Origin of the sequence: Kitasatospora sp. CB02891 (genome assembly GCF_002803145.1) — a bacterium.
Lineage (GTDB): Bacteria > Actinomycetota > Actinomycetes > Streptomycetales > Streptomycetaceae > Kitasatospora > Kitasatospora griseola.
The window spans coordinates 115063-170825 of the sequence record NZ_NNBO01000009.1 but is presented as its reverse complement, the minus strand read 5'-3'; the positions used below and the strand labels follow the sequence as shown (position 1 = coordinate 170825).

51 protein-coding genes (2 of these 51 only partly in view) are annotated in these 55763 nt (G+C 74.6%); 24 read left to right on the top strand and 27 right to left on the bottom strand.

Annotation, left to right across the window (positions count from 1 at the left end; genetic code table 11):
- Positions 1-51 carry the end of a hypothetical protein gene (locus CG736_RS21110; protein ID WP_100587757.1) on the top strand. It extends 399 nt beyond the left edge of the window, so only the last 51 of its 450 coding nucleotides appear in the window; its start codon lies beyond the left edge, outside the window; it ends in the stop codon at positions 49-51.
- A 7-nt stretch (positions 52-58) separates the two neighbouring features.
- Here the strand turns inward: CG736_RS21110 and CG736_RS37900 are convergent, their stop codons facing one another.
- From CG736_RS37900 to CG736_RS21100, 3 genes are all read right to left on the bottom strand, one after another.
- Complete coding sequence (locus tag CG736_RS37900) at positions 59-211, bottom strand: hypothetical protein (protein ID WP_232734097.1); 153 nt, start codon at positions 209-211, stop codon at positions 59-61.
- Between the two features lie 2 nt (positions 212-213).
- Positions 214-633: a TetR/AcrR family transcriptional regulator gene (locus CG736_RS21105; protein ID WP_232734096.1), complete on the bottom strand. Its 420-nt coding sequence runs from the start codon at positions 631-633 to the stop codon at positions 214-216.
- 67 nt (positions 634-700) lie between these two features.
- The gene (locus CG736_RS21100) at positions 701-1603 is read right to left on the bottom strand and encodes a DMT family transporter (protein ID WP_100587756.1); all 903 of its coding nucleotides are present in this window, start codon (positions 1601-1603) and stop codon (positions 701-703) included.
- A 44-nt stretch (positions 1604-1647) separates the two neighbouring features.
- Between CG736_RS21100 and CG736_RS21095 the strand changes: the two genes are divergently transcribed.
- Positions 1648-3066: a PLP-dependent aminotransferase family protein gene (locus CG736_RS21095; protein WP_100587755.1), complete on the top strand. Its 1419-nt coding sequence runs from the start codon at positions 1648-1650 to the stop codon at positions 3064-3066.
- Here the strand turns inward: CG736_RS21095 and CG736_RS21090 are convergent.
- Together CG736_RS21090 and CG736_RS21085 are read right to left on the bottom strand one after the other, a co-directional pair.
- Positions 3052-3639 carry a DUF4328 domain-containing protein gene (locus CG736_RS21090; protein ID WP_157815677.1) on the bottom strand — a complete coding sequence of 196 codons (588 nt, stop codon included), beginning with the start codon at positions 3637-3639 and terminating at the stop codon, positions 3052-3054. The two genes, CG736_RS21095 and CG736_RS21090, sit on opposite strands and share 15 nt — an antisense overlap.
- Before the next feature lie 58 nt (positions 3640-3697).
- The gene (locus CG736_RS21085) at positions 3698-4546 is read right to left on the bottom strand and encodes a DMT family transporter (RefSeq protein WP_100587753.1); all 849 of its coding nucleotides are present in this window, start codon (positions 4544-4546) and stop codon (positions 3698-3700) included.
- A gap of 121 nt (positions 4547-4667) precedes the next feature.
- Here CG736_RS21085 and CG736_RS21080 point away from each other — a divergent pair, with 121 nt between their 5' ends.
- The 4 genes from CG736_RS21080 (at position 4668) to CG736_RS21065 (ending at position 8851) form a co-directional block, all read left to right on the top strand.
- Positions 4668-5522 (top strand): Fpg/Nei family DNA glycosylase, encoded by an 855-nt coding sequence (locus CG736_RS21080; protein ID WP_100587752.1) that lies wholly within the window; start codon positions 4668-4670, stop codon positions 5520-5522.
- Positions 5523-5632: 110 nt separating this feature from the next.
- Positions 5633-6565 carry a 1-phosphofructokinase family hexose kinase gene (locus CG736_RS21075; protein ID WP_100587751.1) on the top strand — a complete coding sequence of 311 codons (933 nt, stop codon included), beginning with the start codon at positions 5633-5635 and terminating at the stop codon, positions 6563-6565.
- Positions 6566-6663: 98 nt separating this feature from the next.
- Positions 6664-7383, top strand: a complete 720-nt coding sequence (locus CG736_RS21070) for a TSUP family transporter (protein ID WP_100587750.1) — start codon at positions 6664-6666, stop codon at positions 7381-7383.
- 457 nt (positions 7384-7840) lie between these two features.
- Positions 7841-8851 (top strand): hypothetical protein, encoded by a 1011-nt coding sequence (locus CG736_RS21065; protein ID WP_100587749.1) that lies wholly within the window; start codon positions 7841-7843, stop codon positions 8849-8851.
- Positions 8852-9240: 389 nt separating this feature from the next.
- On the opposite strand, the gene CG736_RS21060 is transcribed toward CG736_RS21065, so the two are convergent.
- The 3 genes from CG736_RS21060 to CG736_RS21050 form a co-directional block, all read right to left on the bottom strand.
- On the bottom strand, positions 9241-10158 hold the full coding sequence (locus tag CG736_RS21060; protein ID WP_157815676.1) for an endonuclease/exonuclease/phosphatase family protein: 918 nt from the start codon (positions 10156-10158) through the stop codon (positions 9241-9243).
- Between the two features lie 114 nt (positions 10159-10272).
- Positions 10273-11265 carry a YdcF family protein gene (locus CG736_RS21055; RefSeq protein WP_100587747.1) on the bottom strand — a complete coding sequence of 331 codons (993 nt, stop codon included), beginning with the start codon at positions 11263-11265 and terminating at the stop codon, positions 10273-10275.
- 105 nt (positions 11266-11370) lie between these two features.
- Positions 11371-13434, bottom strand: coding sequence for an MDR family MFS transporter (locus CG736_RS21050; RefSeq protein WP_100587746.1), 2064 nt, complete (start codon positions 13432-13434; stop codon positions 11371-11373).
- Positions 13435-13557: 123 nt separating this feature from the next.
- Between CG736_RS21050 and CG736_RS21045 the strand changes: the two genes are divergently transcribed.
- From CG736_RS21045 to CG736_RS21035, 3 genes are all read left to right on the top strand, one after another.
- Positions 13558-14085, top strand: a complete 528-nt coding sequence (locus CG736_RS21045) for a SigE family RNA polymerase sigma factor (protein WP_100587745.1) — start codon at positions 13558-13560, stop codon at positions 14083-14085.
- A 37-nt stretch (positions 14086-14122) separates the two neighbouring features.
- Positions 14123-15319, top strand: a complete 1197-nt coding sequence (locus CG736_RS38660; RefSeq protein ID WP_100587744.1) for a hypothetical protein — start codon at positions 14123-14125, stop codon at positions 15317-15319.
- 64 nt (positions 15320-15383) lie between these two features.
- A complete protein-coding gene (locus CG736_RS21035) occupies positions 15384-15791 on the top strand; it encodes an HIT family protein (RefSeq protein WP_100587743.1) in 408 nt (135 codons plus the stop codon).
- A 213-nt stretch (positions 15792-16004) separates the two neighbouring features.
- On the opposite strand, the gene CG736_RS21030 is transcribed toward CG736_RS21035, so the two are convergent.
- Complete coding sequence (locus CG736_RS21030; protein WP_100587898.1) at positions 16005-16916, bottom strand: AraC family transcriptional regulator; 912 nt, start codon at positions 16914-16916, stop codon at positions 16005-16007.
- Positions 16917-17010: 94 nt separating this feature from the next.
- On the opposite strand from CG736_RS21030, the gene CG736_RS21025 reads away from it, so the two are divergent.
- Together CG736_RS21025 and CG736_RS21020 are read left to right on the top strand one after the other, a co-directional pair.
- Positions 17011-18009 (top strand): LacI family DNA-binding transcriptional regulator, encoded by a 999-nt coding sequence (locus CG736_RS21025; protein WP_100587742.1) that lies wholly within the window; start codon positions 17011-17013, stop codon positions 18007-18009.
- Positions 18010-18082: 73 nt separating this feature from the next.
- Complete coding sequence (locus tag CG736_RS21020) at positions 18083-19246, top strand: alpha-hydroxy-acid oxidizing protein (protein WP_043910921.1); 1164 nt, start codon at positions 18083-18085, stop codon at positions 19244-19246.
- A gap of 168 nt (positions 19247-19414) precedes the next feature.
- On the opposite strand, the gene CG736_RS21015 is transcribed toward CG736_RS21020, so the two are convergent.
- Positions 19415-19849 carry an ATP-binding protein gene (locus CG736_RS21015; RefSeq protein ID WP_100587741.1) on the bottom strand — a complete coding sequence of 145 codons (435 nt, stop codon included), beginning with the start codon at positions 19847-19849 and terminating at the stop codon, positions 19415-19417.
- A gap of 236 nt (positions 19850-20085) precedes the next feature.
- Positions 20086-20565 (bottom strand): Lrp/AsnC family transcriptional regulator, encoded by a 480-nt coding sequence (locus tag CG736_RS21010; RefSeq protein ID WP_232734094.1) that lies wholly within the window; start codon positions 20563-20565, stop codon positions 20086-20088.
- Between the two features lie 111 nt (positions 20566-20676).
- On the opposite strand from CG736_RS21010, the gene CG736_RS21005 reads away from it, so the two are divergent.
- Positions 20677-21828 carry a PLP-dependent aspartate aminotransferase family protein gene (locus tag CG736_RS21005; protein ID WP_100587740.1) on the top strand — a complete coding sequence of 384 codons (1152 nt, stop codon included), beginning with the start codon at positions 20677-20679 and terminating at the stop codon, positions 21826-21828.
- 141 nt (positions 21829-21969) lie between these two features.
- Complete coding sequence (locus tag CG736_RS21000; protein ID WP_100587739.1) at positions 21970-23304, top strand: erythromycin esterase family protein; 1335 nt, start codon at positions 21970-21972, stop codon at positions 23302-23304.
- Positions 23305-23328: 24 nt separating this feature from the next.
- Here CG736_RS21000 and CG736_RS20995 read toward each other — a convergent pair whose 3' ends face one another.
- The 4 genes from CG736_RS20995 to CG736_RS20980 form a co-directional block, all read right to left on the bottom strand.
- The gene (locus tag CG736_RS20995) at positions 23329-24135 is read right to left on the bottom strand and encodes a DUF1028 domain-containing protein (protein WP_100587738.1); all 807 of its coding nucleotides are present in this window, start codon (positions 24133-24135) and stop codon (positions 23329-23331) included.
- A gap of 129 nt (positions 24136-24264) precedes the next feature.
- The gene (locus tag CG736_RS20990) at positions 24265-24573 is read right to left on the bottom strand and encodes a GNAT family N-acetyltransferase (RefSeq protein ID WP_043910909.1); all 309 of its coding nucleotides are present in this window, start codon (positions 24571-24573) and stop codon (positions 24265-24267) included.
- A 59-nt stretch (positions 24574-24632) separates the two neighbouring features.
- On the bottom strand, positions 24633-25250 hold the full coding sequence (locus CG736_RS20985) for an FMN reductase (RefSeq protein ID WP_198520568.1): 618 nt from the start codon (positions 25248-25250) through the stop codon (positions 24633-24635).
- Positions 25247-26341 (bottom strand): LLM class flavin-dependent oxidoreductase, encoded by a 1095-nt coding sequence (locus tag CG736_RS20980; RefSeq protein ID WP_100587737.1) that lies wholly within the window; start codon positions 26339-26341, stop codon positions 25247-25249. The genes CG736_RS20985 and CG736_RS20980 overlap by 4 nt, the downstream gene beginning before the upstream one ends.
- Positions 26342-26586: 245 nt before the next feature.
- Here CG736_RS20980 and CG736_RS20975 point away from each other — a divergent pair, with 245 nt between their 5' ends.
- A complete protein-coding gene (locus CG736_RS20975) occupies positions 26587-27240 on the top strand; it encodes a TNT domain-containing protein (RefSeq protein ID WP_198520567.1) in 654 nt (217 codons plus the stop codon).
- Positions 27241-27247: 7 nt separating this feature from the next.
- Here the strand turns inward: CG736_RS20975 and CG736_RS20970 are convergent, their stop codons facing one another.
- Positions 27248-27769, bottom strand: a complete 522-nt coding sequence (locus CG736_RS20970) for a PadR family transcriptional regulator (protein WP_100587736.1) — start codon at positions 27767-27769, stop codon at positions 27248-27250.
- Positions 27770-28070: 301 nt separating this feature from the next.
- On the opposite strand from CG736_RS20970, the gene CG736_RS20965 reads away from it, so the two are divergent.
- From CG736_RS20965 to CG736_RS20950, 4 genes are all read left to right on the top strand, one after another.
- Positions 28071-28949 carry a S1 family peptidase gene (locus CG736_RS20965; RefSeq protein ID WP_369880231.1) on the top strand — a complete coding sequence of 293 codons (879 nt, stop codon included), beginning with the start codon at positions 28071-28073 and terminating at the stop codon, positions 28947-28949.
- A gap of 307 nt (positions 28950-29256) precedes the next feature.
- Positions 29257-30315 (top strand): sodium:calcium antiporter, encoded by a 1059-nt coding sequence (locus CG736_RS20960; protein ID WP_100587734.1) that lies wholly within the window; start codon positions 29257-29259, stop codon positions 30313-30315.
- An 83-nt stretch (positions 30316-30398) separates the two neighbouring features.
- Positions 30399-30914: a tetratricopeptide repeat protein gene (locus tag CG736_RS20955; protein ID WP_100587733.1), complete on the top strand. Its 516-nt coding sequence runs from the start codon at positions 30399-30401 to the stop codon at positions 30912-30914.
- A gap of 90 nt (positions 30915-31004) precedes the next feature.
- Positions 31005-31574 carry a hypothetical protein gene (locus CG736_RS20950; RefSeq protein WP_100587732.1) on the top strand — a complete coding sequence of 190 codons (570 nt, stop codon included), beginning with the start codon at positions 31005-31007 and terminating at the stop codon, positions 31572-31574.
- A 277-nt stretch (positions 31575-31851) separates the two neighbouring features.
- Here CG736_RS20950 and CG736_RS20945 read toward each other — a convergent pair whose 3' ends face one another.
- Complete coding sequence (locus CG736_RS20945) at positions 31852-33855, bottom strand: FAD-dependent oxidoreductase (protein WP_100587731.1); 2004 nt, start codon at positions 33853-33855, stop codon at positions 31852-31854.
- Positions 33856-33964: 109 nt separating this feature from the next.
- Here CG736_RS20945 and CG736_RS20940 point away from each other — a divergent pair, with 109 nt between their 5' ends.
- A complete protein-coding gene (locus tag CG736_RS20940) occupies positions 33965-34357 on the top strand; it encodes an RNA-binding S4 domain-containing protein (RefSeq protein WP_100587730.1) in 393 nt (130 codons plus the stop codon).
- A 7-nt stretch (positions 34358-34364) separates the two neighbouring features.
- Here the strand turns inward: CG736_RS20940 and CG736_RS20935 are convergent, their stop codons facing one another.
- Positions 34365-34859 carry a hypothetical protein gene (locus CG736_RS20935; protein ID WP_100587729.1) on the bottom strand — a complete coding sequence of 165 codons (495 nt, stop codon included), beginning with the start codon at positions 34857-34859 and terminating at the stop codon, positions 34365-34367.
- Positions 34860-35292: 433 nt separating this feature from the next.
- Here CG736_RS20935 and CG736_RS20930 point away from each other — a divergent pair, with 433 nt between their 5' ends.
- Together CG736_RS20930 and CG736_RS20925 are read left to right on the top strand one after the other, a co-directional pair.
- Positions 35293-35568, top strand: a complete 276-nt coding sequence (locus tag CG736_RS20930) for a hypothetical protein (RefSeq protein ID WP_157815675.1) — start codon at positions 35293-35295, stop codon at positions 35566-35568.
- Between the two features lie 52 nt (positions 35569-35620).
- Positions 35621-36040 (top strand): YchJ family protein, encoded by a 420-nt coding sequence (locus tag CG736_RS20925; protein WP_100587894.1) that lies wholly within the window; start codon positions 35621-35623, stop codon positions 36038-36040.
- Here the strand turns inward: CG736_RS20925 and CG736_RS20920 are convergent.
- Complete coding sequence (locus tag CG736_RS20920) at positions 36027-37082, bottom strand: GNAT family N-acetyltransferase (RefSeq protein ID WP_157815674.1); 1056 nt, start codon at positions 37080-37082, stop codon at positions 36027-36029. The genes CG736_RS20925 and CG736_RS20920 overlap by 14 nt on opposite strands.
- 22 nt (positions 37083-37104) lie before the next feature.
- A complete protein-coding gene (locus tag CG736_RS20915) occupies positions 37105-38037 on the bottom strand; it encodes a polysaccharide deacetylase family protein (RefSeq protein ID WP_100587726.1) in 933 nt (310 codons plus the stop codon).
- A gap of 258 nt (positions 38038-38295) precedes the next feature.
- Here CG736_RS20915 and CG736_RS20910 point away from each other — a divergent pair, with 258 nt between their 5' ends.
- On the top strand, positions 38296-40791 hold the full coding sequence (locus CG736_RS20910; protein ID WP_100587725.1) for an ATP-dependent Clp protease ATP-binding subunit: 2496 nt from the start codon (positions 38296-38298) through the stop codon (positions 40789-40791).
- 75 nt (positions 40792-40866) lie between these two features.
- On the opposite strand, the gene CG736_RS20905 is transcribed toward CG736_RS20910, so the two are convergent.
- Genes CG736_RS20905 through CG736_RS20895 form a run of 3 tightly spaced genes read right to left on the bottom strand, consistent with a single transcriptional unit; the run spans position 40867 to position 47263 of the window.
- Entirely contained in the window at positions 40867-43848 is a 2982-nt protein-coding gene (locus tag CG736_RS20905) for a helix-turn-helix transcriptional regulator (RefSeq protein ID WP_100587724.1), read from the bottom strand.
- 56 nt (positions 43849-43904) lie between these two features.
- Positions 43905-44141, bottom strand: a complete 237-nt coding sequence (locus tag CG736_RS20900) for a hypothetical protein (RefSeq protein ID WP_100587723.1) — start codon at positions 44139-44141, stop codon at positions 43905-43907.
- Positions 44142-44185: 44 nt separating this feature from the next.
- A complete protein-coding gene (locus CG736_RS20895; protein ID WP_198520566.1) occupies positions 44186-47263 on the bottom strand; it encodes a type 2 lanthipeptide synthetase LanM family protein in 3078 nt (1025 codons plus the stop codon).
- 160 nt (positions 47264-47423) lie between these two features.
- Here CG736_RS20895 and CG736_RS20890 point away from each other — a divergent pair, with 160 nt between their 5' ends.
- Positions 47424-48230 (top strand): AfsR/SARP family transcriptional regulator, encoded by an 807-nt coding sequence (locus CG736_RS20890; RefSeq protein ID WP_198520565.1) that lies wholly within the window; start codon positions 47424-47426, stop codon positions 48228-48230.
- A gap of 7 nt (positions 48231-48237) precedes the next feature.
- On the opposite strand, the gene CG736_RS20885 is transcribed toward CG736_RS20890, so the two are convergent.
- A complete protein-coding gene (locus CG736_RS20885) occupies positions 48238-49488 on the bottom strand; it encodes an MFS transporter (protein WP_100587720.1) in 1251 nt (416 codons plus the stop codon).
- Positions 49485-52211, bottom strand: coding sequence for a class III lanthionine synthetase LanKC (gene lanKC, locus CG736_RS20880; protein ID WP_100587719.1), 2727 nt, complete (start codon positions 52209-52211; stop codon positions 49485-49487). Before lanKC ends, CG736_RS20885 begins: the two co-directional genes overlap by 4 nt.
- Before the next feature lie 327 nt (positions 52212-52538).
- Between lanKC and CG736_RS20875 the strand changes: the two genes are divergently transcribed.
- Positions 52539-53177, top strand: a complete 639-nt coding sequence (locus CG736_RS20875) for a hypothetical protein (protein ID WP_100587718.1) — start codon at positions 52539-52541, stop codon at positions 53175-53177.
- A gap of 76 nt (positions 53178-53253) precedes the next feature.
- Here the strand turns inward: CG736_RS20875 and lpdA are convergent, their stop codons facing one another.
- Together lpdA and CG736_RS20865 are read right to left on the bottom strand one after the other, a co-directional pair.
- Positions 53254-54660: a dihydrolipoyl dehydrogenase gene (gene lpdA, locus CG736_RS20870; protein WP_100587717.1), complete on the bottom strand. Its 1407-nt coding sequence runs from the start codon at positions 54658-54660 to the stop codon at positions 53254-53256.
- A gap of 62 nt (positions 54661-54722) precedes the next feature.
- Positions 54723-55763 carry the 3' portion of a M1 family metallopeptidase gene (locus tag CG736_RS20865; protein WP_100587716.1) on the bottom strand. It continues 282 nt past the right edge of the window, so only the last 1041 of its 1323 coding nucleotides appear in the window; its start codon lies beyond the right edge, outside the window; the stop codon is at positions 54723-54725.

Sequence of the window (55763 nt, the reverse complement as noted above, 5' to 3'; positions counted from 1 at the left end):
GCGGTGGCGGCCGGCGAGTCGCTGTACTACCGGACGGGAACCGCCGCCTGACCCGTCGTCACGCCGTCACGGCGCGGGCCGACCGCTCGACGCCCTCGCGCAGCCGTCGTTCGCCGAGTTCGGGCAGCAGCGCCGTGACGTGTTCGGCGGCCGGCGCCGCCGGCGGGGCGGGCGCGGTGTGCTGCCGGTCGGGGGCGCCGGCCAGCAGCACCGTCAGGTGGCGGCGCCGGAACCGGTACGCGCCGATCCGGGGTAGCGGGCGCCCGGCGCGGCGGTCTCCGACATCCGCGCCAGCGCCAGGTGCGGCAGCAGGTGGTCGACGTACGCCGCGACGAACGCGACCGCGCGCTCCTGCGCCGACGCGCCCGGACCGAACGGCGGCGGCCCGTGCAGGATCCCGTCCTGGAGTTCGCGCTCGCGGGCGTCCAGCAGCAGCACCGTCGGCCCCGGCCTGTCGCCGGAGCGCCGGAACAACGTGCCCTTGCCGACGCCCGCGGCCGTCGCCACCTGGTCCGTCGAGACCGCGTCCACGCCGTGCTCGGCGAACAGCCGGGCGGCGGCCGCCAGCACCGCGGCGCGGTTGCGGGCGGCGTCGGCGCGCCCCTTGGGCGGCGGGGTCCGCAGCAGCTCCAACGGGATCGCCGAACTCTCGCCTCCCCGTCGAGTCCGCCCGACCCCTGCCACTCAGCCGCTGAGCCGCTCAGCGCCCGCCCGCCGTGCGCTGGGTGACGGCGATGCAGGCGACGACCGCGAGGGCGGTCGGGACGGCGAGGGCCGGGAGCGGCTCGGCGAGCAGCAGGACGGCCCAGCAGATCGTCAACAGGGGCTGGGCGAGCTGGAGCTGGCTGGCACGGGGGACGCCGATCGCGGCCATGCCGCGGTACCAGACCACGAAGCCGAGGAACTGCGAGACCACGCCGAGGTAGGCCAGCCCGGTGACGCCGCGAAAGGTCCAGTGGACGGGTTCGGCGGCCAGGCCGAGGGCGGCGGTGACGGCGGTGACGGGGAGGGCGGCGACCAGGCTCCAGGCGATCACCTGCCAGCCGGGCAGGGTGCGGGCCAGCCGGCCGCCCTCCGCGTAGCCGACGGCGCAGATCAGCAGGCCGACGAAGAGGTACAGGTCGGCGGTGGCCAGTCCCGCGCCGTGACTCTGCCGGACGGTGAAGGCCAGCACCGCGAGCGCCCCGACGAACGCGGCGAGCCAGAAGGCGCGGGGCAGTCGGGTTCCGGCGCGGCGGGCGGCGACCGCGGCGGTGGCCAGCGGCAGCAGGCCGATCACCACGGCGGAGTGCGCGGTGGAGGCCTGCTGCAGGGCGAAGGTGGACAGCAGCGGGAACCCGACCACGCAGCCCGCCACCACGGCGGCCAGGCCCGACCAGGCGGACCGCGGCGGCATCCGGGCGCCGGCCGCCGCCAGGCAGGCCGCGGCGAGCAGCCCGGCCAGGACTCCGCGCAGTCCGGTGAGCGTCCAGGGCCCGAAGCCCCGCAGGGCCCACGTCATGGCGGGGAAGGTGAAGGAGAAGGCGAGCGTCCCCAGCGCGGCCTGGACGGTTCCGGTGACTGCTACTGGCAGTGGGGCGATAGCGCTATTCTGTGCTGACATACAGGACGGTAGCAGTTGCCCTCAGGCGATCGGAAGGTCTGTCAATGACCGTGCAGGAGCTGACGGAAGCGCTGCGCAGCACGGTGTTGCGCTACTCGCCGGGCGAGCGGATTCCCAGTAGCAGGGAGCTGGTGGAGCGCTACCGGGTCAGTCCGGTCTCGGTGTCCCGGGCGATCCGCGAGCTGGTCGCGGAGGGCGTGGTGGTGGCGCGTCCGGGCGCGGGGGTGTTCCGGGCCGAGCCACGGCCCGCTCCTCTCCCGCAGGGCGACTTCTCCTGGCAGGAGGTGGCGCTCAGTGCGGAGGCGGGTGCGCCGCCGGCCCGGACGGTGGACGCCGCGGGGGTGCTGACGGCGCTCGCGCTGGCCCCGCCGGAGGTGATCGACCTGAACAGCGGCTACCCGCACGCGTCGCTGCTGCCCGAGCGGGCGCTCGCCGGTGCGCTGTCCCGGGCGGGCCGCCGCCCCGGCGCGTGGGGGCGTCCGCCCCTGGAGGGCCTGCCGGAGCTGCGCGGCTGGTTCGCCCGGCAGGTCGGCGGGGGCGTCACCGCGGCCGAGGTGCTGATCACCGCCGGCGGCCAGAGCGCGCTGACCACGGCGCTGCGTTCGCTGGCCCCGCCCGGTGCGCCGGTGCTGGTCGAATCCCCCACCTATCCGGGCCTGTTGGCGATCGCCCGGGCCGCCGGACTGCGTCCGGTGCCGGTTCCGGTGGACGAGGACGGGGTGCGTCCCGAGCGGCTGGCGGAGGCGTTCGCGGTGTCCGGCGCCCGGCTGTTCGTCTGCCAGCCGCTGTTCCAGAACCCGACCGGCACGGTGCTCGGCGCGGAGCGGCGGCGGGCCGTGCTGGCCGCCGCGAAGCGCGCCGGAGCGTTCGTGGTGGAGGACGACTTCGCCCGGCTGCTGGCCCACACCGACGCCCCCGAACTGCCGCCGCCGCTGGCCGCCGACGACCCCGACGGCACCGTGGTGCACGTGCGCTCGCTCACCAAGGCGGCCTCGCCGAGCCTGCGGGTGGGGGCGCTGGTGGCCCGCGGCCCGGCGCTGGCCCGGCTGCGCGCCGTCCAGACGGTGGACTCCTTCTTCGTCCCGCGTCCGCTCCAGGAAGCCGCCCTGGAGCTCGTCACCTCCGCCGACTGGCCGCGCCATCTGCGCACGCTGGGGCGGGAGTTGACCGCCCGCCGGCAGCTGTTCGCCGCCGCCCTGGCCGACCGCGCCCCGGCCCTGCTGCCCGCCCGGCTCCCGTACGGCGGCTTCCACCTGTGGCTGCCGCTGCCCGCTCACATCGACCCGGCCGCCTTCGCCGCCGCCGCGCTGCGCCACGGCGTCACCGTCACCCCCGGCACGGGCTACTTCACCGCGGAACCGGCCCCGCGGGTCCGGGTGAGCTGGGCCGGAGCCGAGAACCATGCCCAACTGGCGGACGCCGCCCACCGGTTGGCCGCCGCGTCGACATCACTTGGCGGATAGCTTCGCCCGGTCGGCCTCGACGGCGGCCTCCCAGTCCTCCTTCGCCGGGACGTCGAGGACGGCCGACTGACGGGCCGTGATCCGGCGGACCACCTGGATGAACAGCGCCGCCAGGACGATGTCCGCCACCACGGGGGCCGACTTGTCACCGGGCAGCAGGCCCCCGAGGGCGGACAGCGGAGCCACCACGCAGAGCAGGTGCACCAGGATCGGGTCGGCGCTCACCCCCAGGGTCCGCCACAGGCCGAGCAGGATCCGCCGGCGCATCCAGAGGTTGGCCACCGGGATCAGCCAGCCCGCGGTGGTCGGGCCCAGCCGGTACGGCTGACTCCCGGGCGCGAGCGCCTCGGCGTTGCGCCAGCACTTGCGCACCCAGACCGCGCCGGCCGAGCAGGACACGACGACGAGCAGCAGGTAGCCGACCATGATCAGTCCCACGACCTCCGACGCCGGCCTCAGCCCGCTCAGGACGACGACGACCGATCCGAACTCCAGGAGCCCCTGGAGCGCGAGCGCCCACCCGAGGCCGCGCGCAGACTCCCGCGGATTGGCGGGTGCGGTCGGCCGGTCCATCTGAACTCCCCTTGGCTGCGAGTGAAATCCGCTGGACATCAGCAGACCCGGCCCGCCGTCAGCGGGCGAGTTCCAGCAGTGCGATGCCGGTCAGCACGGTGGCGCTGGCGGCCAGGCGCAGCGCGCCGAGGCGTTCGCGCAGGACGAGGGTGCCGATCAGGGCGGCGATCACGATGGAGGTCTCGCGCAGCGCGGCGATGGTGGGCAGGTCGCCGACGGTCTGCGCCCACACCACCAGGCCGTACGCGGTGAGCGACATCAGGCCGCCGGCCATCGCGGCGGCGCGGCCCTCGCGCAGCGCGGGCAGCAGGGCGCGGCCGCGGACGGCGAGGACGGCGGCGAGGACGGCCAGGCCCTGCAGCAGGAACATCCAGGCGATGTAACCGGCGGTGGAGGCGGCGGCGCGCACCCCGCTCCCGTCCACCACGGTGTAGCCGGCGATCAGCACGCCGGTGCCGAGCGCGGCGGCCAGCGCCGGGAGTTGGTCGCGGCGCGGCCACCCGCCGACCAGGGCGAGTCCGGCCAGGCCGAGCGAGATCACCGCGACGGCGGCGACCTGCCCCACCGGCAGCGGGTGGTGCAGGACGGTCGCGGCGAGCAGGGCGACCACCGCCGGGGAGGTGCCGCGGGCGATCGGGTACATCTGGCCGAAGTCGCCGAGCCGGTAGGCCCGGGCCAGCAGCAGCTGGTACCCGAGCTGCAGGGCGGTCGAGGCCAGCAGGTACGGCACGGCGCGGGCGCCCGGCAGCGGCACGACCAGCGCGAAGACCGCGCCGAAGGCCGCGAACACCACGTTCATCAGCGCCAGCCCGGCCAACCGGTCGCGCACCCCGTGCACCAGCGCGTTCCACACCGCGTGCAGCAGCGCGGCCGCCAACACCACGAACGGCACGGCGTTCTGGCTCACCGGCGTCTCCCTCCGACAGCTCCCCGACCATCCACTTGTACAGACAACTTAGCGTGCGGCCGTCACCCGTCCACCACCGCCCCGGTGGCCCGCCCGCGCAGGGCCGGGCGAGACTGGACGGGTGCCCGAACTCCCCGAAGTACAGGCGCTCGCCGAGCGGCTGACCGCCGCCTGCGCCGGGCGCGTCCTGGAGCGTGTGGACGTGCTGTCGATCCAGGCGCTGAAGACCGTCGACCCGCCGGTGCAGGCGCTCACCGGACGGGCCGTCAGCGGGGTGTCCCGCCACGGCAAGTTCCTCGACCTGGCCACCGACGGCGGCCCGCACCTGGTGGTGCACCTCGCCCGGGCCGGCTGGGTGCACCGGCGGGAGTCCTTCCCCGCCAAACCGCCGGGCCGGCGCGGCCCGCTCGCACTGCGGCTGGTGCTGGACGACGGCAGCGGCTTCGACCTCACCGAGCAGGGCACCACCAAGCGGCTCGCCGCCCACGTGGTGACGGACCCTCAGCAGGTCCCCGGCATCGCCCGCCTGGGCGTCGACGCGCTCGCCGTCACCCCTGGGCAGCTGACCGCGCTGGCCGCCGGGGCCCGGCAGCGGCTGAAGACCTTCCTGACCGACCAGACCGTCCTGGCCGGCATCGGCAACGCGTACTCCGACGAGATCCTGCACACCGCCAGGCTCTCCCCGTACGCACTGGCGGCCTCGCTGGACGCCGAGCAGCTGGCCCGGCTGCACGCCGCCGTCCGGCACGAACTGGGCGGCGCGCTGGAGCAGTTGCGGGCGGCGCCGGTCGGCGGGCTGAAGTCGGAGAAGAAGGCCGGCCTTGCGGTGCACGGCCGGGCCGGCGAGCGCTGCCCGGTGTGCGGGGACACCGTGCGCTCGGTGAACTTCGCCGACTCCTCGCTCCAGTACTGCCCGACCTGCCAGACCGGCGGGCGGGTGCTGGCCGACCGCCGACTGTCCCGACTGCTCAAGTAGCAACCCCACCCCGATCGAAGCTTCCGTGATCGAAGCTGCGCGAATCTCGCTATGATCAAGCAGCTTCGATCAGCAGACCGACCGTATCCAAGTCCCTGGGGGCGTCCACCGTGATCCTCACCGTCACACCCAACCCGGCGCTGGACGTCACCTACACCGTCCCCCACTTCCGCCCGCACACCAGCCACCGGGTCACCGGTATCGCCGCCCAGGCCGGCGGCAAGGGCGTCAACGTGGCCCGGGTGCTCACCGCGCTCGGCCGCCCCGCCCGCTGCGTCCTGCCGCTCGGCGGCCCCACCGGCGAGGCGGTGCGCACCGAACTCGCCGCCGCCGGGCTCGACCACGCCGCCGTCCCGATCGCCGGCGACACCCGCCGCACCGTCGCCGTGGTCGACACCGCCGACGCCACCATGTTCAACGAGCCCGGCCCGGCGCTCGCCCCCGCCGAGTGGGACGCACTGCTCGCCGAGACCGAACGCCACCTCCCGCAGGCCGCCGTCCTGGTCCTCTCCGGCAGCCTCCCGCCCGGCGCCCCCGCCGACGGCTACGCCCAACTCGTGACCCTGGGACGCGGGTTCGACGTTCCCGTGGTGCTCGACGCGGACGGCCCCGCCCTGCTCGCCGCACTGCCCGCCCGCCCCACCGCGGTCAAGCCGAACGCCGCCGAACTCACCGCCGCCACCGGTCTGCCCGACCCGCACGACGCCGCCCGGACCCTGCTGCGCCGCGGCGCCGAGTCCGTCCTCGCCTCGCTCGGCCCCGACGGCCTGCTCGCCGTCGACGCCCACGGCTCGTGGCGCTGCGCCCCGCCCGCCGCCGTCACCGGCAACCCCACCGGCGCGGGCGACTCCACCGTCGCGGCGCTCGCCGCCGGCCTGTCCGGCAACGCCGGCTGGTCCGCGATCCTCCCCGACGCGGTGGCGCTGTCCGCCGCCACCGTGCTGCACCCCCGGGCCGGCCACTTCGACGACGACGCCTACCGCCGCCTCCGCCACTCCCTCACCGCCGCCCGCCTCGGCGCGGCCTCCCCCTCCGGCTGGTGACTCCCCGTCCCCACCCGCCGGTTGACCGGGGCCGGAGGGCGGGCCGTACGCTGACCACCGTGGCCCACGGGAGACGCCGCTGACGGGAGGTCCGGAGCGTGGGCGTTGCGGCGCTGGGAGTGGTGGTACTGGTCGGAGCGACCGTGCAGCGGCTGTCCGGGATGGGGTTCGCGCTGATCGCCGCACCGGTGCTGGTCCTGGTGCTCGGCCCGGCCGGCGGCGTGGGGCTGGCGAACTGCGCCTCGGGGGTGATCAGCGTGCTCGGGCTGGCCGTCGGCTGGCGCGGGGTGCGGGCCGGACGGATGGTGCCGCTGGTGCTGGCCGCCGCACTCACCGTGCCGCTCGGCGCCCGGCTGGCGACGGTCGCGCCCGAGGCGGTGCTGCTGGTCGCGATCGGCACGGTGGTGAGCGCGGTGTCCGTGGTGGTGATGCTCGGCGTCCGGGCGGCGGCGCTGCGCGGAGTGCCCGGGGCGGTGGTGGCGGGCGCCGCCGGCGGACTGCTGAACGCGGCCGCGGGCGTCGGTGGTCCGCCGGTGTCGCTGTACGCGGCGAACTGCGGCTGGTCGGCCCGCGAATTCCTGCCCAACGCCCAGTTCTTCGGCCTCGCGGTGAACGTCATGTCGCTGAGCGCGAAGGGCCTGCCGGCCCTGTCCACCCCGCAGTGGACGGTCGCGGCCTGCGCTGTCGCCGTCGGCACCGTCGCCGGCCACCTGATGGCCGGCCGCGTCCCGGACCGCCCCGTCCGCCGACTGGTCCTCGGACTGGCCCTCGCCGGCGGCCTGCTCACCCTGTTCAGGGGCCTGGCCGCCGGGCTCTGACGCCGGTCCGATTCGCCCGGCGGCGCCGGCTCGCCCACCGGGCCGGCCCCGGATCCCGCGCCGGGAACACCTGCCGAAACAACTCGCTTTCCGGCTCGGCTTTTTGACGCTGCAAATCGTCGACTTCCGCCGCTCCGCCCACTCGACCGACGACAGCCGACGTTCACTCGGACGGCGTATTGGGCGGAATGGTTCGAGCACAATACATTGGATTTCGACGACGCCGACGCGGCGTCCGGCACCGGGCGCATTCGCCGTCCCGCCCCGTCAGGACCGACTAACCGACAAATCCGGCGACCTCCCGCACGGCCGCCGATGAGGACCGCCGATTCCACCGGCCGTCCGACGGACTCCTTTCCGGGGAATCGCACCGCCCCGACGAACACCCCTCCTTCGGGCACGGCCTGCGAAGGCCGCACGGGATGCGCCCCGGCACACCATTCACTCGGGAGGAACCATGAACGCCGCCGCCAGCTGGGACGACATCCTGGTCCGGGACAACTTCCAGGACACGGGGCAGACGCCCACCGCCGACCCGGTCTGGGAGTCCCCGGACATCATCCCCTTCGGCAGCGACATCCTCGACTTCGATCTGCTGGAGTCCAGCTACAACGGGCCCGACCTCGGGCTGCGCCACCCCATCGTGCAGGGGCAGCTCAACCGCATCTACGTCCGCGGGAAGAACCTACGGACCGGCTGCCCCACCTCCGGCGACGTCAGGCTCTACTTCGCCCCCGGCGGACTGCTGCTGGACCCGCGGGCCTGGACCCCGATCGCCGCGGAGGGCGGCGGCACCAGCGTGCCGTTCACCGTCCGCGGCGGCTCCCGGGAGATCCCGCCCGGACGGATCTGCGTCAGCCGGTCCGCGTTCCTCTTCCCCAGCGACACGCCGCCGGGCCACTACTGCACGATCACCACCGTGGACACCCCCGCCCATCCCGTGTCCGCGACGCTGCCCACCTTCAGCTCGCTCGCCGACTACCTGAACTGGGTCAGGTACAACCCCAACGTCGGCTGGCGCAACATCGACGTCATCCCGTGCCGGCGGACCAACTACGTGCTCGCCAACCTGGCCATCTGCAACCTGAACAACACCCCCACGCGATTCGTCTTCGGAATCTCCGGCACGGACCTGCCCTCCGGCACCGCGACCTTCTCCAACACCGACCAGAAGGCCCCGTTCAGCCTGACCGCACAGATCTACTCGCCCGGCACCGACGAGGGCTACACCCGCTCGATCCTCCTGCCCGCCGACTACTCCGGCACCGTCACGGTCGTGGTCCAGCTCGACCAGCCGCTCCCGTGCGACGCCCGGATCGTCCTGCGCGCCTACAACCCGGTCACCAACAACGCCGGGGCCCTCGAACGCCGGCTCGCCGTCCCCCTCACCGGCGTCCCCGAACTCGCCGACGCCCTCTTCCTCGAACTCGGCGCCTACACCTTCGTCGCCGCGGACACCGGCTCCTGACCCACCCGACCGAACTCCGCCGAGGCCGGTGCGCCCCGCCGAGGGGCACACCGGCCGCCGGCCGTTCAGCCGGTCGCCCCCCGATCCCGACTGCCGCTGCCGACCAGAGCTACGTGCCCGGCCCCGCCGTCCGGCTGACCGGCCACGCGCCCGGCGCCGACCGGGTCGACCTCGCCATCGGGGAGCACGGGCTCGGCGCCCCCCCGTCGAGAACGGTCTGTGGACCTGGCGGCCCGCCTGGGAGTGGCGCGGCGGCGGGTACACCGTCGAGGTCCGCGCCGACGACGCCGACGGCCGCGTCTCGCCGCCCGGCCGGGTCGGCTTCATGGTGGCCGGCGCGCTCGCCCGGGACGCCAGGCTCCGGCAGCGCTACGGTGGTTGACACTCCGTCAGAACGCGGCCGCGACGGTGAGCAGCTCCGCCCGGTGCTCGGAGAAGCCGGTGTCCTCCTGGGCGCAGCCGTGCCGGGGCAGCGCGGTGAACAGGTGGTCCAGCTTGAGCCCGTTCTCGTGGGTACGCTCGAAGCCGGTGTGCTGGCCCGGCGTGTTCTGGGCGCACTCCTGGACGGTGTCGAAGGAGGCGGCCGGCCGGATCCGGGCGTCCTTGTTGCGCGGGCCCGGCGGCGAGGAGTTGAAGTGGCCGCCGAACACCGAGCCGGCCGGGCCCGGCGTCCCCGCTGTTCCCGCTTCGAGCAGTGCGGACAGCTGGTCGTCGCGGAGTTCGGCGGCGCGGTCCGAGCGGTCGGTGGGCGGCAGCGAGAGGTGCGCGACGCAGAGCCGCAGGCCGCCGCCGGGCCGGGCGGTCGCGGCGGTGGCTGCGGCGGTGGCGGTGGCGGTGGCGCACAGGATGCCGCGGCGCAGGCCGTGCTCGGGCTGGGGTGCGGCGACCGGTGAGACGTCCGTGAGCGGGGCGGCCGCGAGGATGCCGATGCCGGCCTCGCCCCGTCCGCTGCCGCAGTCCACCGGGGTGGCGCCGCCCGCTCCGTCCAGCTGCTGGTAGAGCTGGAAGGCGAGCTGCCGGGCGGTGCCGAGCCCGGCCCGGGCCCGGTCCAGGTCGCCCCGGCAGGCCCCCTGCACCAGGATCGCCCGGGCCCCGGGGTCCTTCGCCGGCGAGCGCAGCGCCTCGGCCTTCTGCTCGCCGCCGCCGTACCCGCCGCAGCCCCAGGCCGTCACCCCGCACATGTTCCAGGTCGCCACCGTCACCCGGGGTCCGTCCGGCCCGCCCGCGCCGATCAGCGACTCGGCACCGTGCCGCACGGCGGGCACCATCCCGAGCAGCAGCGCCGCGGCGGCCGCACCCACGACCACCCGCAGGCGGTGCCGCGGCCGCGATGGCGTAGTTGGGCGGCACGACTCCCCCGAGCGCTGCACGGTGACGGCGACCAGCACAACTTTGCGCCCGAACCGACCCTGGCGGCGGCCCTAGGCGGTCACGGAGACCAGTGTGAGCAGGCCGCAGACCGTGAGGTTGATCCACTTGTGGGCGGCGAGCACGGCGACGAACTCGCGGATGGTGGCGCTGGGCCAGAAGTAGGCGGCGGTGGGGGAACCGGCGACCTGGCCGTTGAGGGACTCCTGGCGGGCCAGGAGGGCGGTGCGGAAGGCGTGGAAGTTGTTGGTGACGACGATGCAGCGGTAGTGGGGGTCGGCGGCGGTCATCAGGTCGCGGGAGAAGCGGAGGTTCTCCTCGGTGGTGCGGGAGCGGTCCTCGCGGATGATCCGCTCGCCGGGGAAGCCGCGGTCGATCAGGTGGGCGGCCATCGCGTGGGACTCGGGGAGCTGTTCGTCGGGGCCCTGGCCGCCGGAGACGATCAGCAGCGGCGGGCGGCCGGTCGCGGCCTGGCGTTCGTACAGCGCGCGGCCGCGGTCGAGGCGGCTGGCCAGCAGCGGCGGGACCCGGGTGCCGCCGAGCAGGCCGGAGCCGAGGACGACGACGTAGTCCACGTCCTGGCGGGGGGTCAGCCGGCCGTAGAGGTAGGCGTAGCCGATGAAGCAGAGGAACAGGAAGGACAGGTAGCAGGAGAGCAGGAAGACGGTGCGGGCGATCACCACCAGCACGGGCGAGTCGGCCTGGGTGGCGGCGAGCAGCAGGGCGACGACCACCAGGATGCCGAGGCCGCACAGCAGCGACAGCAGGTTGGCGATCCGGCGGCCCTCCTTGCGGAGCATCTTGAAGCCGTTGGCGATCAGCAGGGCGGCGAGCACCAGGGTGGCGAGCGCGGGGGCGAGGACGACCGCGATCAGCACGGTCTCGGCGAGCACGGAGTCGACCTGGCCGAGGGTGACGAGCAGGGCGAAGGCCAGGAAGGTGACGGCGAGTCCGAGGTACAGGGCGTTGCTGAAGCGGCGTCGGTCGCGCAGCACGCCGACGGCGGCCAGCAGCAGGAAGAAGATCGCGGGGGCATACAGGAGCATGGGGGCCAGCCTATGGAAAGGCGCGGCCGGGGCGGCCTGACGTCCGGTGAGATCGGGGCCGCCGATCCGGCGGTCCGACGAACGCCGAGGTCACGTGACGGCGGGTCAGGAGGACGAGCGGGCCGGCACGCCGCCCTGCGGGAGCCCTTCGGCGAGGTCCTCGGCGATCATGCGCTTGGCGATGGTGTCGGCGGCGGCCCGCAGTTCGGCGCTGCGGGGGCGGCCGATGTCCTGCTCCAGGCGGTGGTTCAGCCACTGGGACCAGGCCCGGCCGATGGCCGCGGTCTCCCGTTCCCCGGCCTCGGTGTGCGCGTAGAAACCGCCGTGGGCCTCCAGGAACCCTTCGGCGACCATCCGGTCGAACACCGGCTGGAGCACCTCCGGGGGGACCCGGCGGCGGGCGGCGATCAGGTTGAGGGTGGCGTGGCCGACGCTGCGGGTGAACAGCTCGACCTGCATGACGGCCCAGGCGCCGGCCGTGTCGAGCCGGGTGCCGGAGGAGGCGACGACCTGTCGGGCGGTGTCCAGTCCGACGCCGCCGAGGAGTTTGGCGACGGACAGTTCGAGCAGCTTGGCGGAGTCCCCGGAGGACGGCTGGGCGAAGCCCTCGCCCATGTCGGTGCAGGTGGCCCGGGCGGAGTCGCGGAGTTGGACCTGCTTGAGGAAGAGCGCGACCACGAAGCCGAGCAGCGCGACCGGCACCGTCCACAGGAACACGGTGTGCAGCGAGTCGGCGTACGCCTGGATCACCGGCTCGGCCGCGGCCGGCGGGAGGCCCTGTACGCCGTGCGGGCTCTGCGCGGCGCCGGCGATCTGCTCGGGGCTGCTGCCGGTGGCCCGGGCGGCCGCGGCGACGCCGTCGGCCAGGTTGGTCTTCAGCGCGTTCGTGTAGATGGTGCCGAACACGGCGGTGCCGAACGAGGAGCCGAGGGTGCGGAAGAAGGTGACGCCGGAGGTGGCGGTGCCGAGGTCGGCGTAGTCGACGGTGTTCTGCACGGCGATGGTGAGCACCTGCATGCACAGGCCGATGCCGGTGCCGAGCACGAACATGTAGAGGCTGGCCAGCCAGGCGCTGGTGCCGGGGTTCAGCAGCGAGAGCAGGTACAGGCCGAGCGCCATCACCAGCGAGCCGACGATCGGGAAGATCCGGTACTGGCCGGTCTTGGACACCGTGTTGCCGCTGAAGATGGAGGCGATCAGCAGGCCCAGCACCAGCGGCAGGGTGCGCACGCCGGAGACCGTCGCCGAGTCGCCGTCCACGTACTGCAGGAAGGTCGGCAGGAAGGTCATCGCGCCGAGCATGGCGAAGCCGACGATGAAGCTGAGCACCGAGCAGACCGTGAACACCTGGTTGCGGAACAGCCGCATCGGCAGGGTCGGTTCGGCGGCGCGGGTCTCCACCCAGCAGAACAGGCCGAGCGCGACCACGCCGCCGACGAACAGGCCGATGATGACGGGCGAGCTCCAGGCGTACTCGTTGCCGCCCCAACTGGTCGCCAGGATCAGGGCGCTGGCCCCGATCGCGACCAGGGCGATGCCCAGGTAGTCGATGACGGGTCGGGCCGCGGAGCGGACCACGGGAATGTTCCGGGCCGCCGCGATGACCACCAGGACGGCGATCGGCACGTTGACGTAGAACGCCCAGCGCCAGGACAGGTGGTCGGTGAACAGCCCGCCGAGCAGCGGGCCGATCACCGTGGCGACGCCGAACACCGCACCGATCGCGCCCTGGTACTTGCCGCGTTCGCGCAGCGGGATGACGTCGGCGATCAGCGCCATCGAGGTGACCATCAGGCCGCCCGCGCCGATGCCCTGGACGGCGCGCCAGGCGATCAGCAGCGTCATGTTGGTGGCGAGGCCGCACAGGAACGAGCCGGTGATGAAGACGATCGCGGAGACCTGGAAGACCACCTTGCGGCCGAACAGGTCGCCGAACTTGCCGACCAGCGCGGTGGTGACGGTCTCCGCGAGCAGGTAGGACGTCACCACCCAGGACATGTGCGCGGCGCCGCCGAGGTCCGCGACGATGGTGGGCAGCGCGGTGCCGACGATGGTCTGGTCGAGGGCGGCCAGCAGCATGCCGAGCACGATGGTGCCGAAGACGACGTTCCGCTGGCGCCGGTCGAGGACGGGCGGGGCCGCCTGGCCGGTCTCGCTGGTGGTGGTCACCACGGTATCGTCACACTTTGTCCCGGACTGTCCGGTTCGACACCCCGTCCAGCCCGTGAGTGATCAGCTGATGATCCTTCAAAACGGTGCGACAGGACCGCCGGCCCACCGCGTTAGAGGGGCATGGACAGCACGACGACGAGCGGGGCCGGCGGCGGACCCCTGGAGTTCCGGGACTTCGCGGCCGCCCGCAGCCGCCACCTGATACGCACCGCGTACCTGCTGACCGGCGGCGACGCCCACCTCGCCGAGGACCTCGCCCAGGAGGCGCTCGGCAAGCTCTACGGCAGCTGGCGGCGGGTCTGCCGAATGGAGAACCCGGCCGGGTACGCCCGCACCGTCCTGGTCAACACCTTCCTCAGCCACCGGCGCCGACGCAGCAGCCGCGAACACGTCACCGACACCTTCGCCGAATCCGCCGCGCCCGCCGTCGACCCGGCCCTGCGCCTCACCCTGCTCCAGGCGCTCGCCGAACTGCCGCAGCAGGACCGCGCGGTGCTCATCCTGCGCTACTGGGAGGACCTCGGCGTCGAGGAGACCGCCTCCGTCCTGCGGCTCACCCCGAGCGCCGTCCGCTCCCGCGCCTCCCGCGCCCTCGGCCGCCTGCGCACCGGCCTCGGCAGCGAGTTCGACGAACTCGCCCGCCCCTGACGCCCCCTCAGCATTCCCATCACTCCGGAGCCTGCCGATGACTTCCGAAGAGGACTTCGCCCGCGCCCTGCGGGCCTCCGCCGACCACGCCCCCGAACCGCCCACCGAGCTCTTCGCCCTCGCCGCCGAACGCCGCGGCCGCACCCGGGTACGCCGCCGCCGCACCGCCGGCGCCTCGACCCTCGCCCTGGTCGCCGCGGCCGGCTGCGCCCTCACCCTGCTGCCCGACCGCTCCCCCGCGCCTCCCGCGCCGGGCACCGCCCCCCTCGGCCGGGCGTCCCTGCCCGCCATCCTGCGTTCGCTGCTGCCCACCGACGGCACCGTCACCGAGCCCCAGGACACCGTTCCCGCCGACCCGACGCTGATGACCCTGCTGGACTACGACGACGGCCACGGCCCGGGGCGGGTGACGGTGTCCCTCAACCGGCTGGCCACCCCGATCGCCGACGCCACCGCCCTCCAGTGCCCCGACACCCTGGCCCAGCCCACCACCACCTGCCGGTCCACCACCCGCCCCGACGGCTCCCGCCTGGTCACCGCCGTCACCACCCCGCGCTGGGGAGGCGACCGCTACTGGTCGGTGACGTACGCCGCCCCCGACGGCCGGATGGTCTTCGCCGGCGAGAGCACCGACGGCGCCCCCGGGCAGCCCGCCCGCGAACAGCCGCCGGTGACCCAGGAACGCCTCGTCGCCATCGCCACCTCCGACGCCTGGCGGCCCGCCTTCGACACCCTGCCCGCCTCCACCGTGCCACCGGCCCCGCCGGTCGACGCCGCAGCCGTCCTCGCCGCCCTGCGCACCGCGCTGCCCGCCGGCGCCACGCTCGACCCCGGCGCCGAGGCGCCGGACACCCCCGGGCGGGCCCGCGGAACGGTGTCCTTCGCCGGACGCGCCAGCCAACTGACCGTCACCGTCGAACACGGCTGGCAGCGCGGCTTCCCCGACGACCCCGCCACCCGGTTCCGCAACCAGTCGGGCGGCTCGTCGAGCTACCGCCAGAACCCGGACGGGACCCGGTACTTCCTCCAGGAGATCCAGTTCCCGTACCCCGACGTCCCGCAGAGCACCCCCGGCACCCAGTGGATCACCAACGCGCTGCTCCCCGACGGCACCATGGTCACCGTCAAGCTGTGGACGTACGGGCCCGAGTACCGGATCTCCTCCGAGCCGGGCGCGCTCGACCAGCAGCAGCTGATCGACCTGGCCACCTCCCCCGCCTGGCAGCACGCCTGACGCGGCGTCACGTCACGGGGCGCGCCGGAGCGGTCCGGCGCGCCCCGACCGCGATGATGGGGCGATGGACTGCCTGTTCTGCCGCGTCGTCGCCGGCGAGGTCCCGGTGGAGACCGTCCTCGCCGACGACACCGTCCACGCCTTCCTCGACCACCGGCCGCTGTTCCCCGGCCACCTGCTGGTGATCCCGCGACGCCACGTCCCCACCCTCACCGACCTCACCGAACCCGAGACCGGCCCCTACTTCACCCGCGTCCGCCTGCTGACCGCCGCCGTCGAACGCGGCACGGCCGCGGCCGGCAGCTTCGTCGCCACCAACAACCGCATCAGCCAGTCCGTCCCCCACCTCCACACCCACATCGTCCCCCGCAACCCCAAGGACGGCCTCCGCGGCTTCTTCTGGCCCCGCACCCACTACCGCGACGCGGCCCACGCCACGGAGACGGCGGCCCTGATCCGCGCCGCCCTCTGACCCCACCCACTTGCCCGCCCACCCACCCGAGCACCCCACCGCCGTCCGGAACAAGAGCACAGCGCTGCGCGAGCAGATCGGCCGGAGGCCGGCGCTGCGCGAGCAGATCGGCCGGAGGCCGGCGCTGCGCGAACCAGGTCCCGCACCGCCGCAGGCGCACCGCGCCACAACCAACTCAACTCCCCGGCCCCGGCCCGCCGCAGGTGCCAGTGTCTAGGTGTCGTCGGTGGTGCCGCGGACGGAGGTGCGGAAGGCGATGGGGGTGGTGCCGGTGCGTTGGTGGAAGAACTTGGCGAAGTTGGCGGCGTCGGCGAAGCCGAGGTGGTCGGCTATGCGGGCGGCGGGGGTGTCGCTGTGGGCGAGGAGGCGTTTGGCTTCGAGGACGACGCGGCGGTCGACGAATTCCTTGGCGCCGATGCCCGCGGCGGCGAGGGTCGCGCGGGAGAGGGTGCGGGGCGAGTAGCCGAGGGCTTTGGCGTAGTCCTCGACGCGGCGGGTGCGGGTGAAGTGGTGCTCGACGGCGTGGCGGAAGCGGCGGTAGGTCTCGCCGGGCTCGGTGGTGCCGGTGCCGCAGGGGGTCGCGGGGTTGGCGAGGCGCAGCAGGAGTGCGGCGAGCAGGTGGCGGAGGAGGGCGTGGTGGATGTCGGCGGGCAGGTCCGCGCCGGAGGCGTACTCGTGGTGGAGGTGGTGGAGCGCGGCGCGCAGCGCCTCGCGGGCGGGGCCGGCGGTGTGCAGGACGGCGGCGGCGAAGGGGTCGTCGAGGTGGGCGGCGGCGACCGTCGCGGGGTCGGGGAAGCCGGGTTCGAAGAGGACGAGGGTGCCGTCGGCGTCGCCGAGCTCGCCCCATTGCTGGACCTGCCCGGGTCGGACCCAGAGCCAGCTGCCGGGGTGGACGGCGTGCTCGGTGAAGTCGACGGTGTGGTGGAGGGTGCCGCGGTCGAGGGTGAGGAGGTGGTGGAAGGCGGGCCGCTGGGGGCGGTGGAAGGTGCGGTCGGTCGCGGTGGCGCGGCGGGCGCGGAGTTCGGCGAGGGTCATCACTTCGACGCCGACGGGCCCGCCGGGGGGCGCGGCGAAGGGGACCTCGGGGATCGCCGTCCCGGACGTCGGGCTGTCGCTGCCTCGCATGGTCACCACCCGCAGCCAGGCTACCTCCGGTGGATCTTCCGCCGGGAGGGCGGCGGTACGGTCGGTGCAGCAGTGGGACGGGAGGGGAGCGGGGATGGAGCGGCGTCCGACGTTGCACGATGTGGCGCGGGAGGCGGGGGTGAGTGCGAAGACCGTCTCGCGGGTGTTGAACGGGGACGGGCCGGTGGCGGCCGCGACCCGGGAGCGGGTGCAGGCGGTGGTGCGGCGGCTGGGCTTCCGGCCGAACCTGCTGGCGCGCAGCATTCGCACGGGCGGTCCGGACTCGACGGTGGGTCTGGTGGTGCCGGATCTGGACAATCCGTTCTTCGGGGCGTTGGCGGGCGGGGTGGAGGAGGCGGCGCGGGCCCGTGGGTTGACGGTGCTGCTGGGGTGCTCCGGTGGTGATCCGGCGCGCGAGACGGAGGTGGTAAGCGCTTTCCTGGCGCGTCGGACGGCCGTCCTGCTGGTGGTTCCGGCGGCGGGCGGGGAGGCGTCGGCGCAGGCCCGGGCGGCGGGGGTGCCGCTGGTGTTCGTGGACCGGCCGGGGCCGGACGCGGACTGCGTGGTGTCCTCGAACCGGGCGGGCGCCCGCGAGGGCGTGGCCCATCTGCTGGGTCTGGGCCACCGCCGGGTGGCGTTCCTCGGCGATCTGCCGCCGGAGCTGTACACCCGCCGGGAGCGCCTGGCGGGCTACCTGGACGCGTTCGCGGCGGCGGGCGTCACCCCGGCCGACGCCCTGGTCGCGGAGGCCCGGACGGCGGCGGACGCCGAACTCGCGGTGCTGCGGCTGCTCGCGCTGCCGGAGCCGCCGACGGCGCTGTTCGCGTCCCACCTGAACGCGGCGACGGGTGCGGTGCTGGCACTGGGAAGGGCGGGGCGGCGCGAGGTGGCGCTGCTGGCGTTCGACGACCTGCCGCTGGCGGAGGTGCTGGATCCGCCGCTGTCGGCGGTCGCGCAGGCCCCGGCGGAGCTGGGCGCGACGGCGCTCCGACTGGCGCTGGCCCGGCTGGACGGGGACGACTCGCCGCCGCGCACCGAGACGGTCCCGACCCGCCTGGTGCTGCGCGGCAGGCCGGTGACGGCGCACCCTTGACCGCCCGCCGGTGGCGGATGGAGGGTGGCGGCCACGACGATCACCACCCCCAGGAATCCCCCGAGGAGCGCGGATGGCCCCGCAGTTCGGCGACTACCAGAACGAGATCTACTTCGAGGCGCTGTTCGGCGTCGCGCCCAAGTACCCGATGACGTTCGCGGGCCTGGCGGAGCGCGCGGAGCGGACGCTGGCCCCGGACGTGTGGTCGTACGTCGCGGGCGGCGCGGGCGACGAGCACACCCAGCGGGCGAACGTCGCGGCGTTCGAGCGCTGGGGGCTGGTGCCGCGGATGCTGGTCGGCGCGAAGGAGCGGGACCTGCGGGTGGACCTGTTCGGTCTGGAGCTGGCGTCGCCGCTGTTCCTGGCCCCGGTCGGGGTGCTGGGGCTGTGCGCGCCGGACGGGCACGGGGATCTGGCGGCGGCCCGGGCCGCGGCCCGTACGGGGGTGCCGATGGTGGCGTCGACGCTGTCGGTGGACCCGATGGAGCAGGTGGCGGCGGAGCTGGGCGACACGCCGGGGTTCTTCCAGCTGTACACGCCGACCGACCGGGCGCTCGCGGAGTCGCTGGTGCACCGGGCGGAGGCGGCCGGCTTCAAGGGCATCGTGGTGACCCTGGACACCTGGGTGACCGGCTGGCGGCCGCGCGACCTGGGCAGCGGCAGCTTCCCGCAGCTGCGCGGCCACTGCCTGGCGAACTACACCTCGGACCCGGTGTTCCGGGCCGGGCTGAAGGACCCGGACGGGGATCCGCGGGGCGCGGTGATGGACTGGGTGCAGATCTTCGGCAACCCGCTGACCTGGGACGATCTGCCGTGGCTGCGTTCACTGACCGACCTGCCGCTGATCCTGAAGGGCCTGTGCCACCCGGAGGACGTCCGGCGGGCGAAGGACGCCGGCGTGGACGGCGTCTACTGCTCCAACCACGGCGGCCGGCAGGCGAACGGCGGGCTGCCGGCGCTGGAGTCGCTGGCCGAGGTGGTCGCGGCGGCGGACGGCCTGCCGGTGCTGTTCGACTCGGGGGTGCGCAGCGGCTCGGACGCGGTGAAGGCCCTGGCGCTGGGCGCGACGGCGGTGGGCGTGGGCCGTCCGTACGTGTACGGGCTGGCGCTGGGCGGCGAGGCGGGGGTGGTGCACGTGCTGCGGTCGCTGCTGGCGGAGGCGGATCTGCTGATGGCGGTGGACGGCTATCCGTCGCTGGAGTCGCTGCGTGCGCCAGGGGCGCTGCGCCGCCGCTGAGCCCGGCACCGGCGCTCGCCCGCCTTATTGCGACTTACTTGCAATAACAGAGCACATGCAGCAGAGTGGGGCCGCGGGGTCGTCCTCCGATCGTCTTCCCAACCGGCGCCCGCCGGGACACGGCGCCGGCCCCGCGCCAACCTCTCCCCCGCGACGGTCGCCACGGCCTCAGCCGAGCGGCAGCCGCACCACCATGGTCTTGCCACCGCCGTCCGGATCGGCCAGCGTCGCGGTGCCGCCACCGGCCAGCAGCGCCATCTCGTGCACCAGGTTCAGGCCCCAGCCACCGCTGCCGTCGGGGTGCGGCGCCTCCCGGCGGCGCGGACAGTACGGGTGCCGGTCGTGCACCCGGATCGTCAACAGGTCCGGCTCGAAGTCCAGTTGGAGGGTGGCGCGGGGCGAGCGCACTGCCGCGTGCCGGACCGTGTTGGTGACCAGTTCGCTGACCACCAGCAGCACGGTGTCGGTCAGCGGATGGTCCGCGGCCAGGCCGCGGGCGGCCAGTTCGGCGCGGGCGCTGCGGCGCGCCTCGGGCACGGACGCGGGCACGGTCGCCAGGGTCAGGCGGTACCGCACGGTCTGGGGTGGGTCCGCGACAGCCATGGTCGGTCCCTTCACAGCGGGGCAGCGACCGGGGCGGAGCGGGAAGCGCCGTCGTCCGGCCGCGTCGGGGCTCGGCAGCCCTGCCCCGTCCGAACCGGACGGCGAACGAACCGGACAGATGGCCGACAACCAGTACGGTACGGCCGAACCGGCCCATCTGCGGCGGCGGATGGTGGACAGTGGCCACAACTCGCCACCCCCGCCGGGAACTCCGCGCGGCCCTGCCCTGTTCGACGTCAGATCGGCGGCGTGGCGCCCGGGATCCGTTCGAAGACCAGGTTGGTGCGGGTCTGCGCCACCGCCGGATGGGTCGTCAGGTGCTCCACCACGAAGCGGCGCAGCGCCTCCGGGTCGGCCACCGCCACGTGCAGCAGGTAGTCCTCGCTGCCGGCCATGTGGAAGACCGCCAGCACCCCGGGCAGGTCCGGCGCGGCGGCGCGGAAGCTGCCGTTCTGCTCCTGGGTGTGCGCCCGCAGCCGGACCGAGATCATCGCCTGCAGCGACAGGCCGACGGCCGGCAGGTCCACCTCGGCGTGGTAGCCGCGGATCACTCCGCGCTCGCGCAGCGCCCGCACCCGGGTCAGGCAGGTGGACGGGGCGATCCCGACCAGCTCCGCCAGCGCGTTGTTGGCCATCCTGGCGTTCTCCAGCAGCGCCCGGACGATCGCCCGGTCGGTCTCGTCCAACGCCGCACGGGCCCGTGGAATGTTCGGCACGCCCCCAGCGTGGCGGCCCGTACCGAAGATCCGCAAGACCGCGTCCGCCCGCGCCGAATGATCGACTGCCGCTATGGCCTTCGACCGGCGGCAAGTTCACCATCAACGGCCATGAGCCGACTCGACACCAGAGCCGTGCACGCCGGCCGCGACGACCTCGCCGGCCTCGGCACGCACGTCCCCCCGCTCGACCTGTCCACCACGTACCCGGTGCCGGACCTCGCCGCCGGCGGCGACGCCTACCAGGCGCTGGCCACCGGCGGCCGTCCGCCCGCCGAGGGCGGGCTGGTCTACCAGCGGCTGTGGAACCCGACCGTGGCCCGCTTCGAGCAGGCGCTGGCCGAACTGGAGGGCTGCGCCCAGGCGGTGGCCTTCTCCTCCGGCATGGCCGCGCTCACCGCCTGCCTGCTGGCGGCCGCCGCGGAGGGCCGCCGGCACGTGGTCGCGGTGCGGCCGCTGTACGGCGGCTCGGACCACCTGCTGGACTCCGGGCTGCTCGGCACCGAGGTCACCTGGGCGACCCCGGAGACCGTCGGCGACGCCGTCCGGCCGGACACCGGGCTGGTCCTGGTGGAGACGCCCGGCAACCCGACCCTCGATCTGGTCGACCTGGCCGCGATCGCCCGGCAGTGCGGCGACGCGCCGCTGATGGTCGACAACACCTTCGCCACACCGGTGTTGCAGCGCCCCGCCGAGTTCGGCGCCGCGCTGGTGCTGCACTCCGCGACCAAGTCGATCGGCGGCCACGGCGACGTGCTGGCCGGCGCGGTCGCCTGCACCGCCGCGTGGGCCGAGCGGCTGCGCCGGGTGCGCGCCGTCACCGGCGCGATCCTGCACCCGCTGGCCGGCTACCTGCTGCACCGCGGCCTGCAGACCCTGCCGCTGCGGGTCCGCGCCGCCTCGGCGGGCGCCGCCCGGCTCGCCGACTGGCTGGCCGAGCAGCCCGAGGTCTCCGCCGTGCACTACCCCGGCCGCTCCGGCTCCCCGCTGCTCGGACGTCAACTGCTCGGCGGCGGCAGCACCTTGGCCTTCGAGGCGGCGGGCGGCTTCGAGCACGCCGCGGCGATCGCCGAGCGCTGCGAGCTGATCACCCACGCGGTCTCGCTGGGCGGCGTGGACACCCTGATCCAGCATCCGGCCTCGCTCACCCACCGCCCGGTCGCCGCCGCGCACAAGCCCGTCCCCGCGCTGCTGCGGCTGTCCGTCGGCCTGGAGGACCCGGCCGACCTGGAGGCGGACCTCGCCAAGGCGCTGCTCCGGTAGGTGCTGAGGCCTGCCGTACGTCGAGTGCGGGGGCTTTCCCCCGCACCCGTTCGGTGGCCCGCCCCAGCGCGTCGCGCCGTCCCGCCGAACCATGATCGTCACGGGGGTCGCGCCCGGCGGCCCGGACAGGGAGACACGACCATGACGGCATCCGACCGACGCATCAGCAGGCGCGGCGTGCTCGCCGCCGCCACCGCGGCCCTCGCCGTCCCCGCGCTGCGCCTCCCCGCCGCCTCGGCGGCCGACCGGACGGACCGCCACGAGATGCTCGTGGTGGAGCAGTTGGAGTCCGTCGCGCACCCGCTGCGCTCCACCGCTCCGGGCGGTCGCAGCACCGACCTGGCGGCGCTCGGCGACCTGATCGGCGACTCGCTGGTGGTGGGCCTCGGCGAAGCCACCCACGGCTCCCACGAGTTCTTCGCCCTCAAGCACCGGGTCTTCCGGTACCTGGTCGAGGAGCGCGGCTTCACCACCTTCGCCCTGGAGGCGAGTTGGACCGCCGGCCTGGAGATCGACGAGTTCCTCCAGGGCGGCGGGGGCGACGCCCGCCGGGTCGCCGACCGCACCCTCGCCGGATCGCCGTGGCACCGCGAGGAGTTCGCCGACCTGATCGCCTGGATGCGCGACCACAACCGCCGCCACCCCGGCCGCCCCGTCCACTTCCTCGGCGACGACCTCGGCCTGCCCGGCCTCGGCGACCGCGTCTTCCGGCGCGTCCTCGACCTGGTCCGCCCCGGCCACCCCGAGGAGGCGGCCCGGCTGACCGACCTGTACGCGCCGCTGCGTCCGCTGGACGACGCCCTCGGCTACCTCGGACGGCCGCTCGCCGAACGCCTCGCGAACGCGGAACTCGCCCGAAGGGCCTTCGAGTCGGCCTCCTCGACGGGCGAGCCGTGGGCCGAGCAGCACGCCCGCGTCATCGCCGACACCTTCGCCTTCCTCACCATGGACTCCGGCGACCCTACGACGGTCGCCGCCGCCGAGCAGCTCCGCGACCGCGCCATGGCGCACAACGTCCTGTGGTGGCAGCGGCGGACCGGCCACCGCATCCTGCTCTCCGCGCACAACGGCCATGCCGGCTACGCCTCCACCATGCCGGAGCTCTATCCGTTCCCGCAGGGCGCCCAGCTGCGCCAGGCGCTCGGCTCGCGCTACACCGCGATCGGCACCACCTTCGACCGGGGCGCGTTCCTCACCACCGCGGACGGCGCGGGCGGCGCGTGGCGTCCCGTCGGCGTTCCGGCCGCCGCGCCGGGCAGCGTCGAGCACACCCTCGACCAGGTCCGCCACCGCGACTACTACGTCCCGCTGCACGGGCTGCCCGGCGCCGCACGCGGCTGGCTGGCGACCCCGCGCCCCACATACGACGCCGGGACCACGTTCACGACACCGCTGCCGGAACTCGCCGTCGGCGCGGCCTACGACGTCCTGGTCCACCTGCACGAGGTGACGGCCGCACGGGAGTTGACGCTCTGACGCTCTGACGCGGTGGCGGCCGGGTCAGCCGGCGGCGGCGGTGCGCAGGTGGTCGAGGACCAGCGGGTCGATGCGGCCCTCGACCAGGCGGCCTTCGAGGTTCTCCACGCCGGCCCAGCGGTCCAGGTCGTCGTAGCCGAGCGCGGCGAGCAGGGCGCCGACCTCGTCGGCGAGTTCGCCGTCCAGCGGGAGCAGCGTGGCCGGGTCGGGGGTGCCGTGCAGGACCTCGTGCAGGGCGAGCAGGCGGCGCAGTTCGCCGACCGGGTCGGCGTGGTCCTCGACGCGCAGGTCGTGCGAGGTGTCGCCCCAGCCGCCGACGCCCTTGCCGGGCTCGACCACGTACAGGGCGGCGCTCTGGCGGCCCCGGGAGTCGCCGCCGGCCGCGTCGCCCGCCGCGAGGGCGGTCAGCAGCCGTTCGGCGAAGGGGAGTTCGGCGGAGGCCAGCCAGGCGGCCTCGATGTCGGCGACCACCTCGGGGCCGGTGAGGATGTTGCCCTGGATCGCGTAGTCCGGGCCGGCCACGCCGCCCGCCCAGGGCAGGCACTCCTCGCCGGTCCAGCTGACGGCGCTCTCGGGGCCGACCACGCCGAGCTGGCGGTGCACCCGCCCGTCGTCGGCGGCGAGCAGCGCGGCGACGGTGTCCGCGGGCGAGGCGCCGCTGCGGAGCATGGCCAGGCCCTGCGGGCGGTAGGCGAGGTTGGCCCAGGCCTGGGTGGCGAGGGCGCCGATGCCGGTCTCGGCGGCCGGAACCAGGGCGCCGACGGCGAGGAACTTGCTGGCCACGGCCACGCCATAGGCGTTGCCGTGCCGAGCGACGATGGAGAAGGTCACGACGGGCGACGATAGCTGCGCAGGAACGTTTCGTCCACGGTGGGTCCGAGTTCGGCACACTCCGTCAAGTTCGGTGGCGGGTGCCGGTCTCGTCCCCGGCACCCGCCGTCCGTCGGCCGCGGCGACGGGTCAGAGGTCGAACTTGGCGCGCTTGTCGGCCGGCACCAGGTCGACGTACTCGGGGTGCTTGGCGATCCAGCCCCGGATGAACGGGCAGTACGGCAGGACGGCCAGGCCGCGCTCGCGCGCCGTGTCGAGGACGCTGCGGGCCAGCTTGCCGCCCAGGCCCTGGCCCTCGAAGGCCGGGTCGATGACGGTGTGGACGAAGGCGATCCGCCCGCCGTCGCGGAGCTGGTACTCGGCGAATCCGGCCAACCCGGCGTCCGTGGTGATCTCGAAGCGGGACTGCTCGGTGTTGTCGGTGACCTGGGGTTCCATGGCGCACTGCTCCTGGTTGTCGGGGCTGTCGGTTCGCAAGATACGGGCTCGGCGGCCCGTCAGTGTGCTCGTAGCGCAGCGAGTTGTTGCTCGAAGGGCACAACCTGCTCGACCTGCCGGTTCTCGGCGGGCCGCCCGGCCAGCAGGGCCGCGAGTTCGCGGGCGGCGCGGTCGATCCGGCCGGCCAGCGAGCCGTCGGCGCCGTTCGCACCCCAGTCCTCGGAGGCGGCGAAGACCGCGGTGGGGACGACCACCGCCCGCAGGTGGGCGAAGAGCGGGCGCATCGCGTGTTCGAGGGCGAGGCTGTGCCGGGCGGTGCCGCCGGTGGCCGCGATCAGCACCGGGGTGCCGGTCAGCGCGTCCTTGTCGAGGACGTCGACGAAGGACTTGAACAGGCCGCTGTACGAGGCGGAGAAGATCGGCGTGACGGCGATCAGGCCGTCCGCCTCCTCGACCGCCCGGACGGCGTCGCGCAGCGCGGGCGGCGGGAAGCCGGTGACCAGGTTGTCGGCGATGTCCCGGGCGAGTTCCCGCAGTTCGACCACCCGGAGGTCCACCTCCCGTCCGGCGTCGCCCAGTTCGCGGGCGGCGGCGCCGGCCAGGCGGTCGGCGAGCAGTCGGGTGGAGGACGGGACGGACAGACCGGCCGTCACCACGACCAGTTTCAGCGCGCTCACTCGGCGGCCTCCTGCTCCTTCTCGCGCGCCGTCACCAGCGCGGCGTGGGTGGGCCCGTCGGGGACCTCGACCGGGCGGTTCTTCGCGAACTCCTTGCGCAGCACCGGGACGACCTCCTCGCCGAGCAGGTCGAGCTGCTCCAGGACGGTCTTCAGCGGCAGGCCGGCGTGGTCCATCAGGAACAGCTGGCGCTGGTAGTCGCCGAAGGTCTCGCGGAAGGCCAGGGTCTTCTCGACGACCTCCTGCGGGCTGCCGACGGTCAGCGGGGTCTGCTCGGTGAACTCCTCCAGCGAGGGCCCGTGCCCGTAGACGGGGGCGTTGTCGAAGTACGGGCGGAACTCCCGGACGGCGTCCTGCGAGTTCTTGCGCATGAACACCTGCCCGCCGAGGCCGACGATCGCCTGCTCGGGGGTGCCGTGGCCGTAGTGGGCGTAGCGCTCCCGGTAGAGGTCGACCAGGCGCTGGAAGTGCTCCTTGGGCCAGAAGATGTTGTTGGCGAAGAAGCCGTCACCGTAGTAGGCGGCCTGTTCGGCGATCTCGGGGCTGCGGATGGAGCCGTGCCAGACGAACGGCGGGGTGTCGTCGAGCGGGCGCGGGGTGGAGGTGAAGGACTGCAGCGGGGTGCGGAAGCGGCCCTGCCAGTCGACGTTCTCCTCGCGCCAGAGCTGGTGCAGCAGCGCGTAGTTCTCGACGGCGAGCGGGATGCCCTGGCGGATGTCCTTGCCGAACCACGGGTAGACCGGGCCGGTGTTGCCGCGGCCCATCATCACGTCCACCCGGCCGCCCGCGAGGTGCTGGAGCATCGCGAAGTCCTCGGCGATCTTCACCGGGTCGTTGGTGGTGATCAGCGTGGTGGAGGTGGAGAGGATCAACTTCTCGGTGCGGGCCGCGATGTAGCCGAGCATGGTGGTCGGCGAGGACGGCACGAACGGCGGGTTGTGGTGCTCGCCGGTGGCGAACACGTCGAGGCCGACCTCCTCGGCCTTGAGCGCGATGGCGACCATCGCCTTGATCCGCTCGTGCTCGCTGGGGGTCCGACCGGTGGTGGGGTCGGTGGTCACGTCGCCGACGCTGAAAATGCCGAACTGCACCGCGCTCAACTCCTTCTCGGTTGATTCAACATTCAACCACTCGGTGCAACCGGACGCCACTCCGACCTATTCCCGCCAGCCTTCCGCCCGGACTGACCGAAACGCCGACACTCTCGGCAGTCGATCGGGCACGCAGAGTTGACTGATGGTCAGACATTCCGCTTACCTGATGCACGCCTTCGGGTGCGGACCGTCACCTCCGCGCCCCGGCCTCCTCCCTGCCCGCCTCCTCCACCGGAGTGTCCGTGCGCCTGCGCCAGTTCCTCGCCCCGCTCGTCGCCGCCGTCGCCCTGTTCGCCACCGCCGCGCCCACCGCGGCCGCCGCGACCCCGACCGAGCTGCGGATCGGCCTCACCACCGAGTGCTCCGTCGACTTCCGGCACGGCGACTCCCGGCTCGGCCCCGACCAGTTGCCCAACGCCGGCCCGGTCGGCCGCCAACTGATCGGCTACTTCCGCACCGGCCTGCTCGGCGAGCAGCAGTTCCTGGCCACCTACTACGACAGCGCGGCCGGCAGCTGGAAGTACCCGCCGTCCAACGGCTACCTGCTGCTGCCCGACGGCACCCCGATCGAGAGCGACACCACCCTCCAGCCCGGCCAGGCCATCGACCGCTACGGCAGCGAGTACGGCTCCTTCCTCGCTCCCGAGGGCCTGCCGTACGCCACCCGCTCGATCCCCCCGTCCAGCCTGGACGGCAACCCGGCGGCGGGCTGCAACTACCACGACTACCGGGTGCTCAAGGCGTTCACCGTGCACTCCGGGCCGATCGCCCCGTGGTTCGGGCAGCCCGGCCTCGGACTCCAGTACCAGCTGGACGCCGCGCTGGTGCCGGGCGCGCCGAGCCGGATCAACGTCGGCTGGCTGGTCGACAACGGCTACCTGGCCCGGCTGGTCTGACGCCCCGTCACTTTCCTTCCAGCGCCTGGTCCAGCCAGGCCAGCCAGAACGACTCCAGCTGGATTCCCGCCTGCAGCACCACGTGCTGCAGGCGGTTCTCCGTCTCCGCCCGCTCCGGCGGGAAGTCCCGCGCCTCGATCTCCAGGTACTCGGCCAACTGCGCCCGGTGCAGCTCCCGGTGGCGCGCCAGCTCCTCCTCCAGGCCGTCCACGCCGAGCACCGCCGCGGCGCGCAGCCGCAGCAGCAGCGGGTCCCGGATCGGCTTCGGGTCCTGCGCCCGCCCGACCCACTCGCGCAGCTGCGCCCGCCCGGCCGGCAGCACCTCGTACTCCTTGCGCTGCCCGCGCCCGGCCCCCGGCCCCGAGGCCCGCACCAGCCCCTCGCGCTCCAGCCGCCCCAGCTCCCGGTAGATCTGCTGGTGCGTCGCCGACCAGAAGAACCCGATCGACCGGTCGAACCGCCGGGTCAACTCCAGCCCCGAGGACGGCTTCTCCAGCAGGGCGGTGAGGATCGCGTGCGGCAGTGACATGCGGCGATCGTACGGGCCGTGGCCCGGACGGCGGCCCGCCGACCGCGGAACGCGGGCCGCCGCACCGAGGCGGCCCGCCCGATGGAAGCCTCCGACTCGCCCTTTCCGTACGGGAGTTGACGGTGCGCCGGTGCGGTCCGGGGTCTTGTGCCGCCCCGCCGGGTGGCGAATACTCCCGGGTAGCGCTTGTCAGGGGCAGATCAGAAACAGGGCCGGGAGTCGACCGGCCCGCGATCGCGCCTGCCCGCGCCTCACGGCCCGTCGGTTGACCGGGCCTCCCCCACACCCCAGGAGGAGAACTGTGAGGACCATGCGCACCACCCCCACGTCGCCGTCCCGCGCCCGCGGCCGGGTGCTGGCGGTCGCCGCCGCGCTCGCCGCGGCGACCGCCCTCGCGGCGCCGAGCGCCGGAGCGGCCGCACCGGTGGCCGACGCCACCGCGCTCGCCCAGGTCAGCGCCTCGGTCGAGCAGACCGGCGTCAACGGCATCGCCTGGCACACCGACCCGGCCACCGGCCAGGTCGTCGTGACGGCGGACAGCAGCGTCACCCCGGCTGCGCTCGCCGAGCTCACCAAGGCCGCCGGGTCGAAGGCCGCCCACCTGAGGATCGAGCGCACCGCCGGCACCTTCAACCCGCTGCTGTCCGCGGGCGCGGCCATCTACGGCGGCGGCTACCGGTGCTCGCTGGGCTTCAACGTGGTCAAGGGCGGCGTCTACTACTTCCTGACCGCCGGGCACTGCGGCAACATCGCGAGCACCTGGTACAGCAACTCCGGCCAGACCTCCACGGTCGGCACCACCGTCAGCTCCAGCTTCCCGGGCACCGACTACGCGCTGGTGAAGTACAGCAGCACCTCGGCCAGCCACCCGGGCGGCTACACGGCGGCCAGCGCGTACGTCGGCGAGTCCGTCAAGCGCACCGGCTCCACCACCGGCACCCACGGCGGCACCGTCACCGCGCTGAACTCCACCGTCCGCTACTCCGACGGCAGCACGGTGCGCGGCCTGATCCAGACCAACGTCTGCGCGGAGGGCGGCGACTCCGGCGGCCCGCTGTACGACGGCAGCAAGGCCATCGGCCTGACCTCCGGCGGCAGCGGCGACTGCACCAGCGGCGGCACCACCTTCTTCCAGCCGGTCACCGCGGCCGCCGCCGCGTACGGCGTCTCGCTCTACTGATCGCACGCCCGTGGCCCCCTCGGACCGGGCCGGTCCGAGGGGGCCACGGGCACGGCTTCCCTTCGCGGCGGAGAACGGTAGACTCGGCCGCTGCGAAGGGGAGTAGCCCCGCAAACCGGTCGTCGACATGCTGGAGCCCGTTGCCGGGTTCCCGGTGGCCGGGCCCGCCGTCGGCGACGGTGGCGGGTGGGCGAGACCTTCGGCCCATGTGTCGACGACTGTGCGCGTCGGCGGGGCCGAAGTCGTGCTGCCCCCGTGTCGCTCGCCTTTCGGACGCCCGTCGGCGCAGGAAGGCCTGACGAGTTCCGTGATCCATTTCGTTCTGCTCATCGTGTGCGCGGTGGCGATCTACCTCTCCTGCGAGTGGTTCGTCAACGCGGTGGAGTGGTTGGGCGAGCGCCTCAACGTCGGAAAGATGGCGGTCGGCACGATCCTGGCCGCGTTCGGCACCGCGCTGCCCGAATCGGTGGTCACCCTGGTCGCCGTGACCACCGGCGGCACCGAAGAGGCGAAGAACATCGGCGTCGGCGCCGCCATGGGCGGCCCCCTCGCGCTGGCCACCGTCGCCTACGGCATCACCGGCGTGGCGCTGCTCGTCAAGCGTCGTCGCGACCGCGCCGCCGCCCTGGCCACCGGCGCCGCGCTCGTGCCGGCCTCGGTGGCGCTCGGCACCGAGAAGGACATGCGGCGCCTGGCCAAGGACCAGAAGTGGTTCCTGCCGATCTTCTTCGTGAAGGTCTCGCTCGGCCTGGTCGCCTTCGCCTTCAAGCCGACCCTCGGCGTCCTGTTCTTCGCCGCGTACGCCGCCTACTTCTGGCGCGAGATCCGGGCGAGCCGCGCCGACGAGGCGGCCGGCGACGAGGACGACGAGGAGGAGGAGCTGGAGGCGCTGAAGATCCAGCCGAAGAAGGCCTCGCCCGACACCTGGGCGGTCGTCGCCCAGACCCTGGCCACCCTCGTGGTGATCTTCTTCGCCGCACACTATTTCGTCGCCCAGCTCGACGTCATCGGCCCGATGCTCGGCCTGTCCGCGACCGTGACCGCGCTGCTGCTGTCCCCGATAGCGACCGAGCTGCCCGAGATCATGAACGCGATCATCTGGGTCCGCCAGGGCAAGGTGAAGCTGGCGCTCGCCAACGTCTCCGGCTCGATGATGATCCAGGCCACCGTCCCCAGCGGCATCGGCCTGCTGTTCACCAAGTGGCACTTCGACGGCCCCCTGCTGTGGTCCGGCCTCGTGACCATGGCCGCGATCGTCTACCTGCTGCTCACCATGCGCGCCCACCGCCTCACCCCCGCCCGACTCGCCGTCGCCGCCGGCTTCTACGCGGTCTTCGCCGTCGGCCTGGTCCCCCTGCTCGCCTGACCCGCCCGGCCGGTCCGCCCCCGATCCACGGCGGACCGGCCCGGGCTTCTCCTGACCGAGTGCGCTGTGTCAGCGTGTGCGGCATGAACAGTGATCACCCACGCGACGCGGCGCTGGCTCAGGCGGTGCAGCTGCGCGAGCAGGGTCGCGCCGAGCAGGCCCGGACCCGGTTGCTGCTCCTGACCGAGCGCTACCCGGACGATGCCGAGATCGCCTACCAGACCGCCTGGGCACACGACGTGCTCGAACTGGAGGCCGAGGCCGTCCCCTTCTACGAACGCGCCCTGAGTACTGCGGGCCTGACCGACGAGGACCGCCACGGCGCGTTCCTCGGCCTGGGAAGCACCTACCGGGTACTGGGCCGGTACGAGCAGGCCGTACGAACCCTGGGCCGCGCACTGGAGGAGTTCCCGGACGATCCCGCCCTCCAGGCCTTCCTGGCCATGGCGCTGTACAACCGCGGCGAGGGCCGCGAGGCCGTTCGCCTGCTCCTGAAGACACTCGCCGCCACCAGCGGCGACCGGCGCGTACAGGACTACCGGCGGGCGATCGAGCACTACGCCGACGACCTGGACGGTGTTCAGCAGCAAGGGGAGTAGAGCCGCCCGCCCGAGCCGGCTCGCCCGAGCCGGTCCACCCGGATCCGCGACGGACCGGCCCTGTCGGCGGAGCCCGCCGGCGTGCGCGGCATGGGGATCCACCTGGTGAGCGCGGACGTCGAGGAGTGGTTCGGCGGGGCGGTCGCGGCCGCCCTCGACGAGGAGTTGGCGCGGCGGGGCCTGCCGCAGCTGCCGCCAGCTGCTTCGGTCGCGTCGTTCGCGTCGTTCGCGTCGTTCGAGGAGAAGGTGCTGCCGCCGATGGACACCTTCGGCGCACTGTGCCGCGAGGTGCTCACGCCCGAGGAGGCAGCGGGGCTGCTCGACTGGACCGAGCTGGTGCCGGTGCCGTTCGACGGTGTCATCGAGCTTCCGGTCCCGTCGACGTACGGCGACCGGGCGGTGGTCTTCTCGGCCCACCGGCTGCTGCCGCTCGCGGAGCGGCTGGCGGCGGTCCTGGAACTGCCCAAGGACCTTCGCGGCAGCGGCTTCCGGACCATGGAAGTGTCCAGTTGGTTCCTGGACATCGCGGGGGAACCGGACGCGCTCGCCGGTCGGACGGGGCGCTGGACGCGGGATCTGCCCGCCGCCTTCTACGCCGCGATGTACCTGCGGGCGGCCCAGTACTGCCTGCGACAGGGCCGCCCGCTCACCTACTGCTGACGCGACAGCAGGGTGTGGACCTGGCGGGGCTTGAGCTCGCACTCGTCGAACACGACCGCCTCGGCGCACTCGTGGGCCACGGGCGGCGAACGCGCCCTGGAACGCCTGACCGGGCCGGCCGCCTGATCCTGGAACGCCCGACCGACGACCCGGCCCGCTGACCGCCCCTGCGCGCCGGACACCGACCCTGCGCGCCGAGCCGCCCGCCCCGGAACGCCCGGTGGGCCGGAACGCGGTCGCGTCCCGGCCCACTCGTCTCCCTACTGCTGACGTCTGCTCAGAGCGCCGCCGCCAGGCGGGTGCCCTGGTCGATGGCGCGCTTGGCGTCGAGTTCGGCGGCCAGGTCGGCGCCGCCGATCAGGTGGGGCTCGACGCCGCGGGCGCGGAGGGCGTCGACGAGCTCGCGACGGGGTTCCTGGCCGGCGCACAGGACGACGGTGTCGACGGGGAGGGTCTGCTCGTCGCCGTCCACGACGACGTGCAGGCCGGCGTCGTCGATGCGGCGGTACTCGACGCCCGGGACCATCACCACGCCGCGGTGGCGCAGTTCGGTGCGGTGGATCCAGCCGGTGGTCTTGCCGAGGCCGGCGCCGACCTTGCCGGTCTTGCGCTGGAGCAGGTGGACGGTGCGCGGGACGGCCGGGCGCTCGGGGGTGGCGAGGCCGCCGGGGGTGGTGTGTTCGGCGTCGACGCCCCACTTGGCGAGGAAGTCGGAGTCGGCGCCCGGGTCGGTGAGGTACTCGGCGACGTCGAAGCCGATGCCGCCCGCACCGATCACGGCCACCCGGTCGCCGACCTTCGCGCCGTCGCGGAGCACGTCCAGGTAGCCGAGCACGCTCGGGTGGTCGATGCCCTCGATCTCGGGGACGCGCGGGGTGACGCCGGTGGCGAGCACGACCTCGTCCCAGCCGGTCAGGGCGTCCGCGTCGGCGAGCGTGTTCAGGCGCAACTCGACGCCGGTGCGGGCGAGTTCGTACCGGTAGTAGCGCAGCGTCTCGTCGAACTCCTGCTTGCCGGGGACCCGGCGGGCGACGTTCAGCTGGCCGCCGATCTCGCTCGCGGCGTCGAACAGGATGACCTGGTGGCCCCGGTCGGCGGCGGAGACGGCGAACGCGAGGCCGGCCGGGCCGGCGCCGACCACGGCGATCCGCTTGCGCAGCCGGGTGGGGGCGAGGACGAGTTCGGTCTCGTGGCAGGCGCGCGGGTTGACCAGGCAGGAGGTGATCTTCGCGCTGAAGGTGTGGTCCAGGCAGGCCTGGTTGCAGCCGATGCAGGTGTTGATCGCCTCGGGGGTGCCGGCGGCGGCCTTGTTGACGAAGGCGGCGTCGGCGAGCATCGGGCGGGCCAGCGAGACCAGGTCGGCGTGGCCGGTGGCGAGCAGGTCCTCGGCGAGTTCCGGGGTGTTGATGCGGTTGGTGGTGACCAGCGGGATGCCGACCTTGCCCATCAGCTTCTTGGTGACCCAGGCGAACGCGCCGCGCGGCACCGAGGTGGCGATGGTGGGGATGCGGGCCTCGTGCCAGCCGATGCCGGTGTTGATGATGGTGGCGCCGGCCGCCTCGATCTCGCCGGCGAGCCGCACCACCTCCTCGAAGGTGGAGCCGCCGGGCACCAGGTCGAGCATGGACAGCCGGTAGACGACGATGAAGTCCGCGCCGACCCGCTCGCGCACCCGGCGCACGATCTCGATCGGGAAGCGCATCCGGTTCTCGTACGAGCCGCCCCAGCCGTCGGTGCGGTGGTTCGTCTGCCGGGCGATGAACTCGTTGATCAGGTAGCCCTCGGAGCCCATGATCTCCACGCCGTCGTACCCGGCGGAGCGGGCGAGTTCGGCGCAGCGCGCGAAGTCCTCGATGGTCTGCTCGATCTGCTCCTCGGTCAGCTCGTGCGGGACGAACGGGCTGATCGGGGCCTGCAGCGCGGACGGGGCGACCAGGTCCTGGTGGTACGCGTAGCGGCCGAAGTGCAGGATCTGCAGCGCGATCCGGCCGCCCTCGGCGTGCACGGCGTCGGTGATCACCCGGTGCTCGGCGGCCTCCTGCTCGGTGGTGAGCTTGGCGCCGCCCGACCACGGCCGTCCGGCCTCGTTCGGGGCGATGCCGCCGGTGACGATCAGGCCGACGCCGCCGCGGGCGCGCTCGGCGTAGAACGCGGCCATCCGCTCGAAGCCGCCCTCGGCCTCCTCCAGGCCGACGTGCATGGAACCCATCACCACCCGGTTCGGCAGGGTGGTGAAGCCCAGGTCGAGCGGGGCCAGCAGGTGGGGGTACGCAGCAGTCATCGACGCCTCCGGTCAGGATTTGTTACCCAACGGTAGGGGCCGTCCGGCCGACTCTGCAACTAGTTGCACAAACGCGGGCGCGGGCCCGGGCGGGCGATAGGCTCGGGCCATGAGTACGGACGAGGCGAGCGTACGGATCGACAGCTGGATCTGGGCCATCCGGCTGATCAAGACCCGCTCCGCGGCGGGCGCGGCCTGCCGGGCCGGGCACGTGAAGGTGAACGGGGCCACCGCCAAGCCCGCCCAGCACGTCAAGGCGGGCGACGACGTCCGGGTGCGGATCGAGGGCCGCGAGCGGATCGTCCAGGTGGTCCGGCCGATCGCCAAACGCGTCGGCGCCCCCGTCGCGGAGACCTGCTACGTGGACCACAGCCCCCCGCCGCCGCCCCGCGCCGAACGGCCCGCCGACATCGGCCTGCGCGACCGCGGCGCCGGCCGGCCCACCAAGCGCGACCGCCGCGACCTGGAGAAGCTCCGCGACGGCTACCGGCCCTACTTCTGAGCAGTCGTCAGGAGCCCTGAGCCCGTTCCTTCGCGACCCGCACCTGCTCGGCGAACTCCTCGGCGGTGATCCGCTCCACCGGGGCCCCGTACTTCGCGGCCAGTTCGTCGGCGGGTGCGCTGTCGTGCTCGACCACGTCCATCACCAGCAGCGCCCGCCCGTTGTCCACCCGCGACGACAGCACGATCAGGCCCGCGCCGCCGTCGGTCATCTCGGTCTGCTCGGCCGCGTTGCCGATCGCCGCGCCCGCCGCGAAGCCCAGCAGCGCCCCGATCGGCCCGCCGAGCAGCCCGACCAGCCCGCCCACCAGTCCGGAGCCGATGGTCGGCACGCCCGCACCGCGGATGTGGCTCTCCGGAATGTCGACGATCCCCTCGTCGCTGCGCTCCAGCACCGCGACCTGCCGCACCCCCGGCAGGTGCATCGCGTCCTCGTACGCCCGCCGGCACGCCTCCCGGTCGGTGAAGCCGAGCAGCAGCACGTTGTGGTGGTGGTCGCTCATCGCAGTCCCCTTCGCCGACCGGTCGCCGTCCGCCCCGTCCGGGCGCGGACCCGCCCATCCTGCCCCGCGGGGCCTGTGTCGCGCCCGTCCGGCACGCCCGTCCGCGTGGCCGCGTGTCCGCGTGTCCGCGGCACACCGGGCTGTCACTGCGGCCGCCCGGTCTCTGCGCATCGGCCGAGGAGGGGGACATGGGTTTCAGCGGGGAGTTCGTCCTGGCTCGAAGTGAACAGCCGCTCGGCGGGCCGGCCGCGATCGCGGCCGGCTGCGCGGAGGGCCGCTCGGACTGCGCGACCGAGTGCCTGCCGCGCCCCGGCGGCCGGCAGACCCCGCAGATCCACCACGGCCTCCCGGGCGACTCGCTCCGGCCGTTCCGGCAGCTCGCGGACTCCACCGGCGCCCCGGTCCCGATCGCGCGCGTCATGGACAGCGACGTGTGCGAGGTCGTCGGCCTGACGCCGTCCGGGACGCGGTGGTCGAGCTTCCCGGCCCCGCCACGGCGGCCGAGTACGGGATCCCCGAACCGCCGCCGGGCGCCGCCGAGCACATCACCCGGTGGGCCGCCGAGGCCGGCTGCACCGCCGACCCGGTCGCGCTCGCGGAGGTTCTGGCCAAGCGGGCGCACTCGCTCGTCGACGATCTGATCTTCGACTTGATCGACGCGTGCGGGTTCCCGCCGAGCGTCCCCGCCGGGGCGCCCGCCTCCGCCTGACCACGGCCGGCCACGACGGAGTCGGCTCCCGCGGGCGGCGATAATGGTCGCCATGGCCCGCCGACGCACCCCCTCCTCCGCCTCCGCCGCTCCGACCGGCTGCCCGTGCGGGCTGCCCGCCGCGTACGCCGACTGCTGCGGGCGGCTGCACCGCGGCGAGGCCGCCGCGGGCAGCGCCGAGCAGCTGATGCGCTCCCGGTTCAGCGCCTTCGCGGTGCGCGACGAGCCGTACCTGCTGCGGTCCTGGCACCCGGACACCCGGCCCGCCTCCGTCGACTTCGACCCGTCGCTGCGGTGGGAGCGCCTGGAGATCCTCGGCGCCACCGACGGCGGGCCGTTCCACCAGGACGGCACGGTCGAGTTCCGCGCCCACTACCGCGAGCGCGGCCGGGCCGGCTCGCTGCACGAGAACAGCCGCTTCGTCCGCCACCAGGGCGAGTGGGTGTACCTGGACGGCGTCATCCAGCCCTGAGCAGGCGGTACTTGAGGCCGAGCAGCGCCCCGCCCGGGCCGCGCGGCAGCAACAGGCTGACATCGGTGCGGTCCTGCGCGCCGAACCGGTACTTGTACGGCTCGTCGCCGCGCAGGAAGTCGAAGACCCGCACGCCCTCGGCCGCGCAGCTGCGCACCGCCGCGTCGATCAGTGCGGTGCCCAGCGATTCGGCGGCCCACCGCTGGTCCCAGCCGATCTGGTAGTAGGCGAACCGGTCGGCCCACCGGAAGCCGTACAGCACGCCGATCAACTCGCCCTGGTGACGGGCGAGTTGAAAGGCCGGCCCGGATCCGGGCCGGGCGGTCTCCAGCAGCGCCCGGTGCAGCGGCAGCCGGCTCGCGTCGAAGCTGCTGACGCCGCCGGCGGCGGCCTGGCGGCGCAGCCGGTGCAGACGCAGCAGCTCGTCCAGCACGCCGGGCGGGGCGGCCGTGGGCGGCGCCCAGTGGAAGGTGACCCCGGCCGCCGCCAGCCGGCGGTGGGCGCGCCGGTTGGCGGCCCGGAAGTCGCGCGAGCCGAGCCGGTCGGGCCCGACGGTGAGGTCGAGCCGCGGGCAGGCGGTGCGGGCGACGGGGCGGGCACCGGGCGGCAGCAGGTCGTGGTGCGCCTGGTCCAGCGCGGGCAACCACAGGGTGCGGCGGCGCGCCCGGGCGGCGAGCCAGGCGGCCACCTCGTCGCGCCGGTGCGGCCGGACGGCGGGCCCGCAGTGGTCGGCGGCGCCGGGCCCCGCCCCGAGCAGGGTCACCGCCGACACTCCGAACGGCACCCGGTGGTGCAGCCGCAACCGGCCGCGGGCCAACGGCAGCACCGCCTCCACCCGTCCGTCCGGGCCGCGCCACACGGCGATCTCGCCCCGCTGCCCGGCGCCGAGCGTGCGCCACCAGGCCAGCACCCAGTCCGGCCCGGCGAACCACGACCCGTCCGGATCGTCGGCGATCAACTGCCGCCATCCGTCGACGAGTTCGCCGTCCAGCCGATCCGTCCGCACGATCTCCACGGCACACCCCCGGTCCTCGGCGCTCATCCCCATTCCCTTCAACGCCCCTTCAACGCCCCCCGCGCAGGCGGTGCACCGCCGGGTGGAGGCCCGACAGGATGGTGTCGAAGCGGTGGCGGCCGGTGTGCGAGTTGACACGCAGCCGGCTGATCCGCAGGCGCTCCGCGGGGACGAGCGCGGTGTGGCGGTGGTCGAAGAGGAACGCGGTGCGGTAGCCGAGGATGCGCAGCACCGTCTCGGCGCGCGGGTCGTGGTTGCCGTTGGGGTAGGCGAAGGTGGTCGGCGGGTGCCCCAGCCAGGCGGTCAACCGGTCGTGGGCCTCGACCAGTTGGGCGTCGAGGTGGTCGTCGTCGCAGCGGTCGAGGCAGGGGTGGGAAGCGGTGTGGTTGCCGACGGTGAGGCCGCCGTCGGTCAGCGTGCGCAGTTCGGCGGCGGTCAACTGCCGCTGCCGGGGCGCCTGCCGCCCGGCAGTGGCGCGCAACTCGGCGAGGGCGTGCAGCCGTTCGCCGTCCGGCAGGGTCTTCAGGCGGTGGACGGCGGCGGCGGAGGGGAGGCCGCGCAGGGCCCCGGTGTGGCCGCCGCGGCGGATCAGCTGGGTGGCCTCGGTCCACCAGTACGGGTGGTCGGTGTCGATCAGGTCGGTGATGACGTACGCGGCGGCGGGGATGCGCAGTCGGGCGAGGATCGGCAGGGCGTGGGTGAGGACGGTGGGGTCGCCGTCGTCGAAGGTGACCAGCACGCTGCGGGGCGGCAGCGGGCGGTGGTGCTCGGCGGCGTGGGCGACCTGGTCGGGGCCGACCGGGTGGGCGGTGCGAGCCAGGTGCTCCATCTGGGCGCGGAACGCGGCGGGGTCGTCGATGCCGTGGTAAGCGAGGACGGCGAGGCGGCGGGCGGCGCGGGCCCGGAAGGCGGGCTGGAGCGGGGAGTGCCGCAGGAGCGCGTCGAGGGTCCGGCGCCGGGCGGCGCGGTCCGTGGTCGGCATGGTTCCCCCCATGGGCCGGTGGCACGGACGGGCACCTGGGGCCTGCGGCCCGCGGTGCCCGTCGGAGTCAGATCATCAGCGTCCCATGCGCGGGTAATGGCTGTCCCAAGTTCCTGGAAGCTTCCTGGGAGCGGGCCGGGAGCGGGCGGCGTCCGAGGGCCCGCCACCTGTCCGGATCGCACCGCTTTGCGGCTCATATAACGGATTGACATAGTTCTGGGAGACTGCTGCCCGTCCGCCCATGGGAGTGCCCTCACTATGACCATGCCCGGCTTCGGCTCGCTCGGCTCCAACGACGCCTTCTCCGAACTGCTGAATCGCTTCTTCGGCCTGAATCCGGCCGCTTCCCCGCCCGCCGTCCAGCGGGTCCCGATCGGGCGGCTGCTCACCGAGTCCACCCGGGACCTGATCGGCCGGGCCGAGCTGCGCGCCCAGGAGGACGGCAGCACCGACCTCGACACCCCGCACCTGCTGTGGGCGGCGACCCTGACGGACCCGGCGCGCTCGCTGCTCGCCCAGGCCGGCGCCGACCCCGACAAGCTCGCCGTCACCATCGAACGGTCGCTGCCGGCCGGCGAGGCGGACCCGTCCGCGGAGCCCGGCCTGACCCCGGCCGCCAAGCGGGTGCTGATCGGCGCGCACGCCCGTTCGCAGGCCGCCGGCGTCTCGTACATCGGGCCGGAGCACATCCTGGCCGCCCTGCTGGACGACCCGGACTCGGCGGCCGGCCGCCTGCTGGCCGCGCACGGCGCCGACGCCTCCCGCATGCGGCGCGGGGCGGAGGCGGCCGCGGCCCGCGGCGAGCGGGGCATCCCGGCCAAGGAGGAGAGCAGGACGCCGACCCTGGACGAGTACGGCCGCGACCTGACCGAGGACGCCAAGCTCGGCAAGCTGGACCCGGTGGTCGGCCGGGCCGAGGAGATCGAGCAGACCATCGAGATCCTCTCCCGCCGCTCCAAGAACAACCCGGTGCTGATCGGCGAGCCCGGCGTCGGCAAGACCGCCATCGTCGAGGGCCTCGCCCAGCGGGTGATCGCCGGTGACGTCCCCACCACGCTGAAGGACCGCCGGGTGGTCTCCCTGGACCTGTCGGGCCTGGTCGCGGGCTCCAAGTACCGCGGCGAGTTCGAGGAGCGGCTGAAGAACGTCATCGACGAGGTCCGGGAGGCCGCCGACTCGACCATCCTGTTCATCGACGAGCTGCACACCGTGGTCGGCGCGGGCGCCGGCGGCGAGGGCGCGATGGACGCCGGCAACATGCTCAAGCCGGCCCTGGCCCGCGGCGAGCTGCACGTGATCGGCGCGACCACCATCGACGAGTACCGCAAGCACATCGAGAAGGACGCGGCCCTGGAGCGCCGGTTCCAGCCGGTGCTGATCCCCGAGCCGTCCGTCGAGGAGACCGTGCAGATCCTGGAGGGCCTGCGCGACTCCTACGAGGCCCACCACCAGGTCCGGTTCACCGACGACGCGCTGCGCGCCGCCGCCGACCTGTCCGACCGGTACGTGTCCGACCGCTTCCTGCCCGACAAGGCCATCGACCTGATGGACCAGGCCGGCGCCCGGGTCCGGCTGCGGGGCCTGGGCCGCTCCACCGAGGTGATCGGCCGGGAGGACGAGCTCGCCAAGCTGCGCCGTGAGAAGGACGAGGCGGTCGCCGCCGAGGACTTCGCCCGCGCCTCCGGGCTGAAGGACCGGATCGCCGACCTGGAGTCGCAGAGCGCCGAGATCGAGGAGCGCCGCGAGGGCGTCGTCTCGGTCACCGTCGACGACATCGCCGACGTGCTCTCCCGGCAGACCGGCATCCCGGTCGCCCAGCTCACCGAGGACGAGAAGGCCCGGCTGCTCAAGCTGGAGGAGGAGCTCCACAACCGGGTGATCGGCCAGGACAAGGCGGTGGTCGCGGTCTCCGAGGCGGTCCGCCGCAGCCGGGCCGGCATGGCCGACCCGAACCGCCCGGTCGGCTCGTTCCTGTTCCTCGGCCCGACCGGCGTCGGCAAGACCGAACTCGCCAAGGCCCTGGCCGAGTTGATCTTCGGCGACGAGGACCGGCTGGTGCGCTTCGACATGAGCGAGTTCCAGGAGAAGCACACCGTCTCCCGGCTGGTGGGCGCCCCGCCCGGCTACGTCGGCTACGAGGAGGCGGGGCAGCTCACCGAGGCGGTCCGCCGCCGCCCGTACAGCGTGCTGCTGTTCGACGAGGTCGAGAAGGCCCACCCCGACGTGTTCAACGCGCTGCTCCAGGTCCTCGACGACGGGCGGCTGACGGACGCCCAGGGCCGCACCGTCGACTTCCGCAACACGGTGGTCATCATGACCTCCAACATCGGCTCGCAGCTGATCCTCTCCCACCGCGGCGAGACCGACGAGATCCGCGACCGGCTGATGGCCGAACTCCGCGGCCGCTTCCTGCCGGAGTTCCTCAACCGGATCGACGACATCATCGTCTTCGACGCGCTCGGCGAGTACGACCTGCTGCGGATCGTCGACCTGATGCTCGCCAACTCCGAACGGCGGGTGAAGGCGCAGGGCCTCCACCTCGACGTCACCGAGGCGGCGAAGCAGTGGCTGGTCGACCGCGGCCACCAGCCCGAGTTCGGCGCCCGGCCGCTGCGCCGCACCATCCAGACCCAGCTGGACAACCGGCTCGCCACCATGCTGCTCTCCGGCGACCTGCAGCCCGGCGACACCATCGTCGCGGACGCCCAGGACGGCGAACTGGTCTGCTCGATCGGCCGCCCGGACGCCGCCTGAGGCCTGCGGCGCCGATCGGCCGCACCGCCACGGCCGGATCCGCCCCGGGAGCCGCTCCCGGGGCGGATCCGCGCGTCATCCGGAGGTGGCGCGGGCGGCCCAGTCCGCGAGGGCCGTCCGGTTCGGCTGGCCGGCCTTCTCCAGCAGGCTGGCCACGTGCTTCTCCACCGTCCGCGGCGAGATGCTCAGCCGGGCGGCGATCTCCTGGTTGCCGAGCCGCTGGGCGACCAGCAGCACCACCTCGTACTCCCGCACCGTCACCCGCCGTCCGCGCAGCGGCTCCGGGACCTGCTCGGTGCCGGTGCGCCGCTGCGGGACGCTGGCCCCCGCCTCCCGCAGCAGACGGCGGCAGGCCGCTCCGACGGCCGGCACTCCGGCGCGGTGGAAGTACTCCTCAGCGCTGCGCAGCCATCCCACCGGCTCGCCCCAGCCGTCGGCGAGCGCGGCCTCCGCGACCAGCCGCAGCCCCAGGTGGCGGGCCATCGCGAACGGGCGGGCGGCCCGGGCGGCCTCCTCGACCGCCTCGGCGGCGGGCCCCGGCTGCCCGGCCCGGCCCAGGTGGACGGCGTGCGCGAGCCGTTCGAACTGCCGGTTCCAGGCCAGCGCGGAGGCGTGGTCGGCGGCCGTTCGGGCGTGCTCCTCCGCGGACCCGGTGCCGGCCAGCGCGCGCAGCAGCGGGTGCAGGCCGTGCGCGCCGTTCAGGTAGAAGACGGACGGGTGCCGGGCCTCCCAACGGCGAGCCCGGTCGAACTCGGCGAGGGCCAGCGCCCGGTCCTCCTCCAGCAGGGCGCACACCGCCCGGCAGTTGCCGTGCGCCAGCGGCAGCTGCAGCGAGTCGGCGCCGTCCCAGCGGTCGAACTCGGCCAGCACGTCGGTCATTTCGGCCCGGCGGCCCTGGTGGGCGGCCACCATCGCCCGGGTCAGCAGCAGGAACTGGTGGTGGTCGACGTTGCGCAGCCGGGCGCTGGCCTCCAGGCCCTGGTCGGTGAGCGTCCGGGCCCGGGCGTAGTCGCCGCGCAGCACGGCGTGCATGGCGAGCGTCGCCTCGGCCGCGCGGACCAGGTCGAGCGCCCCCAGGTCGAGTGCGGCCCGGTGCGCCCGCTCCAGCTGGACGGACTCCCCGATCCGCATGAACTCGTTGACGCCGAGCCGTAGTTGGGCGTCGACCTGCCAGCTGGGGAGGCGGTGCCGGACGGCCAGGTCGAGCAGTCGGCGCAGGCAGCCGTCGGCCCGGTCGAAGCCGTGCCGACGCTCCAGCAGGGCGAGCAACTGCCAGGCCTGGCAGGCGACTTCGGGCAGTCCGGCGGCCTCCGCCCGTTCGGCGGCGCGGCGGGCCAGCCGCTCGGCGGCGGCGGTCCGCTTCTCGCCGTCCGGCACCCCGTCCGCATGCGCGGAGACGGCCTGCGCGGGGTCGGTCAGCGCCAGGTGGGCCTCCACCACCTCCAGCGCGCAGGTCCGCTCCGGGCCGGCCGCCGGGCCGAGCAGGGCGCGGACCAGGGCGGCCTGCTCGGCGGCGTCCCCGAGGCGGCCGGCGCTGACGGCGGCCCGGGCCAGCCGCAGGTGCAGGGCGGCGGTGCGGTCGTCGCCGAGCGCGGCCGGACCGCCCAGCGGCAGCGTCCGGGCGAGGTCGCGGGCCTGGTCGAACCGGCCGCTGTCGGCGAGGGCGTGCACCAGCCGCTCGCGGATCCCGCTCGCGGCGGCCGGGCCGGCGCCGCTCCCGCCGACCAGTTCCAGGGCGCGTTCCAGCAGGGCGACGGCGGACTCGGTCGCCCCGTCCTGCCGGGCCTCCTCGGCGGCCTCCGCGAACAGCCGGGCGGCGGCCTCCGGTTCGCCGGCGGCCTGCCGCAGCACGGCCACCAACTGCCGCCACTCGCCGGGCAGTCCGGGGTAGGCGCGTTCCACCTCCCCGGCCGCGCGGCGGGCGATCGCGGCCCGCTCGGCGGGCAGCAGGTCGGCCAGCAGCGCGTCCGCGACCAGCGCGTGCCGGAACTCGTACCGGTCCGCGACCGGGCCGCTGGGCGACAGCAGCCGGGCGTCGATCCCGGCCCGCAGGTGGATCAGCAGGCTGCGGTCGTCCAGCCCGGTGACCAGTTGCAGCACCGGCAGGGCGAAGCGCCGCCCCAGCACGGCGGCGACGTTGAGCATCTCCCGGCCCGCCGGGTCGATCCGGGCGGCGCGCTGCACCACGCTGCGCACCACCGTGGTCGGCACCTCGATGCCGAGGTCGCCGAACACCTCCCAGCCCCGTTCGGGGTCGCGGCGCAGCGCCCCGGCGGTGACCATGCCGCTGAGCAGCTCCTCGACCACGAACGGGTTTCCGCCGGCGTCCCTGGCCACCCGCTCGACCACGGCGGCGGGCAGCGCGCCGGGGGCGGCGGACAGGCAGGCGGCGGCGAGTTCGGCGGTCTGCGACTGGTCCAGCGGGTGCAGGTCGAGCCGTCGGGCCTGTCGGCGGGCGGCGGCGTCGAGGGCCAGGTCGAGTGCGGGGCCCGGGTGTTGGCGCAGCGTCGCGACCAGCAGGACGGGCAGGCCGTCGAGGTTGTCGATCACGTAGTCGAGCACGGCCAGGGTCTCCGCGTCCGCCTCGTGCAGGTCCTCGACGATCAGCAGGCAGCCGCGCGGCGGCCGGTCCGGCCCCTCCCGGCCGACCGCGCCGAGCAGCCGCAGCAGCGCCTCCGCGATGTCGGTCAACGAGGGCGGCGCGGCCGGGCGTTGCTCGCCCCGCCAGTCCGGGACCAGCGCCGCCAGCGCGGACCGGTACGGCGCGAGCGCCGGGTCCTGCGGCGGCCCGCTCACCCGGAACAGCGACAGCAGTGCTTCGGCGACCGGCCGGAACGGCACCGGCGCGCCCGCGCTGCTGCCCCGGCCGCGCAGCACCGCCATCCCGTCCGCGACCGCCCGGTAGGCGCAGTCGGCCGCCAGCCGGGTCTTGCCGATTCCCGCTTCGCCGCCGACGAACACCGCGCGCCCCTGCCCCCGGCGGGCGTCGATCAACCCGTCGAGCAGGACCCGCAGTTCCTCGGCGCGACCCACGACATAAGGCGAGGAGGTGAGCATTCCGGCAGGCTAGCCGCCGGTGCCGTCAACGGGCCATGGGGACGTTCGGGCGGTTCTCAGTCCTCGGTGAACGACAGGGAGGTGACGGTGTTCCAGGTGGTGGTGTCGTTGGTGTTGACGTCGATCGTGCTCAGGTCGGGCGCCGCCCACCCGCTCAGCACCAACGCCCGTCGCACGCGGGGCAGTTCGGCACAGCGCAGGGTCGGGGCGATCTCGCCCGCGGGGTGCGGGGCGCTCTCGTCGGCGCGGGCGTCGGGGTTCTTCCACTGGGCGACGAGGGTCGAGGCGGTCATGGCGGTCCTCCTGGTGGGGGGCGACGGAACGGGCGGACGGACGGTCAGGTGCGGGCCTGGCGCGGGTGCCGCGGGGGCTCCAGCAGCAGGACGCACGGCACCTCGGCCGGGTGGGCGAGGCGGAGCAGGGTGTGGCCGATGCCGGCCAGGCCGGTGAGCAGGGCCGGGGTGGGGATGGCCGCGGGGGTGGCGCAGCGCGGGCCGGAGTGGTCGAGCTCGCCGAGCAGGGCCGCGGCGCGGGTGGCGGCGTCGGTGGGGCGGCCGGTGAGCAGGAGTTCCAGGGTGGCGCTGTCGCCGTGCAGCAGGCTGTGGTCCGCGGCGGGTCCGGCCGGCGGCGACGGCGCTGCGGTGTCCGGGGTCCGGGCGGCCGCCAGGTTCGCTGCGGGGCTCAGCGGCCGGGCGGGTCCGGGGTCGGGCAGGTGGACGGCGCGGCCGGTGGCCGCGTAGCGGTGCAGGGCCCAGCGCCGGTGGGCGGCGCCGTCCGGGGTGGGGTCGGGGGTGGCGGCGAGCCGTTCGGCGCAGTGGTCGGCGGCGGCGGCCGCGGCCGGGTCGCCGGTGAGCCGGTGGACGGCGAGCAGCGCGGCCAGGCAGCCGGCGTCACCGGAGAGCAACTGCCGGTCCGGGTGCGGGTCTTCGGGCGGCGCGGTGCGGGCGGCCCGGGCGGTGAGCCGGACGGCCGTGCCGACCGATCCGCCGAGTGTGCCCGTGTCGTCGGGCAGCAGCGCGTCCAGTCGGGCCAGGCCGTAGGCGATGCCGCCGAGTCCGGTGAAGCCGCCCGCGCCGACGGCGTCCAGGTGGGCGGGGTCGGCGGCGAGCGCGTCGAGCAGGGCGGGCAGCGGCCGGACGGCGCGCCGGGCGGTCTCGGCGTAGCGGGCGGTGCCGGTGAGGGCGGCGAGCTGGGCGAGGAACAGCGCGGTGCCGAGGTAGCCGCCGTCGAGCGCCGCGCCCTGCGGCATCAGCGCCCACTGCCGGTCGGTGATCGGTTCCAGGGTCAGCCAGTTGACGCGCCGGCGGTCGCCGTGCGCGCGGGCGAGGATCCGGTCGGCGAGGTCGCAGGCGGCGGCGAGCAGCCGGTCGGGGTCGGGGGCGACGGGCGGGCGGGAGTGTCCGGCCGGGGCGGCCGGGGCGGCGCCCGGCCCGGCGGAGCGGGTGGCGAGCGCGGCCCGGACGATCCACTCCTGGTCGTACAGGTCGGTGCGGTCGAGCGCGGCGAGCCGCCGCCGGGTGCGGTCGAGCCCGCTGTCGGCGGGGGCGGGGCCGCAGGGGCGGCCGTCGGAGTGCAGGCGGCCGTCGCCGACGGCGGCGGTGAACAACGGGACGTCGCCGCGCCAGAGTTCGACGCGTTCGGCGGCGGCGAGCGGACGGCGCCGGGGGTCGTCGGCAGACTCCCGCCAGAGCAGGCCGAGCAGCCGGTCGCGGTCGAGGCCGTCGCGCAGGGCGTCGGGGTGGGTGGACTCCTCCAGCATCGTCGCGTACCGCCGGGTGGGGCGGGCCACGACGCGCACGGTGTCGGCGGCGAAGCTCTCCAACGGGCCTTCGGGGGCGCCGAGTCGGGGCGCGGTGTCGGCGAGCGCCCGGTAGCCGGCCCGGAATCCGGCGACCAGCGCCTCGGTGTACTCCTGCGGGTCGGCGTCCGTCCCGTCGAGCCGGGGGCGGTTGGCGGCGCGGCGCAGTCGGCCCTGTTCGCGCACCAGCCGCATCCGGTCGGTGCCGGCCTCCGCCCAGCCCGGCACGGAGGTGGGCAGCGGCGCGCCGTCGTCGCCGCCGAGCCCCGACACGTCGAGTGCGCCGTGTTCGCCGAGCAGCGGGAACGGCAGCAGCGAGATCCGGTGCACCGAGTCGGCGAGCACCCGCCGCGCCGGGTCGTCGCCCGGGGCCGGTCCCTGCTCGGGGTGGAACAGCGTCTCCAGGTCGACCAGGACGGGCTGGTCGGCGGCCGCGATCAGGTTCTCGTAGTGGATGTCGGTGCCGCCGAGCACGTGCAGCAGCGCGAGCTGCACGCCGAGCCGCCGGTAGAACCGCTCCACGCCGCGCCGGTCCGCGCACGGTGCGGCCTCGACGAACTCCAGCCAGCCGTAGCCGCCGCGGTCCAGCACGGCGAGCCTGCGCAGGGCCGCGTTCGGCACCGACTCGCCGAGCAGCCGCAGCAGGTCGTTCCAGTGCCGGTGGACGCCCAACGGGCGCGGCTTGTACACCGCGCGCCGCCCGTCGGCGAACTCCAGGACGGCGACCGCGCGGCCGCGGGCGTGCCGGTCGCCCGCGCCGGTCCGCGCCCTCACCAGCGGTCCGGGGTCCTCGCCGTCGAGCAACTCCCGTACCAGCGCCGCCCGGTCGGCGGTGAACCGGTCGGCCAGTTCGGCCCAGGCGGCCACCGCGTCCTCGCAGCAGTGCGCCAACAGGCGGGCCAGCACCGGGTATTCGGCGGCCAGCGCGGCCAGCCTCGGCCGCGTCCCGGCCTGCCGGACGAAGTCGCCGAACCGCTCCGCGCCGCTCTCGCCGCGCAGGGCGCCGCCGACCCGCGCCACGTTCAGCTCCAGCACCAGCGTGCGGCCGGCGGTCCGCACCAGCCGGGACGTCAGGCTGCGCTCGAAGTCCCGCTCCAGCTCGGCGAGTTCGGCCACGGGTTCGGCGGCCCGCCAGGCCGGCTCGGCCCGCAGGGCGGCCAGCGCGGTGGCGGTGAACGGGGCCAGCACGGCCGCGAACCCGTCCGCCCACGGCACCGGCCCGTCGGCCGCGACCGCCGCGAGGGGCGCAGCCGCCACCGCGCGCCGGACGAAGGCCGGCCAGCCGGGTTCGGCGACCCGCGCCGCCAGGCTGTCGGCCGACTCGGCCAGCAGCGCCCGCAGGCGGCCCCGGTCGGCGCCCAGGTCGGCCAGCCACTCGTCGAGCCGGCCGTCGAACTCCCGCTGCCAGGCGTCGAGTCGGGCCTCGTCGGCGTCCGCCGGGGCCGGCTGCACCAGCTGGACGGCGCCGCCGCGCAGCGCGGCGACGAACCCGGGGCGCGGCGGTCGCGGGGCGCCCGCTCCCCCGCCCGGTCCGGGCAGGCGCTCGGTCAGGCTCAACGCCGGTGCCCACCAGGCGCCGTCGCCGTGCTGGCCCCAGGTGGCTGTGGGATCCGTCATGGTGGCGAGCATGGCAGTCGGCGGGCCGGGCGACATGGGGGACGGCCCCCATATTCCCGCGACCGCCCCGCGGGGGGCGGTGGCGGGATTCGGAATTCGGGGCCCCGCCCGGATGGGACGGGCGGCCGGGCGGCGTCACGCTCGACCCATGGAAGCGACCATGACAGACACGGCGGTGCAGGTCCTCGGCCCGATGGCGGCCACGGTCGGCGGAACGCGGGTGCGCCTCGGCGGGCCCCGGCCGCGCGCGGTACTGGCGGCGCTGGTCGCGGCGGGCGGCGCGACCGTCCCCGAGCAGCACCTGATCGACGCCGTGTGGGACGACCGCCTGCCGGCCCGCCCCCGCCACGCCCTGCACACCTGCGTGGCCGACCTCCGGCGCGCCCTGGAACCCCACCGCCCCGCCGGCCACGCCCCCTCCGTCCTGCGCCACGGACCCGGCGGCTACCGGCTGTCGCTCGCCCCGGACGCCGTCGACGCCCGGCGGTTCGCCGCCCTGGTCGAGCGCGCCGGGGCCGCCGCCCGCGCCCGCCGCCCGCACGACGCCCTCGCCTCGGCCGACCGGGCCCTGTCGCTGTGGCGCGGCCCCGCCTTCGCCGACCTCGCCCACCTGCCCTTCCTCGACCCGGAACGCTGGCGCCTGACCGAACTGCGCTGCGCCGCGCGGGAGATCCGCGCCGACGCGCTCCTCACTCTGGACGCCCACCACCTCGCCGTCGCCGAGTGCGCCCTCCTCACCACCGAGGCCCCGCTGCGCGAATCGGCCTGGGCGCTGCGCGCCCGCACCCTCTACCGCAGCGGCCGCCAGGCCGAGGCCGCCGCCGTCCTGCACACCGCCCGCCGCACCCTGCGCGACGAGCTCGGCGTCCACCCGGGCCCCGAACTCGCCCACCTCACCCAGCGCGTCCTGGTCCACGACCCGGCCCTCGCCGCCGAACCGGCCGCCCCCGCGCGACGGCCCGCCTGACCCGGCGTCACTCCGGCTCCTGCACCGCCACGTCCAGGCTGCGCCGGCCCACCAGGACCGCCGTCAGGGCCAGGCCGAACAGGCCGGCCACCACCGTCAGGGCGGCGGTGGCGCCGGCGGACTGGAGGAGGGCGCCGGCGGCCAGCGGGGCGAGGGGTTGGAGGGCGCCGCCGATGAAGGAGGTGGTGCCGGTGACCCGGCCGTAGACGCCGTGGTCGACGACCAGGAGGGTGGTGGTGCCGAGGGCGGCGCCGACCACGGGGGCGAGCAGCAGGACGGTGGCGAGGGCGGCGGCGGGGCCGAGCTGGCCGCCGATGAACGCGGCGGCGAGGGCGGCGATCAGCCGCAGGCCCGCAGTGGCGGCCATCAGCCGCCAGAGGCCGAAGCGGCGGTGGGCGCCCGCGGCGACGAGGGAGCCGAGGAGTCCGCAGACGGCGGCGGCGCTGAACGCGAGACCGGTGCCGCCGCCGGCCGCGCCGGGGCGCAGCAGCAGGATGTACATGAGCATGGAGACGGCGAGGTTGCCGGGCACCGAGTAGGCCAGTGAGCCGCGCAGGAACGGGGTGCGGCGGATGACGGCGAGGCCTTCGCGCAGCCGGGGCCAGCCGCGGGCGGTCGGGGCGTCGCCGGCGCCGGAGGGCAGGCCGCGGACGCAGGCGAGGGAGACCAGGTAGCTCGCGGCGTCGGCGAGGAACGGCACGGCCCGGGCGAGGCCGAACAGTGCGCCGCCGGCGGCGGGGCCGACGATGGAGGCGCTGTAGCCGCGGACCTGGTTGGCGGCGACGGCCTCGGGCAGCTGGTCGGCGGGGACGAGGGTGCGCAGCATCTTGCCGGCGGCGGGCCCGAACGCGGTGAGGGCGGTGCCGGAGACCACGGTGGTGACGGCGAGCAGCCACATCGGGGGGCCGCCGACGAGCGTCCACCCGGCGACGGCGGTGACGGCGGCGAGGCGGACGGTGTCGCAGGCGAGCATCAGGCGGCGCGGGGGGATCCGGTCGGCGAGTTGGCCGCAGGGGGCGGCGGTCAGCCAGGTGGTGAGGAAGCCCAGGGTGGCGAGGACGCTGGCCTTCCTGGGCGAGCCGGTGACGGCGACGGCGAGCAGCGGCACCGCCAGCACGCTCATGGAGCTGCCGAGTTCGGAGGTGAACTGGCCGATCCACAGCCGCCGGAACATCGGGTTGGCCCCGACCAGCCGGAACCGGCGCAGCGCGCGCCGGTCCTCGGCGGGTCGGGTGTCCGCCTCCAGGTGGGTCGTCACGGCAGCAGTCCGTCCACGGTGAAGTGGAAGTCGGTGCGGGTGCCGGGGCGGGCGTGGCGCAGCCGGTCGAGGAAGAGCGCGATGCCGATCGAGCCGGTGGCCAGGTCGCAGCTCTCCCGCAGGGCCTGTTCGCCGGGGAAGCCGATGCCGTCGGGGTGTTCGATCCGGCTGAGCAGGATGCCGTCGGCGACCCGGCGGGCTTCGTCCAGCCAGCGTTGTTCGCCGAGCAGTTCGCCCGCGTCGAGCAGGACGTTGCCGAAGCCGGCGAGTCCGTGGGCGAGGTGCGGGAAGACGGCGTACCGGCGGGCCGAGTCGCGCAGCAGGTCGTCGGCGACGGCGGCGAGTTCGGCGTCGGGCCGGGCCGCGAGGTAGCGGACGACGGCGACGGAGACGCCGGCGGTGCCTTCGTCCCAGTAGTTGCGCAGCACGGTGCGGCCTTCGGCGGGGCCGGTGTGGGACGGGAAGCCGAGGGTGCCGCCGGGGAGGCGGGCGGCGTGCGCGAGGTCGTGGCCGAGGGCGGCGCGGCCGAGGGTGTACCAGCGTTCCTCGCCGGTGGCGAGGTGCAGGTAGAGCAGGAACAGGGCGATGCCGCTGCCGCCGTGGCCGTGGCCCAGCCGGGTCCGGGGCCGGTCGTCTCCGGGGGTGGTGTGCGGCCAGTGCGGGCCGTCGGGGCCGTGGACGGCGGCGGCGGCGAGGTGTTCGCCGTCGGCGACGGCGTCGGCGAGCAGCGCGGGGTCGTGCTGACGGTGCCACAGGTGCAGGGCGGCGAGGCCGTGGCCGGCGGTGCCGTGCAGGACGCCGGGCAGGGCGTGCCGCAGCGGGTGGCGGCGGGCAGCGGCCATCAGCGAGCGGGCGACGTCGGGGTGGCCGAGCGCGTCGAACGCCCAGGCCAGGCCGGACTGGCCGACGTACAGGCCGGGCGGGTACGCGGCCGGGTCGACGTCCTTGGCGAGCGCCCAGCCGAGCAGCGGGGCGGGCACGGTGCCGCGCAGCCGGTGCAGGCCGTACAGGATGCCGGTGGCGCCGTACGCGAGGGAGAGCGGGTTGCTCTGGTGGGCGAGCGGGTTGGTGGGGAACAGCCGGTCGGCGCGCTGCGGGTCGGCGGCGGCCTCGATCTCGGCGGTGACGAGCCCGACGGTGGCGGCGAGGTCGGCGTCCCGCAGCCCGGGCCCCGCCTCGGGGTCGCCGTAGCGGCGGCCGGCGGGCTCGGCGAGCGGGACGGGGGCCGTCCACAGCTCCGGGTCGTCGAACGGCAGGGCGTCGATCCGCTTCAGCAGTTCGTCCGGGTCGGTGTCGCCGTCGACGGCCTCCGGGTCCGTCAGGTCGCGGATCAGCGCGGTGAGTTCGGCTGGGAGGCCGAGGTCCTCGGCGAGCGCGTCCAGGAACCGGTCCTGGGCGGGGCGGTGGAAGCCGGTGGTGTTGTTGACCACCATGATCGAGGAGAGCATCAGCGCGCCCAGGCAGTGCCAGTCGTTGGCCCGGTCGTAGCGGTTGGTGGCGCGCAGCCGGGGGCTGGCCAGGCCGACGGTGTGCACGCCGAGGTGCGGGTCGAGGCCCTCGCGGACGGCGGACTCCAGGTCGAGCAGCACGGCCTGGCCGTCCTCGGTGACGTGCACGTTGGTGTGCGAGAGGTCGCCGAGCAGGATGCCGCGGCGGTGGGCGACGGCGACGGCCTCGGCGATCTGCCGCCACAGGGCGCGCTGCGCGCGGTAGTAGGCGCGCAGGCTGTCGCCGTCGAGCCGGCCGGTGATCACCGGGTTGGTGACGATGCCGTGCCGGCTGTAGTGCGGGCCGTCGACGTACTCCTCGACCAGGAAGGCGTGGCCGCCCTCGTGGAAGAAGTCCAGCGGCCGCACGAAGTACCCGGTGTCGGCGAGTGCCGACAGCACCCGGTACTCCTTCTCCAGCACCTCGGCGGCCTCCCGCCCGGGCCGGCCGACCAGGATGCCGGGGCGGGCCTCCTTGAGCACCACCTGTGCGCCGGTGTCGCGGTCGGTGGCCAGGTAGACGCCGCCGCGGTTGCCGAACGTCAGGGCGGCCGTGGGCAGGTAGCGGCCGTTCAGCGCGCCGTCCGGCTCGGCCTCCTCGGGCGGGAACGGGTCGTCGACCCACGACGGTGTGCTGAAGTACGGGTTGCGGACGTCGGGGACCAGCGCGCCGTCCGGGGCGGCGATCATCAGGTCGCTGATGCCGTCGGGGCGCAGCTGCTTGATCGCGGCGAAGCCGCCGTAGCGGTAGTAGACGGCGGTGGAGCCGGGCCAGCGCCGGTCGGAGAGGATGTACGGGCCGCCGCGGCCCGCCAGGGCGGCGGCCAACTCCTCGCCCACGGCGTGGAATTCGGCGTCGTCGGCCGGGTAGACGGTGATGAACTTGCCGCTGGCGGTGCGGGAGAAGTTCTTGCCGCTGGTCAGGTCGACCGACCACGGGTCGATCAGGAACTTGAACGCCGCCCGGTGCGCGAACAGCACCGGGAGGGCGAGTCGCAGCACCTCGGCGCTCTCCCCCGCCGCGGCGGTGACGTGCAGCTTCCAGCCCTGCGCGGGGGTGGCGCGGCCGGGCGGGTCGGCGATGAACCAGAGGCCGCGCCGCCGGGTGGTCCAGCCGTCCGGGACCAGTTCGCGGAACGCCGCGAGGTGCGCCGGGTCGGGGCGGTGGCGGTCGGCGGTCTCGTACCAGCGCCGGTCGAACTGCAAGTAGAACTGGAGCGATTGCCAGGAGAGCATGGGCGTTCCCGTCCGGACGAAGCGGTGGAAAAACGGCTTGGGCCCCGGCGGCGCGGCTCCGCCGGGGCCCGGATGACCGGTGGGTCAGCAGCTGTGCGAGTCGCAGGAGGAGACGCTGATGGCCTCCTGGTCGATCGGGCTGCCCTCGACGGTGACCATCTTCTGGAGCTCCAGGACCTTCGACATGAGGTCCTCCTCTCGGTTCGTTTCCTCCGCCCCGACCGGTCGGCCGGTGCGGTGGAGACATCACATCAACGGCCGCTCCGAAACCGCTCCGAGACCGCTCCGAAGCCTCTTCCGACAGTGCCCCGTGGCAGACTCCGCGCCATGAACATCACTGCGGTGCACCACAGTTGGCATGACTGCGTGGCGCTCTTCGAGAGCCGCGGCCTGCCTTCGAGCAGCTACCAGAACCTCTACGAGGAGGGCTACGACGTCCACGCCGGCCGCCTGGCCGTCTCCGGTCCGCTGGACCTCGACGCGACCGAGCCGTACGGCACCGGGTTCGTCATCGACGGCGACCTGGAGGTGACCGGCACGATCCTCAACCTGGACGACGGCTGCCCGGCGCTGATCGTCCTCGGCGACCTGACCGCCGGGGCGGTCTACCTGGAGGGCGACGCCAAGCTGCTGGTCCGCGGCACCGTCCGGGTCGGCGCGTTCGTCGGCAACATGACGGACAAGCTGGTGATGATCGGCGGCGACCTGCAGGCCGGCGTCACCGTCCTGTCCGGCGGCTTCTTCCCCGACCTGGTGGCCGGCGCGCTGACCGGCCCGGTGCTCGCCCAGCCGTACGCGGTGGCCGAGTTGGGCCACGACGTCGCCACGCCGCCCGCCGCCGAGGTGCTGCTGCCCGAGCTCCTGCGCGCCGACGGCGAGGAGGACGGCCACTACTTCGACGTCCCGGGCGTCCACGGCTCCCGCCTCTTCGCGCATCTGGAGGCCGGCCGCCCGGTGCTGCGCTGACGCCGGGGACGGCGCCGCCCCGGCGCCCGCCCGGGTCGACGGGGGCGCCGGGGCGGCTCGCCCGGAAGAGCGGGTGCTACATGTTGATCATGTGACCGGCGAGGCCGTGGACGGCCTCCTTGACGGCCTCGCCCAGGGTCGGGTGGGCGTGGATGTTGCGGCCGACCTCGTGGACGGTGAGGTCCCACTGCTGGGCCAGCGTCAGCTCCGGCAGCAGCTCGGTGACCTCGGGGCCGATCAGGTGCGCGCCGAGCAGTTCGCCGTGGGTGTTGTCGCAGATCACCTTGACGAAGCCGACGGGCTGGCCGAGGCCGTGCGCCTTGCCGTTCGCGGTGAACGGGAACTTCTGCACCTTCACGTCGTACCCGAGCTCGCGGGCCTGCGCCTCGGTGTACCCGAAGGACGCCACCTGCGGCTGGCAGTAGGTGGCGCGCGGGACCATCACGAAGTCGATCTCCATGGTCTCGGCCTTGGCGATGGTCTCCGCGGCGACCACGGCCATCGCCTCGGCGGCGTGCGCCAGCATCAGCTTCGCGGTGACGTCGCCGATCGCGAAGATGTGGTCGACGCTGGTGCGGCCCCGGCCGTCCACCGCGATCGCGCCGCGCTCGGTGAGCTGCACGCCGGTGACCTCCAGGCCGTAGCCCTGGGTGCGCGGCGCGAAGCCGATCGCCTGCAGGACCTTGTCGGCCTCCAGCACCTCCTGCTTGCCGTCCCGGGTGACGGTGACCCGGACCGGCTTGTCCGGGTCCGAGTCGTCGATCGCGTCGACCCGGGTGGAGGTGAGCACCTGGATGCCCAACTTGCGGTACTGCTTGGCGAGTTCGGCGGAGACGTCGGCGTCCTCCAGCGGCACCATGCGGTCCAGGAACTCGACGACGGTGACCTTGACGCCGTAGTTGTGCAGCACGTACGCGAACTCGACGCCGATCGCGCCGGCGCCCGCGATGATGATCGACCCCGGCAGCTGCTCGGTGAGGATCTGCTCCTCGTAGGTGACGACCCGCTCGCTGAGCGAGGTGCCGGGCAGCAGCCGGGTGGTGGCGCCGGCCGCGATCACGCAGTGGTCGAAGGTGACCAGCTCGAACCCGCCGCCGCGCAGCGCGACCTGCAGGGTGTGGTCGTCGACGAAGGTGCCCCAGCCGTCGTACTCCGTGATGTCGTTCTTCTTCATCAGGTAGTGGACGCCCTTGACCCGGCCGTCGGCGACCTGCCGGGAGCGGCTGAACGCCTTGCCGTAGTCGAAGGAGACCCGGCCCTCGACCTGGATGCCGTAGAGGTCGGCCTCCTTCAGCACGGTGTGCGCGAGTTCCGCGTTGCGCAGCAGCGCCTTGGAGGGAATGCAGCCGACGTTCAGGCAGACGCCGCCCCAGTACTTGGCCTCGATCACGGCGGCGCGCAGACCGAGCTGGGCGGAGCGGACAGCGGCGGTGTAGCCGCCGGGGCCGGCGCCCAGGACGACCACGTCGTAGTGCGTGCTCATGTTCCTCGTTCCTCCGGTGACATCGAAGACCACGTTGGCTTCGCGGCCATGGGGTCAGTACATCAGGTCACGAACGGTCGGAGCTCGGGGAGGTCGGGCAGCGCGCGGGTGAGCAGCCAGTCGTCCAGCAGCGGGCGCAGCGGCCGGTCGGTGTAGTGCGAGGCGTGCGCGGCGAAGTCGTCGGTGGTGACCACGGAGTGCCGGTGCGCGGTGGCCCAGCCGTGCAGCAGGCGGAAGAACGCGGCGTCGCCGAGGGCGCAGCGCAGCGCGTGCACGGTGAGGCCGCCGCGTTCGTACACCCGGTCGTCGAACATCTGCCGTTTGCCGGGGTCGCCGATGGTCAGGTCCTGCGGCAGGCCGCGCAGTTGGCGGTGCGCCTCGGCGGCCTTGGCCTGCGTGGTGGGGCCGCCGGTGCGCTCGGACCACAGCCATTCGGCGTACTTGGCGAGGCCCTCGTTCAGCCAGATGTGCCGCCAGTCGGCGATGGTGACGCTGTTGCCGAACCACTGGTGGGCGAGCTCGTGGGCGACCAGCCGTTCCCAGCCGCGCCGCCCGTCGACATGGTTGCGCCCGAAGGTGGCCATGCCCTGTGCCTCGACGGGGACGTCCAGTTCCTCGTCCACCACGGCGACGGTGTACTCGCCGAACGGGTACGGCCCGAACAGCTCCTCGAACAGCCGCATCATCTGCGGCTGCCTGGCGAAGTCGTGCTCGAACGCGGCCTGCAGCGCCAGCGGCACCCAGGCGATCTGCGGGACGGTGCCGGGGACGCGCTCGGTCAGCGGGAACTCGCGCAGCGGGGCGATCGCCAGCCCGACCAGGTAGGACGCGGTCGGCGCGGGCTGCTCGTAGACCCAGGTGGTGGCGGAGGACCGGGTGGTGCGGCTGAGCAGCCGGCCGCCGGTGACCACGGTGTACGGGGTGGCGGTGGTGACGGTCAGTTGGTAGGCGGCCTTGTCGGCGGGCCGGTCGTTGCACGGGAACCAGGACGGTGCGCCGATCGGCTGGGAGGCGACCAGCGCGCCGTCCTCGATCTCCTCGAAGCCGAGGCCGCCCCACGGGCTGCGGACCGGGCGCGGGTTGCCGGACCAGTGCACCTCGCA

What these genes read in the sequence shown, in the direction of transcription:
- lanKC (WP_100587719.1), bottom strand. Translation starts at nt 52,211, where the DNA reads ATGCTCTCCTGGCAATCGCTCCAGTTCTACTTGCAGTTCGACCGGCGC.
- CG736_RS21065 (WP_100587749.1), top strand. Translation starts at nt 7,841, where the DNA reads ATGAACGCCGCCGCCAGCTGGGACGACATCCTGGTCCGGGACAACTTC.
- CG736_RS21095 (WP_100587755.1), top strand. Translation starts at nt 1,648, where the DNA reads ATGACCGTGCAGGAGCTGACGGAAGCGCTGCGCAGCACGGTGTTGCGC.
- CG736_RS21015 (WP_100587741.1), bottom strand. Translation starts at nt 19,849, where the DNA reads ATGGCTGTCGCGGACCCACCCCAGACCGTGCGGTACCGCCTGACCCTG.
- CG736_RS20900 (WP_100587723.1), bottom strand. Translation starts at nt 44,141, where the DNA reads ATGACCGCCTCGACCCTCGTCGCCCAGTGGAAGAACCCCGACGCCCGC.
- CG736_RS20970 (WP_100587736.1), bottom strand. Translation starts at nt 27,769, where the DNA reads ATGTCACTGCCGCACGCGATCCTCACCGCCCTGCTGGAGAAGCCGTCC.
- CG736_RS21100 (WP_100587756.1), bottom strand. Translation starts at nt 1,603, where the DNA reads ATGTCAGCACAGAATAGCGCTATCGCCCCACTGCCAGTAGCAGTCACC.
- CG736_RS20905 (WP_100587724.1), bottom strand. Translation starts at nt 43,848, where the DNA reads ATGCTCACCTCCTCGCCTTATGTCGTGGGTCGCGCCGAGGAACTGCGG.
- CG736_RS20920 (WP_157815674.1), bottom strand. Translation starts at nt 37,082, where the DNA reads ATGAGCGCCGAGGACCGGGGGTGTGCCGTGGAGATCGTGCGGACGGAT.
- CG736_RS20940 (WP_100587730.1), top strand. Translation starts at nt 33,965, where the DNA reads ATGAGTACGGACGAGGCGAGCGTACGGATCGACAGCTGGATCTGGGCC.
- CG736_RS20990 (WP_043910909.1), bottom strand. Translation starts at nt 24,573, where the DNA reads ATGGAACCCCAGGTCACCGACAACACCGAGCAGTCCCGCTTCGAGATC.
- CG736_RS38660 (WP_100587744.1), top strand. Translation starts at nt 14,123, where the DNA reads ATGACTTCCGAAGAGGACTTCGCCCGCGCCCTGCGGGCCTCCGCCGAC.
- CG736_RS21035 (WP_100587743.1), top strand. Translation starts at nt 15,384, where the DNA reads ATGGACTGCCTGTTCTGCCGCGTCGTCGCCGGCGAGGTCCCGGTGGAG.
- CG736_RS20875 (WP_100587718.1), top strand. Translation starts at nt 52,539, where the DNA reads ATGAACATCACTGCGGTGCACCACAGTTGGCATGACTGCGTGGCGCTC.
- CG736_RS20945 (WP_100587731.1), bottom strand. Translation starts at nt 33,855, where the DNA reads ATGACTGCTGCGTACCCCCACCTGCTGGCCCCGCTCGACCTGGGCTTC.
- CG736_RS20935 (WP_100587729.1), bottom strand. Translation starts at nt 34,859, where the DNA reads ATGAGCGACCACCACCACAACGTGCTGCTGCTCGGCTTCACCGACCGG.
- CG736_RS20910 (WP_100587725.1), top strand. Translation starts at nt 38,296, where the DNA reads ATGACCATGCCCGGCTTCGGCTCGCTCGGCTCCAACGACGCCTTCTCC.
- CG736_RS20950 (WP_100587732.1), top strand. Translation starts at nt 31,005, where the DNA reads ATGGGGATCCACCTGGTGAGCGCGGACGTCGAGGAGTGGTTCGGCGGG.
- CG736_RS21055 (WP_100587747.1), bottom strand. Translation starts at nt 11,265, where the DNA reads ATGCTCCTGTATGCCCCCGCGATCTTCTTCCTGCTGCTGGCCGCCGTC.
- lpdA (WP_100587717.1), bottom strand. Translation starts at nt 54,660, where the DNA reads ATGAGCACGCACTACGACGTGGTCGTCCTGGGCGCCGGCCCCGGCGGC.
- CG736_RS21020 (WP_043910921.1), top strand. Translation starts at nt 18,083, where the DNA reads ATGGCCCCGCAGTTCGGCGACTACCAGAACGAGATCTACTTCGAGGCG.
- CG736_RS21025 (WP_100587742.1), top strand. Translation starts at nt 17,011, where the DNA reads ATGGAGCGGCGTCCGACGTTGCACGATGTGGCGCGGGAGGCGGGGGTG.
- CG736_RS21030 (WP_100587898.1), bottom strand. Translation starts at nt 16,916, where the DNA reads ATGCGAGGCAGCGACAGCCCGACGTCCGGGACGGCGATCCCCGAGGTC.
- CG736_RS20895 (WP_198520566.1), bottom strand. Translation starts at nt 47,263, where the DNA reads ATGACGGATCCCACAGCCACCTGGGGCCAGCACGGCGACGGCGCCTGG.
- CG736_RS21090 (WP_157815677.1), bottom strand. Translation starts at nt 3,639, where the DNA reads ATGGACCGGCCGACCGCACCCGCCAATCCGCGGGAGTCTGCGCGCGGC.
- CG736_RS20955 (WP_100587733.1), top strand. Translation starts at nt 30,399, where the DNA reads ATGAACAGTGATCACCCACGCGACGCGGCGCTGGCTCAGGCGGTGCAG.
- CG736_RS20890 (WP_198520565.1), top strand. Translation starts at nt 47,424, where the DNA reads ATGACAGACACGGCGGTGCAGGTCCTCGGCCCGATGGCGGCCACGGTC.
- CG736_RS20915 (WP_100587726.1), bottom strand. Translation starts at nt 38,037, where the DNA reads ATGCCGACCACGGACCGCGCCGCCCGGCGCCGGACCCTCGACGCGCTC.
- CG736_RS21045 (WP_100587745.1), top strand. Translation starts at nt 13,558, where the DNA reads ATGGACAGCACGACGACGAGCGGGGCCGGCGGCGGACCCCTGGAGTTC.
- CG736_RS20925 (WP_100587894.1), top strand. Translation starts at nt 35,621, where the DNA reads ATGGCCCGCCGACGCACCCCCTCCTCCGCCTCCGCCGCTCCGACCGGC.
- CG736_RS21000 (WP_100587739.1), top strand. Translation starts at nt 21,970, where the DNA reads ATGACGGCATCCGACCGACGCATCAGCAGGCGCGGCGTGCTCGCCGCC.
- CG736_RS21005 (WP_100587740.1), top strand. Translation starts at nt 20,677, where the DNA reads ATGAGCCGACTCGACACCAGAGCCGTGCACGCCGGCCGCGACGACCTC.